This window comes from Streptococcus cristatus (assembly GCF_008369405.1).
GTDB lineage: Bacteria > Bacillota > Bacilli > Lactobacillales > Streptococcaceae > Streptococcus > Streptococcus cristatus_G.
Genome location: NZ_VSJJ01000013.1, coordinates 1 through 41,382 on the forward strand (window position 1 = coordinate 1; position 41,382 = coordinate 41,382).

General features: G+C 43.3%; 33 protein-coding genes, 1 other RNA gene and 2 pseudogenes. 10 read left to right on the forward strand and 26 right to left on the reverse strand.

Annotation, left to right across the window (positions count from 1 at the left end; all coding sequences use genetic code 11):
- Positions 1-286 (forward strand): annotated as a pseudogene (locus FXF62_RS09830) (low temperature requirement protein A); the annotation flags it as partial.
- A 63-nt stretch (positions 287-349) separates the two neighbouring features.
- Here the strand turns inward: FXF62_RS09830 and FXF62_RS09835 are convergent.
- Positions 350-805: a GNAT family N-acetyltransferase gene (locus FXF62_RS09835; protein WP_148886912.1), complete on the reverse strand. Its 456-nt coding sequence runs from the start codon at positions 803-805 to the stop codon at positions 350-352.
- Between the two features lie 72 nt (positions 806-877).
- Here FXF62_RS09835 and FXF62_RS10935 point away from each other — a divergent pair.
- Positions 878-1,030: pseudogene (locus FXF62_RS10935) on the forward strand (SDR family NAD(P)-dependent oxidoreductase); the annotation flags it as partial.
- Between the two features lie 272 nt (positions 1,031-1,302).
- Here the strand turns inward: FXF62_RS10935 and groL are convergent.
- From groL to FXF62_RS09865, 5 genes are all read right to left on the reverse strand, one after another.
- Entirely contained in the window at positions 1,303-2,925 is a 1,623-nt protein-coding gene (groL, locus tag FXF62_RS09845) for a chaperonin GroEL (protein ID WP_015605876.1), read from the reverse strand.
- 24 nt (positions 2,926-2,949) lie between these two features.
- A complete protein-coding gene (gene groES, locus FXF62_RS09850) occupies positions 2,950-3,231 on the reverse strand; it encodes a co-chaperone GroES (RefSeq protein ID WP_048766103.1) in 282 nt (93 codons plus the stop codon).
- Positions 3,232-3,374: 143 nt separating this feature from the next.
- Entirely contained in the window at positions 3,375-3,626 is a 252-nt protein-coding gene (locus FXF62_RS09855) for a PTS subunit (protein WP_262881642.1), read from the reverse strand.
- Positions 3,619-5,397: an ABC transporter ATP-binding protein gene (locus FXF62_RS09860; protein ID WP_149518597.1), complete on the reverse strand. Its 1,779-nt coding sequence runs from the start codon at positions 5,395-5,397 to the stop codon at positions 3,619-3,621. Before FXF62_RS09860 ends, FXF62_RS09855 begins: the two co-directional genes overlap by 8 nt.
- Position 5,398: 1 nt before the next feature.
- Positions 5,399-7,105 carry an ABC transporter ATP-binding protein gene (locus tag FXF62_RS09865; protein ID WP_149518598.1) on the reverse strand — a complete coding sequence of 569 codons (1,707 nt, stop codon included), beginning with the start codon at positions 7,103-7,105 and terminating at the stop codon, positions 5,399-5,401.
- 158 nt (positions 7,106-7,263) lie between these two features.
- Here FXF62_RS09865 and FXF62_RS09870 point away from each other — a divergent pair, with 158 nt between their 5' ends.
- Together FXF62_RS09870 and galU are read left to right on the forward strand one after the other, a co-directional pair.
- Positions 7,264-8,280, forward strand: coding sequence for an NAD(P)H-dependent glycerol-3-phosphate dehydrogenase (locus FXF62_RS09870; protein ID WP_149518599.1), 1,017 nt, complete (start codon positions 7,264-7,266; stop codon positions 8,278-8,280).
- Positions 8,281-8,310: 30 nt separating this feature from the next.
- Positions 8,311-9,213, forward strand: a complete 903-nt coding sequence (gene galU / locus FXF62_RS09875; protein ID WP_149518600.1) for a UTP--glucose-1-phosphate uridylyltransferase GalU — start codon at positions 8,311-8,313, stop codon at positions 9,211-9,213.
- Between the two features lie 105 nt (positions 9,214-9,318).
- Here galU and abpB read toward each other — a convergent pair whose 3' ends face one another.
- The 13 genes from abpB to FXF62_RS09940 all read right to left on the reverse strand — a co-directional run bounded on the left by abpB (position 9,319) and on the right by FXF62_RS09940 (position 24,052).
- On the reverse strand, positions 9,319-11,277 hold the full coding sequence (abpB, locus tag FXF62_RS09880) for a C69 family dipeptidase AbpB (RefSeq protein ID WP_149518601.1): 1,959 nt from the start codon (positions 11,275-11,277) through the stop codon (positions 9,319-9,321).
- A gap of 283 nt (positions 11,278-11,560) precedes the next feature.
- Positions 11,561-12,244 carry a rhomboid family intramembrane serine protease gene (locus FXF62_RS09885; protein ID WP_149518602.1) on the reverse strand — a complete coding sequence of 228 codons (684 nt, stop codon included), beginning with the start codon at positions 12,242-12,244 and terminating at the stop codon, positions 11,561-11,563.
- A complete protein-coding gene (locus tag FXF62_RS09890; protein ID WP_149518603.1) occupies positions 12,228-12,764 on the reverse strand; it encodes a 5-formyltetrahydrofolate cyclo-ligase in 537 nt (178 codons plus the stop codon). The genes FXF62_RS09885 and FXF62_RS09890 overlap by 17 nt, the downstream gene beginning before the upstream one ends.
- A gap of 20 nt (positions 12,765-12,784) precedes the next feature.
- A complete protein-coding gene (locus FXF62_RS09895; RefSeq protein ID WP_149518604.1) occupies positions 12,785-13,918 on the reverse strand; it encodes an N-acetyldiaminopimelate deacetylase in 1,134 nt (377 codons plus the stop codon).
- A 77-nt stretch (positions 13,919-13,995) separates the two neighbouring features.
- The gene (gene dapD / locus FXF62_RS09900) at positions 13,996-14,694 is read right to left on the reverse strand and encodes a 2,3,4,5-tetrahydropyridine-2,6-dicarboxylate N-acetyltransferase (protein ID WP_149518605.1); all 699 of its coding nucleotides are present in this window, start codon (positions 14,692-14,694) and stop codon (positions 13,996-13,998) included.
- 123 nt (positions 14,695-14,817) lie between these two features.
- Positions 14,818-15,636 (reverse strand): hypothetical protein, encoded by an 819-nt coding sequence (locus FXF62_RS09905; protein WP_149518606.1) that lies wholly within the window; start codon positions 15,634-15,636, stop codon positions 14,818-14,820.
- Between the two features lie 78 nt (positions 15,637-15,714).
- Entirely contained in the window at positions 15,715-17,064 is a 1,350-nt protein-coding gene (locus FXF62_RS09910; protein ID WP_149518607.1) for a hypothetical protein, read from the reverse strand.
- Between the two features lie 556 nt (positions 17,065-17,620).
- A complete protein-coding gene (locus tag FXF62_RS09915) occupies positions 17,621-18,970 on the reverse strand; it encodes a glucose-6-phosphate isomerase (protein WP_149518608.1) in 1,350 nt (449 codons plus the stop codon).
- Between the two features lie 325 nt (positions 18,971-19,295).
- Positions 19,296-19,381: signal recognition particle sRNA small type (gene ffs, locus FXF62_RS09920), an RNA gene on the reverse strand.
- A gap of 38 nt (positions 19,382-19,419) precedes the next feature.
- Positions 19,420-19,887 carry a tRNA adenosine(34) deaminase TadA gene (tadA, locus tag FXF62_RS09925; RefSeq protein ID WP_187423890.1) on the reverse strand — a complete coding sequence of 156 codons (468 nt, stop codon included), beginning with the start codon at positions 19,885-19,887 and terminating at the stop codon, positions 19,420-19,422.
- Between the two features lie 296 nt (positions 19,888-20,183).
- Entirely contained in the window at positions 20,184-21,761 is a 1,578-nt protein-coding gene (locus tag FXF62_RS09930) for an ATP-binding cassette domain-containing protein (RefSeq protein ID WP_149518610.1), read from the reverse strand.
- 139 nt (positions 21,762-21,900) lie between these two features.
- Entirely contained in the window at positions 21,901-22,545 is a 645-nt protein-coding gene (locus FXF62_RS09935; protein WP_149518611.1) for an HAD family hydrolase, read from the reverse strand.
- A gap of 214 nt (positions 22,546-22,759) precedes the next feature.
- Positions 22,760-24,052 carry an adenylosuccinate synthase gene (locus FXF62_RS09940; RefSeq protein WP_149518612.1) on the reverse strand — a complete coding sequence of 431 codons (1,293 nt, stop codon included), beginning with the start codon at positions 24,050-24,052 and terminating at the stop codon, positions 22,760-22,762.
- A gap of 302 nt (positions 24,053-24,354) precedes the next feature.
- On the opposite strand from FXF62_RS09940, the gene gshAB reads away from it, so the two are divergent.
- The 3 genes from gshAB (at position 24,355) to FXF62_RS09955 (ending at position 28,972) form a co-directional block, all read left to right on the forward strand.
- Positions 24,355-26,607 carry a bifunctional glutamate--cysteine ligase GshA/glutathione synthetase GshB gene (gene gshAB / locus FXF62_RS09945; protein WP_187984267.1) on the forward strand — a complete coding sequence of 751 codons (2,253 nt, stop codon included), beginning with the start codon at positions 24,355-24,357 and terminating at the stop codon, positions 26,605-26,607.
- 238 nt (positions 26,608-26,845) lie between these two features.
- Positions 26,846-27,691: a hypothetical protein gene (locus FXF62_RS09950; RefSeq protein ID WP_149518614.1), complete on the forward strand. Its 846-nt coding sequence runs from the start codon at positions 26,846-26,848 to the stop codon at positions 27,689-27,691.
- A gap of 24 nt (positions 27,692-27,715) precedes the next feature.
- Entirely contained in the window at positions 27,716-28,972 is a 1,257-nt protein-coding gene (locus FXF62_RS09955; RefSeq protein ID WP_149518615.1) for a toxic anion resistance protein, read from the forward strand.
- 288 nt (positions 28,973-29,260) lie between these two features.
- Here FXF62_RS09955 and tpx read toward each other — a convergent pair whose 3' ends face one another.
- The 4 genes from tpx to FXF62_RS09975 form a co-directional block, all read right to left on the reverse strand.
- The gene (gene tpx, locus FXF62_RS09960) at positions 29,261-29,752 is read right to left on the reverse strand and encodes a thiol peroxidase (protein ID WP_048766040.1); all 492 of its coding nucleotides are present in this window, start codon (positions 29,750-29,752) and stop codon (positions 29,261-29,263) included.
- 151 nt (positions 29,753-29,903) lie between these two features.
- Positions 29,904-30,836, reverse strand: a complete 933-nt coding sequence (scbA, locus tag FXF62_RS09965; RefSeq protein WP_045500328.1) for a metal ABC transporter substrate-binding lipoprotein/adhesin ScbA — start codon at positions 30,834-30,836, stop codon at positions 29,904-29,906.
- A gap of 21 nt (positions 30,837-30,857) precedes the next feature.
- The gene (locus FXF62_RS09970; protein ID WP_316578652.1) at positions 30,858-31,694 is read right to left on the reverse strand and encodes a metal ABC transporter permease; all 837 of its coding nucleotides are present in this window, start codon (positions 31,692-31,694) and stop codon (positions 30,858-30,860) included.
- A gap of 1 nt (position 31,695) precedes the next feature.
- Positions 31,696-32,415 (reverse strand): metal ABC transporter ATP-binding protein, encoded by a 720-nt coding sequence (locus FXF62_RS09975; RefSeq protein WP_149518617.1) that lies wholly within the window; start codon positions 32,413-32,415, stop codon positions 31,696-31,698.
- Between the two features lie 148 nt (positions 32,416-32,563).
- Between FXF62_RS09975 and FXF62_RS09980 the strand changes: the two genes are divergently transcribed.
- Complete coding sequence (locus FXF62_RS09980; RefSeq protein ID WP_149518618.1) at positions 32,564-34,456, forward strand: M13 family metallopeptidase; 1,893 nt, start codon at positions 32,564-32,566, stop codon at positions 34,454-34,456.
- A 71-nt stretch (positions 34,457-34,527) separates the two neighbouring features.
- On the opposite strand, the gene FXF62_RS09985 is transcribed toward FXF62_RS09980, so the two are convergent.
- Positions 34,528-35,229 (reverse strand): ion transporter, encoded by a 702-nt coding sequence (locus FXF62_RS09985; protein WP_149518619.1) that lies wholly within the window; start codon positions 35,227-35,229, stop codon positions 34,528-34,530.
- Between the two features lie 180 nt (positions 35,230-35,409).
- On the opposite strand from FXF62_RS09985, the gene leuS reads away from it, so the two are divergent.
- Both leuS and FXF62_RS10000 read left to right on the forward strand, forming a co-directional pair.
- The gene (gene leuS, locus FXF62_RS09990) at positions 35,410-37,911 is read left to right on the forward strand and encodes a leucine--tRNA ligase (RefSeq protein WP_149518623.1); all 2,502 of its coding nucleotides are present in this window, start codon (positions 35,410-35,412) and stop codon (positions 37,909-37,911) included.
- Positions 37,912-38,244: 333 nt separating this feature from the next.
- Positions 38,245-38,934, forward strand: a complete 690-nt coding sequence (locus tag FXF62_RS10000; RefSeq protein WP_149518620.1) for a VIT1/CCC1 transporter family protein — start codon at positions 38,245-38,247, stop codon at positions 38,932-38,934.
- An 82-nt stretch (positions 38,935-39,016) separates the two neighbouring features.
- Here FXF62_RS10000 and tsf read toward each other — a convergent pair whose 3' ends face one another.
- The gene (gene tsf, locus FXF62_RS10005) at positions 39,017-40,060 is read right to left on the reverse strand and encodes a translation elongation factor Ts (RefSeq protein WP_149518621.1); all 1,044 of its coding nucleotides are present in this window, start codon (positions 40,058-40,060) and stop codon (positions 39,017-39,019) included.
- Between the two features lie 81 nt (positions 40,061-40,141).
- Positions 40,142-40,924, reverse strand: a complete 783-nt coding sequence (gene rpsB, locus FXF62_RS10010; protein WP_015605907.1) for a 30S ribosomal protein S2 — start codon at positions 40,922-40,924, stop codon at positions 40,142-40,144.
- Positions 40,925-41,382 lie beyond the last annotated feature (458 nt).

Below are 41,382 nucleotides of genomic sequence, written 5' to 3' on the forward strand. Positions count from 1 at the left end.
ATCTAATCAAAAGGGACTATTTCTAATTTACAGTCACTATCCTATTTTCATTGGACTTATTATGATGACCGTTTCGATGAGTTTTCTTCTGAATCCTGAAGCTAATCTTCTCTTTGCAACCATCTTCTCTTATATCGGATTTGGCCTCTTCCAAGTTGCTGTCCTAGTAAATGGGCCCTATAACAAACACTATCTTCGCTATTCGAAAAGTTACTACTGTGTCCAAGCGACACTCTATCTGGCTGCCTTGATTCTCTCTTTAATCTTTGCTTCTAATCCTATAATAGTNAGTTATTTTAATGAGTTTATAACATAAAAAAAGCTTTGTGAACCAAAGCTTTTTTACTTTCTATCTAAACTTTTTCATGATGTATTTTCGTACAGGTTCTTCAACCATTTGAACGATTTCAAATCCTTCTTTTTGGTAAAGATTCTGAGCTCTTTGATTTGCCTCGTAGACATTTAGAGAGACAGTATCTATGTCTCCATTTTCAAAGGCCAAACTAACAAATTTCCTTAAAGCCTGGCTACCTAAGCCTTGCCCCTGTTTCTGGGGGTTGATAAAAAATCTCCCAATATGAAGATTTCTGTCTTCTAGCCTGATTTTCTGGATAAGCCCGACAAACTCTTGTCCATCAAAGATTGAAAAGATTCCTTCCAAATCTTGCAAGACTTGAATTGTCAAGGGAAAAGGAATCATTGTTCCCATCCATTGTTCTTGAAAGGATTTGCCGAGGGAGTTAGACCATTGGCATACGAATTGAGCGCTTTCTATACTTACCTTTTCTTCAAAACGGATTGTCATCTTTTTTCCTCACCATCTTATCTGTGTTTCTCTATTATACTACTTCTTCCATTTTTTACGAATAGATAAGTGTATTATCTCACATTGTCAGAAGAAATCAGGGGTTTGACTGGCTACTATTTTAATGAGAAGAAAGTGAAGTCAGTATCTGAAAAAGCTAAAACTTTAATCACTTATTGTAATGATAGAATTGAGTTGTTCCAAAACAAGTCTGAAATAGTTTAGCTTTCTTACTCCTTGCTAAACAGCGTTAATTTTCAAAACTAAAGTATTCTCTACTGCTATAAGATTATTTGCCCCATTTTGAAATAATCACATTTACAATCACTCCAAACAGCTTTCGAAAATCATTTACATTTCAAACTTTTCATTATTTTACAAGTTTTCATTTCATTATCAACACAATAAAAAGACTTCAAACCATTGTTTTTGATCAATAGTTTGAAGTCTTTTTTACTTTATTGATTTCAAAAAAGTTGTACTTTCTTCTATGTGTCTTACATCATTCCGCCCATCATGCTTGGATCCATAGCTGGTGCTGCTGGAGCAGGTTCTGGTTTATTGGCCACAACAGCTTCTGTTGTCAAAATCAAGCTGGCTACAGAAGCGGCATTTTGCAAGGCTGAGCGCGTCACCTTGACTGGGTCAATGATTCCAGCCTCAATCATGTTGACCCATTCGCCAGTCGCGGCATTAAAGCCTGTACCTGCTTCAGAATTTTTCAGACGGTCAATGACGATTGAGCCTTCGAATCCTGCATTCAGAGCGATTTGACGGACAGGCTCTTCCAAGGCACGGAGAACGATGTTACGGCCTGTCGCTTCATCTCCTGTCAATTCAAGAGCAGCTACTGCACCCAGTACGCTGACAAAGGCTGTACCCCCACCGGAGACGATTCCTTCTTCCACTGCGGCACGAGTTGCGTTAAGGGCATCTTCGATGCGGAGTTTCATTTCTTTGAGTTCGGTTTCGGTTGCAGCTCCGACCTTAATCACAGCCACACCGCCGGACAATTTAGCCAGACGTTCTTGCAGTTTTTCCTTGTCAAACTCAGAAGTCGTGCTTTCGATTTGCGATTTGATAACTGCCACACGATTGGCAATGGCTTCAGGGTTGCCAGAGCCTTCCACAATCACAGTGCTGTCCTTGTCAACAGTGACTTTAGAAGCTTGTCCAAGTGCTTCAATGGTCGCATCTTTGAGCTCCAGACCAAGGTCTTCTGTAATCACTGTACCGCCTGTCAAGATGGCAATGTCTTCCAGCATAGCCTTGCGACGGTCACCGAAACCTGGTGCTTTAACAGCCACTACATTGAAGGTACCACGAATCTTGTTAAGAACCAATGTTGGCAAAGCTTCACCATCCACATCATCTGCAATAATCAAGAGCGGACGGTTGGTTTTCAAAATACTTTCCAACAATGGCAGAATCTCTTGAATATTAGAAATTTTCTTGTCTGTAATCAAGATATAAGGGTTATCCAGATCAGCCACCATTTTTTCACTATCCGTCACCATGTATTGAGACAGGTAGCCACGGTCAAACTGCATTCCTTCTACGACATCCAGCTCTGTTTCCATACCTTTGGACTCTTCGATAGTGATAACGCCATCATTGCCAACTTTTTCCATAGCTTCAGAGATGTACTCGCCGACTTTCTCGCTGCGAGAAGATACGGCAGCAACCTGAGCAATCGCTTCTTTGTTAGAAACCGGAATCGCAGTTTCTTTCAGAGCGCTGACAGCAGTCGCAACTGCTGCTTCAATCCCGCGGCGGATACCGATTGGATTAGCACCAGCAGTGACGTTTTTGATTCCTTCTCGAACAATAGCTTGGGTCAAAACAGTAGCAGTCGTTGTTCCGTCCCCAGCAATATCATTGGTTTTTGAAGCAACTTCTGATACCAACTTAGCACCCATATTTTCGAAATGATCTTCCAATTCAATTTCCTTGGCAATGGTCACACCGTCATTGGTGATAAGGGGTGAGCCAAAAGATTTTTCCAAAACAACATTGCGGCCTTTAGGGCCCAAGGTTACCTTGACAGTATCTGCTAAAATATCCACACCACGAACCATTGCACTGCGTGCATCTGATGAAAATTTAATATCTTTTGCCATTTTTAAACCTCTTTCTTAGATTTTTTACTCCACAATTGCAAGAATGCTTGCTTCTCCAACAACCAAGAATTTCTCATCCTGATCTTTGACTTCAATGCCAGCATGGCTTTCAACTAAAACCTTATCACCTGGCTTAACACTTGGTGCAACCAGCTCTCCGTTCAACGTACGGATCCCTTGGCCGACTGCGATGACTTTCGCTTCTTTTGTCGCGTCTTGTCCTGCACCAGCAATGACAAAGCCACCAACTTTCTGTTCTTTTTCTTCTACTTTTAAGACCACACGGTCACCTAATGGTTTTAACATCTTTATTCCTCCAAAGATTGAATTTTAGCACTCAATGACACCGAGTGCTAATCTATAGTTATTATTTTATCACTTGGTCAGAAATAGTCAAGAAAAAACTTTGCCGAATGACAAAGTTTTTGGGGGAAAGTTAATTGGAATCCTTATTGAGCTAACTTCAGCTTCTCTTCAAAATCATCAATGACCTTTTTCAGATTCAGTCGACCCTTGTAGATGCCATAGCCAAAAACTAGCATGGCAAGGATGCCCAAAATAGCCAAGATAACACCGATGATGAATAGAAGCAGATTGGTTCGATGAAAGAGATAGATCAGGACAAAAGCGATTGGCTCCGTCCAGACAAAAAACGAAGGTATTGTTATAAAATACCTTCGTTTCTGTAAACATTTATTCAAATACAAATTGATTGTGGTAGAGTTCCGAATAGAAGCCACCCAGTTGTAGCAGTTCCCTGTGGCTACCTCTTTCAATGACTTCCCCGTCTTTTAAGACAATGATTTGGTCAGCATTCAATATAGTCTTTAAGCGGTGAGCGATGACAAAGCTGGTCCGTCCTGCCACAATGGCCTCCATCGCGCTCTGGATCTTGCTCTCGGTTACCGTATCAACGTTGGAGGTGGCCTCATCCAAGATCAGCACTTGAGGATCGGTCAAAAGGGTTCGAGCGATTGAAATCAATTGCTTTTGACCTGTTGAAAAGATGTTTTGATCATCATCTACGATTGTGTCGTATTTATCAGGCAAGCTTTCAATATACTCGTGAATATGGGTAGCACGCGCAGCGATTTCAACCATCTCCTGACTTGCATCCGGCACTCCAAATCTAATATTGTCTCGAATGGTTCCGCTAAACAAGACAGAATCTTGCAAAACGATACCGACATGACTGCGCAAGCTATCCAAGTCATAGTCTCGGATATCGCGTCCGTCAAATTCGATGCTGCCCTTATCCACATCGTAAAAGCGATTGATCAGGTTCATAATAGTCGTCTTGCCTGATCCTGTCGGTCCTACAACGGCAATCATCTTCCCTTTTGGCGCTGAAATGGAAACATCTTTCAAAATCGGTTTGCCTTCTACATAAGAGAAATCCACATGTTTTATTTCGACACCTTCTCTCAGCTCAGTAAAGGCTGGAGCATTCTGCGGGCGCACTTCCTCAGGCGCATCAAACATTTCCTGAATCCGATCCGCACCAGTGAAAGCCAGCTGCAGACTTCCCCAGCTTGCCGCAACCTGAATGATAGGCTGATAGTATTGTTGAGAAAACTGTGTAAAGGTTGAAATCAGACCAATGGCTACTGAGGTCTTCACATTAGGATCATTGAGCATAATGGCTGAACCTACAAAAATCACGATAGCCGTATTGATCAGGCTCATTCCGTTCATGACAGGAAAGAGCAAGCCAGCAAAAGCGCGTCCTCTGAAAGTAGCTGACCGAACCTTATCATTTTGCTGGACAAAGCCTTTGATGACTTCTTCTTGCATTCCCTGCACAATGACTACCTTCTGGCCGGAAATCGTCTCATCCATATAAGCATTGAGCTGACCAACTTCTTTTTGCTGCAAGTCTGTGTACTTGCGAGCCAGCTTGACGATGGACACCAAGACAATGATGGCTACTGGCGTACTGGCAATCGTCACCCAAGCCAAGGTCGCATGCCGCATAAACATGATGATAATCAGACCAATGTAAAGAGCGATATTGCTCATCACTTGGACTAGGCTCTCGTTGAAAGCCTGCAAGATATTATCTAAATCGCTGGTAAAACGTGACAAGATATCCCCGTCTTGATGGCGGTCAAAGAAGGAAACGGTCAAGCGAGCCAATTTTCCAAAGAGACCCTTACGCATTTCATTGGTTGAGTAAGAAATGATCCGACTCATCAGCAGCATGTAAATCAAGCTCGATAGCGAAAGGAAGATGAAAGCCAGCGCCAAATTCCACATGATTCCTTGAAAAGCGGCAAAGGCCGAAACATCACCTGAAGCAAGCTTGCCACTCGCAAAAGCACTGCCCAACTCCACCAGCTCACTGATGGCGAGACCAGTAAAAATCGGAAAGAGAACCTGTAAAACCGTAGAGATGACAATCATAATCATGACGACCAAAAAGGCCAGTTTATACTGTTTGAAATATTGCCAGAAAAATTTTGCTGTCTTCATATTAGTCCTCCTTTCCTTTTTGTGTCTCATAAATTTCTCGGTAGACATCATTTGTAGCGACCAAGTCTGCATGTCTACCTTGGCCAATCAAACGCCCTTGATCTAGTACCAAAATCTTATCCGCATGGACAACGGAGCTAATCTTCTGGGCAATAATGATGGTTGTGGTTCCCTTCAAATCCTTGTTCAACGCCTCTTGAACCAGCTTTTCGGACTTGGCATCCAGAGCTGAAGTCGAGTCATCTAGGATTAGAATATTAGGATTGCTGACGACACCACGTGCGATGGACATTCTTTGCTTTTGTCCACCAGAGAAATTGTTTCCCCGTTCTTCGACTTGGCTGTTGTAAGTATCTTCCATGCGATTGATAAACTCGCTCGCCTGAGCAATGCGCGCCGCCTGTTCTAACTCTGGCAGGCTAGCATTTTGCTTTCCTTGACGCAGATTGTCCGCAATCGTTCCCTTAAATAAAATAGCTTTTTGCAGAACGATGGAGACATTTTTTCTCAGCGATGCTTCACTAATGTCGCGCAAGTCCTTGCCACCAATCTTGATAGAACCTTCCTGAGGATCAAAAAGGCGTGGAATAAGCTGGGCCAGAGTTGATTTTCCTGCTCCCGTTGCTCCGACAACACCAATCATCTCTCCTGGTTTAACTTCAAAGCTAATATCCTTGAGCGTAGGCTCTGTATCTGTCGGATAGGTAAAGGTCACATGGTCAAAGACCAGACTACCTTCCAAATCTTCTTCAGCTTCATTCTTGAAGGTCATCGCTGGCTCTGTATCCAAGACCTCCTTGATCCGCCGAATCGAAACCATAGCACGCGTAACGGTATTGCCCAAAAAGCCAACCATGATAATAGTAAACATGATTTGATTCAAATAAGAAATGAAAGAAACAATCGAGCTGACCAAGCCTGGATCCATCTGTATCATGCTAGATAAGAGCCACATGGTCAGATAGACAGCCCCGTAGCCGACGATCATCATCATTGGTTGAACGATCGAAAAGGCATAGCCAATAAAGAGATTTTGCTCCAAAAGTTCATCTGAAACTTGCGTAAATTTCTGATACTGCTCTCTCTCCTGCACGAAAGATTTGACGACACGGACACCACGCAGGTTTTCTTTGGCAATCGAATTGATCTTTTCTAAGAGAACTTGGAATTTGGCAAAGCGTGGACCCATCAAGCCCATCATCACTCCTGTCAAAAAGAAGACCAAAAAGACCATCAAAACAATCACCCACCACAAGGAAGGAATGGTCACCACCGCCAAAATAAAGGAACCTAAAAATAAAATAGGCAGGCGGAATAAAATCTGAAACATCATCATGACCAAATTTTGCACTTGGTTGATGTCATTGGTCATTCGGACGACGAGATTCCCTGCATTGAACTGTTCAATATTGGCATAAGAGAAGGTCTGGATTTTCCGAAAGGTTTTTTCCCGTAAATCCGACGACACACCTTGGGAAATATAGGCTGCCAGAGTCACATTTGCCCCACCAGCGAGCAAGCCAACCAGACCAAAGCCCAGCAACCAAGCCCCCAAACGATAGATTTCTTGCCGATTTCCTGTCAAAAGAGCATTCAAGACATCTTTGAGATACAAGGGCTGCAACAGCGAGCTAGCCAGCATCAGCGATGTCATCAGAAGAGATAAAAAGATAAATAATTTATAGGCTGATAAAGCTTTTCTGAACATAATTCCTCCTCGTAGATTTTTAACTTTGTTTAGCTTCCTTACTATATCACACATAAAAACAATGTCAAGTAAGAAATTTCAGTTATTATATGGTACAATATAATAAATAACTCTAAAAGCAAGTGAGTCCTTTTGTGGGTCTCGTACAAGGAGAAAAGATGGATAAACAACGAATTGCTGTGATTGGCCCCGGTTCTTGGGGAACGGCTCTATCGCAAGTCCTCAATGATAATGGCCATGAAGTCCGGATTTGGGGCAATATTGCAGAGCAGATTGACGAGATCAATAACCAGCATACAAACAAACGCTATTTCAAAGATGTTGTTCTAAGCGAAGAAATCAAGGCTTATCACGACTTGAAAGATGCTCTAGAAAACGTAGATGCTGTACTTTTTGTCGTGCCGACCAAGGTGACCCGTCTGGTAGCCAAACAAGTTGCGCAAACCTTGGATCACAAGGTAAAAATCATGCATGCATCCAAGGGACTGGAACCTAATAGCCACCAACGGATTTCAACTATTCTGGAAGAGGAAATCCCTGCTGACTTGCGTAGCGAGATTGTCGTTGTTTCAGGTCCTAGCCACGCTGAGGAAACCATCGTTCGCGACATTACCCTGATTACCGCAGCATCTAAGGATCTTGAAACTGCTAAATATGTACAGGAACTCTTCAGCAACCACTACTTCCGCCTCTACACTAATACCGATGTCGTCGGCGTAGAAACAGCAGGTGCTCTGAAAAATATCATCGCAGTTGGAGCCGGAGCTCTCCACGGACTGGGCTATGGTGACAATGCCAAAGCTGCCATCATCACACGCGGTCTGGCTGAAATTACTCGACTTGGTGTCAAACTGGGAGCCAACCCTCTGACTTACAGCGGTCTTTCTGGTGTCGGCGACTTGATTGTCACAGGAACTTCTGTCCACTCTCGCAACTGGCGGGCCGGAGATGCGCTGGGTCGTGGCGAAAAATTGGCTGATATTGAATCCAACATGGGCATGGTTATCGAAGGAATCTCTACTACCAAAGCCGCCTACGAACTAGCTCAAGAGCTCGGTGTCTACATGCCAATTACCCAGGCTATTTACAAGGTCATCTATGACGGCCATGATATCAAAGATGCCATCCATGATATGATGAGCAATGAATTCAAAGCTGAAAATGAGTGGTCTTAAGTTACAGTATTTTTTATAAAGGAGAAAATTATGTCAAAAGTCAGAAAAGCAGTCATCCCTGCAGCCGGTCTCGGTACCCGCTTCTTACCAGCCACTAAGGCACTAGCCAAGGAAATGCTGCCCATCGTTGACAAACCAACTATTCAGTTTATCGTCGAGGAAGCTCTCAAATCTGGAATCAAAGACATTCTGGTTGTCACAGGGAAGTCAAAACGTTCCATCGAGGACCACTTTGACTCCAACTTTGAACTAGAATACAACCTTAAGGAAAAGGGCAAGAACGACTTGCTCAAGCTGGTGGATGAAACCACTGGTATTGGCTTGCATTTTATCCGTCAGAGTCATCCACGTGGACTCGGGGATGCCGTCCTTCAAGCTAAGGCCTTCGTCGGAAATGAACCTTTTGTGGTCATGCTAGGTGATGATTTGATGGATATTACCAATGACAAGGCAGTGCCACTCACCAAGCTACTCATGGATGACTATGCAGCAACCCACGCATCTACCATTGCAGTTATGCAAGTTCCTCACGAAGAAGTCTCTGCTTATGGCGTTATTGCACCGCAAGGCGAAGGCGTCAATGGCCTCTATAGCGTTGAAAAATTTGTCGAAAAACCAGCACCAGAGGATGCACCAAGTGATTTGGCCATTATCGGTCGCTACCTGCTAACGCCAGAAATTTTTGAAATCTTGGAAAAACAAACTCCCGGCGCTGGTAATGAAATTCAGCTGACTGATGCCATCGATACCCTCAACAAGACTCAGCGCGTTTTTGCCCGTGAATTCAAAGGCGACCGCTATGATGTCGGCGACAAGTTTGGCTTCATGAAAACTTCTATCGATTATGCCCTCAAACACCCTCAGGTTAAGGATGATTTGAAGCAATACATTATCGATTTAGGCAAAAAATTAGATAAGAAAACGAAAAAATAATAGAAGTGCACAAGCAATAGATTAGCTGATGCGTCAGCTTTTATCATCGTACAGAAAAACACCTAGATTTACTAGGTGTTTTTCACTTGTTGTTTTGATTGGGACTCATTTGGTAGTAACAAAGGTTTCTACATTCTTGAAATTTTTTCCATTATCAGAATTAGCCGCATACCCAAAACGATTATTTGGATTCCCTTCTGCATTCGCAACTGTTATTTGTGGAGCCTGACTTGGTGCTTGAGGAGTCTGGCTTTGTACTTGAGGCACTTCAGTACGAACAGATGGTTGTCCAAACACTTGCACATTTGCTTTAGCTGCAGATCCAAAGCGATTGTTTGGATTCCCTTCTGCATTGGCAGGAATATCATGTGTTGGAGGAGCTGCAGTATAATCTGGTGCTGGAATGATAGTTTTATTTGCATCATCCGTAATTTGTGGTTTTTGTGGTGGCTTCGGAGTATCCGGTTTTTCAGGTGTTGATGGATCTTGTTTATCGTCTGGTTGTGAAGCACGATAAGGATCAGACTTACGTCCAGCAGCTTCTAAACGTTTTTCCATCAGCTTTTCATAGTCCTTGAAGTGTTGGAAAAGTCGATCTGACATTTCAAGAGAATCTTTAGTCACTTTACCTTCAGTAGCCTTCGCAGCATCTGGTTGATCTTTCAGTGAATAGTTCTCAATATCTTTTTTCTCTTGATCAGCGATAAATTGTTTTTCCATCAGCTTCCAATGGTCTTGAACACTCTTGCCAAAGATATCTTGGTTCTTGATAGCCATCTGATCAATGTGCCATACTGTCCAGTACCATGAATTTGGATCGTAGGTAGCTGTCTGTGGTTTGAAGGCCTTGTAAGTATCCTGAACATTGCCATAGAAAGGCACATATGGTGTGTTACGTGATGGTCCCAAACCGAGCCAAACTTTACCACCGAAAGATTTTGGCAGTTTCGGATCAATTTGGTAGACATGGGCATCGATAACATTTTCATTACCTAAAGCGTATTTGTACTGATCTTTACGAACAGCATCATTTGCCCCATCATCACCTTGTTTCTTAACGCCAATTTGATCATCTGGTACGAAACGGCCATTCAAATGTTCAAAGCGGTTCCGTTGCATAGCAAAGGCATCTTCAAGAGTGAATTTCTTGTTTGGATCTGTTGGAGAGCGGAAAAGCTCGTACTCCTCATCCTCGTAAGTAATTTTAGATTTTGGATCAAGCAGTGTGATTCCTGCATAAGTACGAGAACGGTCGCCTTCTGCATATTTTTCAGGTCCGTATGATTTAGCAATATGGAAATTACCATCTTTATCTGTCTTGTAGTTTCCTGCTTCTTTGGCTACTTTCTCTACATCTTCAGAAGCAATAACATTTTCTTTGTCCTTCAAATCTACATGGCCAAGGTAATAAGTATTAGCAAATACTGCGTACTTATCTTCAGGAACTTTCACGGCTACGTATTGGTGGCCAGACAAGATTTCCATGTACCAAGTCTCTTTTTGATCGGCAACCACCACTGTATTCCCTTCAGCAGAGCCCTTTTCTTGAATGACTTTTCCAAGCAACTCAATTGCTTCACGAGCTGTTTTAGCACGAGGTAAAATCACATCTAACATAGCAGCTTCGGCCAAGCCATCTGCTTTCAGAGGATCTTTCTCAAGAACCTTTTTATTTGGAATTGCTGTAACTGTGGATGACATAGAAACACCTGCTTCATTAAAGCCATGTTCTCCAAAAGCACCGTTACTACCATCACCACGCGCAGAATCATAGGTTGCAGTATATTTCATTTCGCTGGCTGCACGTGGATAGGTGAAACCATTGGACTCATCCACAATCTGGTCGCCTTCCTTATATTTCTTAGCTTCCACAACAACATAGTTTTTGTTATGCTTGCCACCATTCGGGTAGTAAGGATAGTCTTCTGTCCGACCAAAAAGTGTTGATCCATCCTTGGTCAAATGCCGACCAATAATGAAGCCACAGCAGGCTTGCACAGCTTGGATAGGTAAGAGCATGATTGCCATTAATGAAATAGCAATTTTAAAGATTGTCTTCTTCATTATGAACTCCTTTTTGTTTTTTGGGGATGCCCCCTGATGTTTATAGTTCTAGTATAGTCCTTTTTAGGTCTTTTTGCAAGCGCTTACAAAAATGTTTTTTTATACCTTTTACAGATAGAAAATAGAGAAAACATACATTGATGAAAAAGTAGAGATAGAAACATTCCTAGTTTATTCCTGATTTATGACTTATTATGAGCCTTTAAAATAAAATCCCTTACTTCATAAAAATCATATTTATAAAAAGAATACCACTTTAAAAAGCGGTAATTGAGTTCATTTCTTAAAAAATTGGTCGTTGAAAAGTCAGAAGAATCAAAATAGCTGCTAATCCAAGGTAGGCTGCCAGTGATAAAAACCGTTGAGACTTGCTAAAAGCGTAGCGCTCTCCCGATACTGGTAAGATCACAGCTCCTAAAGCTCCGCCGACTAGACCACCCAAGTGACCTGCAAGGCTAATTCCCGGTAAAAAACTCATGACCAGATTGACAGCTAGCAGGCTCATATAAGATTGGCCCAGCTGCTGTAGATAGTAGTTTCGCGTAGCATAACGAAGCACAACAACGGAAGCAAAAATACCAAAAAGAGCAGTAGACGCTCCGGCTGCCAGGCTATTGGGTGAAAAATAGACAACAAATAAATTCCCCATCGCTCCTGACATTAGATAAAGAATCAAGAATTTCCAAGAGCCAAAGATAGCCTCAATCTGTCGACCAATAAAGTAGAGCGTCAGCATATTGACCACAAAATGCTCCAAACCAATATGGATAAAAATAGCAGCAAAAACCCGCCAAAACTGCTCCGGCAACGCTTGAATCGTGTAACCATGCACAGCTCCGAAGTAATACAAGGCTTCGGAACTGCTGTATTGAAAACCGTAGGAAAGAAACATCAAAACGAAAACAAGGCTCGTTAGGATAAGCAGGATACTTGTCACAGGATAGTCTCTATCAAAGATTTGTTTCATAAATGAGTAACTTCTTTACTGCGACATCATGTTGAGCTGGTGTAAAATCTGCCTGCTGGACTGCATAAATAGTGCTGATGCTTGCTCCTTTATAATCAGCCAGATAACGGTCATAGTAGCCGCCTCCGTAACCGATCCGAAAGCCTTGAGAATTGAAAACCACACCCGGCACATGAATCAGATCAATCTCCGTCTTCTCCACAGCCTCTTCGCTCGTCGGCTCCATAAGGCCAAAAGAGCTCTTTTGCAGGCGGCTTTCATCATAATCCACAAATATCATCCGACCCCGGCCATAGGTTTTGGGCACCAAAACCCGCTTGCCGTCCAACTGTGCCTGCTTGATAACAGCTGCAGTTGAGACTTCATGCGGCATAGAGAGGTAGGTTGCTATAACCTCAGCCTCTTGATATGCCTTTGAGTTGAGCAAGCTCTGGGTCAGCCAGCTGTCTGCCTGCTCTTTTTCTTTTCCTGAAAGTTTCTTCATCTGGTTCAATACAGCTTGTCTCAACTCTTTTTTCATGCAGCTCGTCCAACCTTTCTTTATCTTTCGTTGATTTTATAATCTAGGAATTTCCCAATCTTTTCAATAGCAAAGGGCAGGGCTGCCTCGTCTGGTGTCATCTTGGGATGATGGAGGGCATAGGGACTGTCCACTCCCAGCCAGAACATGACGCCCTTGACCTTGCTGAGCAGATAGCCAAAGTCCTCGCCTGTCATAGCCGGCGCAATATCAATCAGCTGTACTCCTTCTTCCTTCTGGAAAAAGTCCATCAATTCGTCTGTCAGACTAGGATGATTTTCCACAGGCAGATAGCCGCCTTGTTTAAGCTCCAAGTCCAATTCCAGATCGAAACTTTGGGCTATGCCCTCTGCTATTTCCCGTAAGCGCTTCTGAGTCAAGAGGTTCATTTCCTGAGTCAGAGTCCGAATGGTGCCATGCAGAAAGGCCGTTTCTGCGATGACATTGTTGGTCGTGCCAGCATGGAGCGAACCAAAGGTCACAACCGCTCCCTCGATCGGATCGACATTGCGACTGACAATGGTCTGCACCTGGGTGATAAAGTAGCTAGCTGCCACCAAAGCATCATTGGCTTCATGAGGAAAAGCCGCATGACCGCCCTTTCCCTTAAAAGTCAGCTTAACTTCACAGGTCCCAGCAAAGAGGGTTCCTCTGTTAGTGGCAATATCGCCGACCTTAAGGTCCGGTCGCACATGAAGACCGTAAAATTCATCTGGCAGCCAGTCGCCAAAGGCACCGTCTTCATACATAAGCATACCGCCAGCTTCATTTTCCTCTGCAGGCTGAAAGAGAAAGAGCAGATTGTGGGTAGGCTGAGTGCTCACAGCTTGTTCCAGCAGGCCTAGGGCAACAGTCATATGCATATCGTGTCCGCAGGCATGCATCCGGCCCTCATGGGTACTGGCAAAGTCCAGTCCTGTATCCTCCACAATCGGAAGACCATCAATATCTGTTCGCCAGCCAATCGTCTTATCCGGTGAACTTCCCTTGATAAAGACCAAAATACCCGTCCGCCAAGTTCGGATTTCCACAAAGTCTAGACCTGCTGTCAGTCCATCAATGACCTGCATCAAGTAAGTATGGGTCTTGTATTCTTCCAGACCGATTTCTGGTATCTGGTGCAAATCACGGCGAATTTTCAGATAATCAAGCATTATTTCTTTCCTTTAAAATCTTGTCAGACCAGTCAGAGCGTTGGGCCACACCCAATCAATTCAAATTTATGTTATTTTTAAAGAGTACGCAGAGCATCTTCCAGAGCTGTCTTCTGCTGGGTCTTCTCGTCAATGGTCTTGATGACTCGTGCCGGAACGCCAGCAACCACTACGTTTTCCGGAACATCCTGGGTCACAATCGCACCGGCCGCAACAACGGAACCACTGCCAATTTGTACACCTTCAATCACAACCGCATTGGCACCAATCAGCACGTTATCGCCAACCCGAACTTGCTCAGCACTAGCCGGCTCAATGACTCCCGCCAGAACCGCACCAGCACCGATATGACTGTTTTTGCCGACAATAGCTCGGCCGCCCAGAATAGCACCCATATCAATCATGGTCCCAGCACCAATTTCTGCGCCGATATTGATGACTGCCCCCATCATGATGACAGCATTATCACCAATTTCGACTTGGTCACGGATAGTAGCGCCCGGCTCAATGCGGGCATTGATGTCACGCTTGTCCAAAAGCGGCACCGCTGAGTTGCGGGCATCCTGCTCTACGACATAGGTCTTATTTTCCTCTAAGTTCGCTAGGAGTGGCTTGATTTCTTCCCAATCTCCAAAAAGAACATTGCCTAGCTTCACAACAGACCAAGGAATCGATCCGTGCAATTCTCCATCAAAGGTTACCTTGACAGGAGTTTTTTTCTTGGCATCAGCGATAAATTTGATGATTTCTTGAGCATTCATTTTCGTAGCAGACATGGCGTCACCTCTTTGTTCTTTCTATTCTTTGTTGGGAGAGGAAAGTCCCTCTCCTATCTCTTTTATTTCTCTATTATAACACAATTCGGTTATACAGTTAGGACTTTATTAGCAACTAGTATGCTATTTAGACTCTTGAACTTTATTCAAATGAAATTGTCCGTCCTTGCCCTTGACAAAGTTTAAATGGAAGAAGGTTTTATCCTCTGCCCTATAGCCCATAGACATACTGTAATATCCTTTCACCACTGCTTTGTAGTAGTTGTTGGAAAGTCCCAAATGTTCTATCACTTCTAGATCAGTGATGCCATTTTCTTCATCTGACGTCATTCCCTTAAGGAAGGAAAGCCGTTCCCCCGTCAAATCCTCATTTTGATAAATATTATAAGCTATGCTGGTAAGATGTAGACCTGAACCAAAATCCCAGAATTGAAAGACGGCAAAGCCTCCTCCCTTCAAATCATAGATCAGTGATAATAATTTATCCTTCTTGCCAATCACCGTTTCATCGCTGCTTTTAGCTAAACCATGTTGGCGAACAAAATCGGACACTGTCATATTTTTATCCTCGTCCTCTTCAATCTCATACTTTATAAAATCCCTTGGTTCCCAATCCAAAACTTCAGCATTTGGAGAAGTATATTTTGATTCTGTGCTTATGAACTCATTCTTTCGGTGAGAATTTGTCCAATTCCCAATTAGGACGAGTAGTCCTATCACAACACCTAGCAGGGCGACAGCACTCACTACCCTGAAAAAAGGGGATTTTTGTGATACCTTTAGTTTCCTAGACTTCGTTTTATGAATTGGTTTGGATAAAGCCTTTGTCTGTTCGAGGGCAACTCCTCCCCGTTCCCGCTGATTCTTGATCGACGAAGTGTTTCTGGCTTTAAACTTGGATTTATGTTCCCGCCTCAATGCTTCTAAATTTCTATCTTTCACCTTTTCACCTATCAACTAAAAACTTGATTGCTCATTCCCTTTCTACAAACGGCTGATTCTCCTGCTAGGCAAGTGCTACTAAGCACCTGCATCTCCCGCTTCACTTTCCAAACCTGAACTCTCTGTCAATTGGTAGCTTTGAGAGTTTTTATTTTCAAAAGAAAAACCGACCTCCTGCCCATCCTCTAAACGGTAATAAATCGATAGAGTAGCATTGCCCAAGATTCCCCCATTCCAATCAAGGCGCTCTGGAAGTCCCAACTGACTGACAATCTCTTGGTAGGTCTTTCCTTTCTCTATACCAGCAAGTTCTTGACGAGTGAGTTGAGCATTTCGGTTTGGTAGATGCGCACTACTGAGATGCGTACATTTTAGGGACTGCAACTTAGGAGTTTCAGAAGGACCAAGATAGCTCTTAAAAGAGAGGTTAACTTTCGCTTCCGTCCCTGCTTGTGAATAGTTTAAAGCTATCGTCTTAATTAGGTCATCTTGGTTCGTTTCCCTACCAGACTCAGCTTTCCCTAACTTTGCAACCACCTCGTCGACCTTTGTCAGATTTGGAACCGATGAAGTGAAGTCTGAGAACAAAGAAGTGACATCATCATAGGTAAGATGAAACTGATACTCTTCTTTTTTAGCAATCCATTCTGGACGATTAGCAGATTTTAAATCCTGATTCTTTCCATATGAGTCTAACATACGAGAAATAGCTGCAGCTTTTTCTTTATCTCTTGCCTTTTCCATCTCTAGCCATGTTTTTCCAGTCTGAGCCAAAAAAGCCATAATCCCCAAACTAGAAAGTAGCATCACCCTTATCTTAGAAAAGATTCCTAGTTTTTTCTTCTTAAACTCTACTTTATCTATCTCTCTAGCAAGCTCATTAGCGCTTATTCGCGGAGAAAGCTTTACCTGTTTTGCTTCCGTTATAAGGCCTGACATCGGCTGGCTAGCTTGATTTCCACGAAAGACTTGATTTTGTTTTTTAGCTTTCAGTGATTCTAAACTAGAAATGAGACGCTTCAGCTCTCTCTGCTTTAATTCCAACAAATTCTGTGATAGAAGCGACAGAGGCTCCTTTACCTGCTGAACTCCTGCTAACTGCTCAGAAAACACCGGCTGGTCTTGAGGACTTGTTTTAGCCCCATAGCCATTTTTATCCTCTATCGAAGAGACAGCAGACGGCTCATTGCTTGAGCTCTCTATTGGAAAGACCACTTTTGATGGAGACGAAACAGAAGGACGAGGATGATTTTCTTTTGGTCCTCCCTGCACTTCTTTCAGTCCAGCAGATGGTTTGATATGTTTGTCTTCCTTGGTTTTCCATTTGGATAGAAAGGATGATTGGCTATTGGCTGGCTTTTTCGTTTGATCCTTCTTGAATTTCGATTGATGTTTCTGCCTCAAAGCTTCCAGATTTCTCTTTCCCATAACTCCTCCTCATCTATTGACTATTCTATCATTGAAAAGACGACTCTATTAACAGTTCACAATGCCTCTTCGCTGAATGCTACTATTCTCTTTTCTATACCATTCATACTGAACAATATCCAGCGATTGTATGCACCATGAAGCTTGCTATACTAATATAACTTTATTCCAGTATATCATATTTTGAACCGGCTTAGCTTGAAAGCACACAAGCAAAAAGGCACGAACTCTCGTCCGTGCCCACGAAACCAACTATATATGACTATTTTTGTTTCACCTTTTCAGCCAATAATAACTTCATCCGAACTCCTTTCCAATCTTGGTCCTCTGCTTTTCTAGAAGCGTCCAAATAGCAGCAAACTCAATTTTCTAGATAAAAGTCTATCACATTGCTACTGCATCTTCTCTGATTGTAACATATAATCAGGGAAAGGAAAACCATCGCTGAGTGGATAAATAAGTGAAAAACCCAGATAGCGAGCTGGCTAACAAAGCAGGCTAGCAGTTGATTTTTAAAAGAGCAAAAAACCTCCCCGAAGGAAGGTTCCATGCTGCATTATAGGCGTGCATTCAATTCTGCACCAAGCTCTTCAAAGCCTGGTTTGCCCAGCAAAGCAAACATATTTTTCTTGTAAGCTTCAACACCTGGTTGGTCGAATGGGTTGATGGCATTCAAGTAGCCTGAAAGAGCGATTGCTAATTCGAAGAAGTAGATGGTATAGCCAAGAGTGAAGGCATCTTGCTCAGGAAGGGTTATATACATGTTTGGTACGTCACCGTCTGTGTGGGCAAGAAGAACACCGTCAGTCGCTTTTTTGTTTACAAAGTCAACGTCTTTACCTTGAAGGTAACCGAGTCCGTCAAGGTCTTCTTCCAAAGTAGGAATAATCACGTTCTTACGTGGTTTGTCAACACGGACAACAGTTTCAAACATGATACGAGTTCCTTCTTGGATAAATTGACCAAGTGAGTGCAAGTCAGTTGAGAAGTTAGCTGAAGTTGGGTAGATACCTTTTTGGTCTTTCCCTTCTGATTCACCAGCCAATTGTTTCCACCATTCTGAGAAGTATTGAAGTGATGGCTCGTAGTTTACCAAGATTTCAGTTGCATAGCCTTTGCGGTAAAGGATGTTACGAACGGCTGCGTATTGGTAAGCTTCATTTTCAGCAATCTTGTCTGAAGTATAATCTTTACGAGCTGCGTTAGCACCTTCCATAAGGGCTTTGATGTCAGCACCTGATGCAGCGATTGGAAGCAAACCAACTGCTGTCAAGACTGAGAAACGTCCACCGATGTCATCTGGAACCACAAATGTTTCCCAACCGTTGGCATCTGCTTCAACTTTCACAGCACCTTTGACGCGGTCAGTTGTTGCATAGATCCGTTTGTTGGCTTCTTCTTGGCCATATTTCTTAATCAAGAGTTCTTTGAAGACACGGAAAGCAATCGCTGGTTCAGTTGTTGTACCTGATTTAGAAATCACGTTTACTGAGAAGTCTTTGTCTGCTACGTACTCTACCAAGTCAGCAAGGTAAGTAGAGGAGATTGAGTTCCCAGCATAAAGGATTTGTGGGGCCTTGCGCTCTTCTTTTGTTTGCAAGTTTGCAAAGTGGTGGTTCAAGAAGTCGATAGCTGCTTTGGCACCGAGGTAAGATCCACCGATACCGATCACAACCAAGACATCGCTGTCTGACTTGATTTGCTCTGCAGCCTTCAAAATGCGGTCAAATTCTTCACGATCATAGTTTTCAGGAAGGTCCAACCAACCTAGGAAGTCGCTACCAGCACCTGTTCCTTTGCGGATCAATTCGTCTGCTGCAGTTACTTGTGCTTGCATGTATTCCACTTCATGTGGGGCAACAAATTTATCTAAAACTTTTGAATAATCAAATTTAATATGTGACATGATATTCCTCCATTTTTTCTTCCACTCTATCATATCGCTTTCATACTTTTTTAGCAAGTAATTCCTTCAATGAAAACGCTTTAATATAAAATTTTGTTAATTTTTTACAATTTTGCAAATCCTAGACCAGAAGCGAACGCAATCGTTTGCGCAATCTGCTATTTTTACCAGAAAATTCCTGCCCCCAATTTCATGAGCAAGTTGAGATTTTCAGCGTCCTTTAGGCTTGATTGATTCAACATTGGAACCTAGTTCTCGCTTCGCTCAAACTACGTCAATGTCTCTAAACTCATCTTCCTCCTTCGGAGTTGATTCGTTAAGAGGCATAGAAAAAGAGCACACAGTTCACTTCGCTTAGGGCTGCTGGATTCCTCCCCTGACCCGCTTCACGCAGAACTGTTGCTCCACTAATTAGTATAACACAAACTTTCTTTTTTGGCTAATTTTCTTTACTTTTTCCTACGATTTCTGAAAAAGTTCTGCATAATCGCCGCACATTCTTCTTCTAAAAGGCCGCTTTCAACCTCTACGCGATGATTCAACCGCTCATCCGTCAGAATATCGTAGAGACTACCCCCAGCCCCAAATTTCTGATTTTTCGCCCCATAGATCACCTTGGGAATTCGAGCCAAGCCGATGGCGCCACTGCACATGACGCAGGGCTCAATCGTGACAAAAAGCGTCGTATCCAGCAGACGCCAGCTATTTTCCTGCTGATTGGCCTCTTCAATGGCCATGATTTCCGCATGCATGACTGCCCGCTGCAACTCCTCACGCGCATTATGCCCGCGTCCGATAATCTGACCATCCTTGACCAAGACACAACCAATCGGTATTTCATCATTGGCAAGGGCAATCTCTGCCTCCTTCAGAGCTTCCCTCATAAACATTTCTTTTTCCTCTATCGTGTAGTCCATCTCTTCCCTCTTCCTTTCAGTTCCTTTGTTCATTATACCACAGGCAGCTTATAACTCACAAAAAAGCCGCCGATTGGGCGACTCTTATGGGAGATTATTATGAAAAAGTTTAGGAGGTTTAAACAAAGTTAGGAGGTCTTTGTTCATGCTTCTAGTATAGCTGGCCTATCTTAAATAAAGCTTAAGCTCTCTGAGTATTGATGATTTTGGAAATATCGCCACTTAGAATCTCAAAAATATCAGACAAATTGCTGGCTTACTACTCTTTGTCGCAGAAACAACTATTGTGACATCACTCATCCTTTACGTAACTCAAGGATTTGGTCATAGCGCTCTTCTTCATCAATATGATGGGCTATTTCCAGCACAGTGATCGGTAAAGAAAAGATCAGGTCTCTAACCAGACGACTATTTTTTTCATCCAAAGCTGATGTCACTTCGTCCGCTAATAAAATATCCTTCTCACGTAAGAGAAAACGAGCTAATTCCAATCTGACACGTTGACCTCCTGAAATGTTTTCACCATTATTATGAATCTCTACATTCAAAATATCCTGAAATTCATCTATTAAGCCAACTCGGCCCAATACCTCCAATAATTCATGATCCTGAAAAGGCTGACCAAAAGTTAGATTATAGCGGATAGTATCGTTAAACAGGAAGGGATGCTGACTAATTAAACCGATATTCCTTTGGAAATGACTCGTTATCTGATTGCCATTATACTGAACGAAAATGTCTCCCTCATCACATACTTCTTCTCCTAAAATCAAGCGAAAAAGAGTCGTCTTACCAGACCCACTCGGCCCTTTGATTAAGACCTTCTGACCTACTGAAATCGTCGCCGTCAAATCAGAAAAAAGTTGACGTCCAGCAAAGCTTTTTGAAATATGATTTAATCGCAAAGATTCAAGATTTTCGACAAATTGATCCCTTGTCTCTTCAAAATCAGGTTCTTCTTCGATAATTTTAAACAGGCGGTTCGCAGTTGGTAGGGCACCTTGGAGATTGGCTGCACTGTACATCAGAGTTTGAATCGGTTCGACCAGCATCCCCGCAGCCACATACATAGAAATAAGGCTTGTGATGGAAATAGAATTCCCCTGCAAACTCAAATAAAAGCCTAAAGCAAGAGGAACAACCTGACTAAAAAAGATCATAAAACCATTAAAGAAAAAAATAATATTATGTGTAAAACAAAATCTTTGGATGGCTCTTTGATATTCTCCGTTTAAATCATTCACTCGCTCTTCATTCAGCTTCATGGCCTGATTAATCCGTAAGGTTTGGCTGCCTTGCATACTATCTGAGACAAGCCCATGTAATTTTGTTCTAAGTTTGGACCAGCTGTCTCCTGAATCTTGTAAACGACGATTCATGATGAACTGAGGAATTGGTCTCATAATCGTAAAAATCACAAAAATAAGTCCTAAGAGAAAATTTTGTGAAACAATGTAAATGGCTGTGACAAGGGCTACAAATCCCCAACTCACCATAACATTTATATTTTCTAAATAATTATCACCCACATATTCCATATCTTGAGTTAGCAGACTAACTTTTTCATCATTGGAAAATTTAGGATTCAATATGACCTTTTTAAATAAAAGAGCACGGACACTTTTGTTAATTTCCCTTCGAAAGATATTGTGCGAATGGTTTGAAAACAGCATCAGACTATAGATAACAAGATAGACAGACAAACCAAATAAAGCAAAATTGAGAATCTTTTCATAAGAAAGGCCGTCTTGATCCAACTTCAAAGCCTTTGTTAAAATCAGAGGTTGCGCCAACACCAAACCACTATTCACAATACGCCCTAGAAAAATAGGAAAAAGGTACTTCTTATCAATGTACTTGTAAATATTTCTCATAATCATCACCTATCAAAATAGAAAAGTGCAGATTCTAATAGATATCGTGACAAATTCACATCGTCACTTTTTTATCTGTGCAATTTAATTATAACTATTATACATTTATTGAAATAGTAAATCAAGAATCTCTAAAAGATTAGCCTATAAAAGCTGCAATATCGCTAACTTCTTGGGCAATATAGGTGGCGCCGGCTTCTTCCAATTCTTCCCTGCTACCAAAGCCATAAAGGACACCGATAGAATCAATCTTTTGCGCCTGAGCGCCAAGCACATCATGCTCCCTGTCTCCAATCATGATGGTATGCGCCAAGTCTGTAATCTGATTTTGTTCTAAGGCATACTGGATAACATCGCTTTTTTTACTACGTTTTCTGTCCATGGTCGCGCCAGCGACAAAGTCAAAATAGTCATATAAACCAAAATGTTTGAGAATTTGAATGGAAAATTCTTCAGGTTTTGACGTAGCTACAATCAACTGTTTGCCAGCCTGCTTGAGAGAAGCCAACAAGTCAGGGATACCTGGATAGACCTCATTTTCAGAAAGGCCTTTTTCAGAAAAGTACTCATGATAGTAGTCAATGGCCTTTAAACATTCTTCCTTAGAAAATCCATAAAAGCGCTCAAAAGAATCCTGCAAGGGCGGACCGATAAAAACTCTTAATGCTTTCTTGTCTGGCACTTCAATCCCATATTTTCCTAAGGCATAGGCCACCGAGTTAGTAATCCCTAGTTCTGAATTGGTCAAGGTACCGTCTAGGTCAAATAAAATCGTTTGATACATTTTTTCCTCTTTCTGTTTTCCAAAAGAGGCTGGGACAAAAGTCCTAGCCTCTCAATTGTCTTTTGATTGTCGAGCAAGACGCAGTGGTTGAGTGGGCTCTACTAGGCTGATTTCATCAGCTTTTAGAGCCTTACTCAACTGTGCAGAGGTGGGACGACGAAATCGAATTCTAACGAATTACCGATTTCTGTCCTACTCTCTTGTCTTCATTTGCTTATAAACTTGACCAAACACTTTCCAAGATATTGGTTTGCTCGCGACCTGGTCCGACTGAGAAGGTCGAAATGCGGACTCCAACCAGCTCGCTGACACGACGAACATAATTGCGGGCATTTTCCGGTAGGTCTTCTAGGCTGCGGACACCAGTGATGTCTTCTGACCAACCTGGCAATTCTTCATAAATTGGCTTGCAGCGTTTGAGCTGCTCCAGACTTGCTGGATAGTGATCGATTCGCTCCCCATCCAAATCGTAAGCCACGCAGACTTTGACTGTATCCAGACCACTCAAAACGTCAATGGAGTTGAGAGAAAGGTTGGTAATTCCTGATACGCGGCGGCTGTGACGCATCACAACGGAGTCAAACCAGCCCACACGACGTGGACGGCCAGTCGTTGTACCGTATTCATGACCCACTTCGCGAATGCGTTCGCCCACTTCATCAAAAAGCTCTGTTGGGAATGGTCCATCACCGACACGGCTAGTATAGGCCTTGCAGACACCAACAACCTTGTCAATTTTGCTCGGACCAACACCTGAACCAATCGTCACCCCACCAGCAACTGGGTTAGACGAAGTTACAAATGGATAGGTACCTTGGTCAATATCCAGCATAACGCCTTGAGCCCCTTCAAAGAGGACACGCTTGCCTTGATCCAGAGCGTCATTGAGGATGACAGATGTGTCAGTCACATACTGCTTGATTTGCTGACCGTATTCATAGTATTCTTCAAAAATATCGTCAATGTTCATAGCTTGGCTATCGTACAATTTCTCAAAGAGACGATTTTTCTCAGCTAGATTACGCTCCAAGCGCTCTCTGAAAATGTCTTTATCCAAGAGGTCTGCGATACGGATACCAACACGCGCAGCCTTGTCCATGTAGGCAGGGCCGATTCCCTTGATCGTCGTACCAATTTTATTGTCTCCTTTAGCTTCCTCTTGCAGGCGATCCAGCTCGATATGATAAGGCAGAATGACATGGGCACGGTCTGAAATACGCAAATTATCTGTAGTAACACCTTCTTGGTGCAGATAAGCCAACTCCTTGACCAGAGATTTAGGATTGACCACCATTCCATTTCCAATCACTGAGATCTTTTCTGGGAAGAAAATTCCTGACGGAATCAAGTGCAATTTATATTTTTTCCCGTTAATCACAATCGTATGTCCAGCATTATCACCGCCTTGGTAGCGGGCAATCACTTCAGCATTGGCCGAAAGGAAATCCGTAATTTTCCCTTTTCCTTCATCTCCCCATTGGGTTCCTACAACAACAACTGATGTCATAATTTCGTCTGAGCTGCGAGAGCTCTTCCTTTCTTAATCTACAAGGCAGGAGTTTCACCTGCAAACGTATCTTACACTTTATTATAAGAGAATTTTGATTTTTTTTCAAGATTGGGCGACTTTTGAATTTGGATTTTCGCTTTTAAAAGCGAATTACTCTTTTCTAAAATTTCTATTTTCCTGAAATAATTCCACAAAACGCCAAGAAAAGTTCGGAAATCTCTCAGAACCGTAGTGAATAGTTGTTTTCTGACCTTTTTTATAATAGACTGAAAGTACCATATTAAGGACGGAAAAACATGATGACTATTGATCGTTTACTCGAAAAGCTAGACCCTGCCAGCCCGATCTTACAGGCGACTTTTGGACTGGAAAGAGAATCCCTGCGCGTGACAGAGGCAGGGACACTGGCATCAACTCCTCATCCCAGCTCTTTGGGCTCTCGGACTTTTCATCCCTATATCCAGACAGATTTTAGCGAGCAACAGCTCGAATTGATTACGCCCATTGCCTCTTCAACTCAGGAGGCTCATCGCCTGCTGGGTGCCATTACTGATGTGACTGGACGCTCCATCTCGCGAGAAGAACTCATGTGGCCCTTGTCCATGCCTCCCCAGCTCCGAGAAGACGAGATTGAGATTGCCCACCTCGAGAATGCCTACGAACTCCGTTATCGTCAAGGTTTAGCGGAGAAGTATGGCAAGCGACTCCAGACCATTTCCGGCATTCATTACAATATCGAGCTAGGAAAAGATTTGATGACAGCCCTCTTTGAGGCTAGTGACTTCACCTCCCTCAAAGATTTTAAAAATGCTCTCTATCTCAAATTGGCTCGTAATTTCCTCCGTTTCCGCTGGTTCTTGACCTATCTTTATGGTGCAGCTCCACTGGCAGAAGCTGGCTTTTACGACAAGCAAGTTGAGGCTCCTGTCCGTTCACTCCGCAATAGCCATCATGGATATGTCAATGAGGAGCATGTCCATGTCTCATTTAGCTCGCTGGAAAGCTATGTCTCAGACATCGAGGCCTATGTCAAGTCTGGTGACTTAAGTGCAGAAAAGGAATTTTACTCGCCCGTACGCTTTCGCGGTCAAAAACGAAATCGAGATTACCTAGAACAAGGCATTACTTACTTGGAGCTGCGCTGTTTCGACCTCAATCCATTTGATGTCTTGGGCATCAGTCAAGAAACCTTGGACACAGTCCATCTCTTTCTCTTGGCTCTCTTGTGGCTAGATGATGTGACAGATAGCGATGCGCAGCTACAAGCTTCCTATGCTCTCAACGATGCTATTGCTCTGGCTCACCCCTTGACTCCTCTACCCGCAGAGGCCGACAGCTCTGCTATTCTCCAAGCTATGGAAAATGTGATCCAGCATTTCAATCTCCCTGACGCCTATCGGCAATTACTAGCACAAGTCAGAGCTACACTGGCTGACCCCAAACTGACTCTGGCAGGGCAATTATTGCCTCATATTGTGAAAAATTCCCTCTCAGCTTTTGGACTTGCAAAAGCACAGGAATATCGAGATTACGCCTGGACTGCGCCCTACGCTCTCAAGGGCTATGAAAAGATGGAGCTTTCCACTCAAATGCTGATGTTTGACGCTCTCCAGAAAGGCCTTCATCTCGAAATCTTAGATGAAAATGACCAATTTCTCAAACTCTGGCATGGTCAGCATGTAGAGTATGTCAAGAACGGCAACATGACCTCCAAGGATAACTATATCATCCCTCTAGCCATGGCTAATAAAACAGTCACCAAAAAGATTTTGGCAGCAGCTGATTTTCCCGTTCCGGCTGGAGCAGAGTTTTCTTCTCTCGAAGAAGGTTTGGCCTATTACCCTTTGATGCAGGACCGACAAATTGTCGTCAAACCCAAGTCAACCAACTTCGGACTGGGCATCTCTATCTTCCAAGAACCGGCTAGTCTGGAAGCTTATCGCAAGGCTTTGGAGATTGCTTTTTCAGAAGACGCCGCCGTCTTGGTGGAGGAATTTATCGCTGGAACGGAGTACCGCTTCTTTGTCTTAGACGGTCAATGTGAGGCAGTTCTCTTGCGCGTGGCCGCTAATGTGGTCGGAGACGGTCAACACACCGTGAGAGAATTAGTTGCTATCAAAAACGACAATCCCCTACGCGGGCGCGACCATCGTTCACCGCTCGAAATCATTGAACTAGGGGACATTGAACTGCTTATGCTGGACCAGCAAGGCTACGGATCAGATGATATCCTGCCTGCTGGTGTCAAAGTTGACTTGCGGCGCAATTCCAATATTTCTACTGGCGGAGACTCGATTGATGTGACTGAAAGTATGCACTCATCTTATAAGGAACTCGCTGCGGACATGGCACAAGCTATGGGAGCTTGGGCCTGTGGCGTTGACCTTATCATCCCTGACAACTCTGCTATTTCTACAAAAGAAAATCCCAACTGTACCTGCATCGAGCTCAACTTCAACCCCTCTATGTATATGCACACCTATTGTGCTGAGGGGCCGGGACAAAGCATCACGCCGAAAATACTGGCCAAACTTTTCCCAGAAATGGACTGATAAAACAAGAATCGCAAGGAATACCCTGCGATTTTTGCTTGTCTACTTACAATAATTTTGCTTTCCAAACAAGGCATCCTTTCGGAAAAGGAAGCAAAGCTCTTTCTTGATGAAGCAAGCATTCTCAATAAATCTAAAAACATATCTGAATATATAAAATCATTGCACTCTTTATCCTTCAAAAATCAGCTTTTATGTTAAAATAGAGATAACATATTGAGTAGAAAGAGAAAGGTTCATGTCGAGGAGAAATGATGATTCTAACCAGCAACCGGAATGGTTTAGCTGGATTTGGATACTTGTGTTTGTATTTGGTGCTGGAATAGTAGCTAGTTATCTGGTTCCCATGGCTATACTAGGAGCTATTGGCTACGGGATTTATCGCTACCAAAAGCAGAAAAAAGTTCGTATTGAAGCTAAGCAAGCCAGCATCGGCCGCATTGAAGATTTAAAGGCAGAGATTGGTCAGGCTGACCGCCGTATTAGAGAATTGGAAAGCTACCAAGAATACGGCAAGAAGGAGGCCTATCAGACTTTAGCTCTGCAAATTCTTCCCCAGCTGACCTATATCAAAAGTGTTGCCGACAACCTCCAGGGAGAGATCCCTGCCTCTATCTACCAGCGCATTCAGACTAAAATTGCTACTGTAACCGAAGAAATTGATAAACAACTGCAAAAGATTGAACAAGAGAAAAGACAAAAAGAAGCACAGCCTAAGAAAACTAGTCTAGAAGACTTAGCTCCGGAATTAGTCGCTACAGTTCGCAATATTCAGATTGACCATGAGGCCATTCTTCAAAAAATTTCTCAATCCGAAAGCAACAACAAGGAAGAGCTGACTGCCATTCATCAGTCCCAGATGGAGCACTACGAAGATATTTTAGAAGGATACCTCAAAATCAAAGCTTCTCCCAAAGATTTTTACAATGCCGAGGAGCGGCTAGCCAAAGCCAAAGCAGCTATCGAGCAGTTTGACTTGGACCTAGACGAAGCGCTGCGTCAGTTAAATGAAGCTGATTTGAGGGACTTTGACATTAGCCTGCGTATCTTAGACAAAGAAAAGCAAACAGACACTGGCTTTTAAGCTAGATAAACCAAAGGAGAAACTATGAGCCTAGAATTTAATTTTGACATTGATAAAATTGCTAACAATGCTATCAGCAAAAGCGACAAAACAACAGAAATCATCGAGGCCAATACGACTCAAGAAAATGGCCAGCTAACTTTTCTGGAAAAACTGACTCCTGAGCAACAGAGTGCGATTACGGCTAAAGCCCCTCAGCTGGTGGATAATTTCGTATCGGACCAAAATGCCTTGCTGGACTTTGGCCAATCTGCTGTAGAAGAGGTCAACGGTACTGTCAATCGTATCTTAGCCGAGCAGAAAAAATTACAAATTCCCCAGGTAGATGAGCTCTTAAAAAACACCAACAAAGAACTCAATGGCTTTGTCGCAAAATACAAGGATGCTCAAGTAGCAGAACTGGACAAGAAGCCTAATTTCCTGGAAAAACTCTTCAAACAAAGTCGAAATACCCTTCAAGAATTCTATTTTGACTCACAAAATATTGAGCAGAAAATGGACGGCATGGCTGCAACAGTCGTCAAACAAGAAGATGTTCTGGCTCGCAACATCGTTTCTGCTGAAATGCTGATTGAGGACAATACCAAATCAATTGAAAATCTCGTCGGAGTCATTTCCTTTATCGAAGCGTCTCAGCGAGAAGCTGGTAATCGAGCGCTCAAACTGCAGGATGAAGTGGCCCAGTTAGATATGACAACCGTTGACTACCAAGTCAAATCGCAAGAATTAGCTCGTATGACAGAGGTGGTCAATACCTTAGAGCAGCAACACACTGAATATGTCAGCCGTCTCTATGTGGCTTGGGCGACAACGCCTCAAATGCGTAATCTGGTCAAGGTTTCCTCTGATATGCGCCAAAAGCTCGGAATGCTTCGTCGCAATACCATTCCAACAATGAAGCTGTCTATTGCCCAATTAGGTATTCTCCAGCAATCCATGAAGTCTGGTCAGGTGGCTGACGCCATTTCAAATGCTAACAACGCTGCCCTGCAAATGCTCGCTGAGACCAGCAAGGAAGTCATTCCTCAGCTGGAGCGGATTTCCCAAAGTCCTACTATCGCTGTTGAGTCTGTCACCAAGCTGGCAGAAAGCCTCGTCGCACAAAATCAAGGCATTATCGAAGCCATTGATAAGGGACGGGAAAAACGTGCTCTGCTAGAAGCAGCCGTCATCCAATCCGCAGAAACTATCAACAACTCTGTCAAACTGCGTGATCAAAAGATTATCCAAGCCCTGCTGGACCAAGGCAAGGAAGCCCAGAAAGAATTAACTTCAGAATAAGTAAAAGAGCCGTCCAGGCTCTTTCAAATCGTAGAGGCTGGGACAAAAGTCCTAGCCTCTCAATTGTCTTTAGATTGTCGAGCAAGACGCAGTGCTTGAGTGGGCTCTATTACGCTGATTTCATCAGCTTTTACAGCTCTGCTCAAGTGTGCGGAGGTGGGACAGAAATCGAATTCTAACGAATTACCGATTTCTATCCCACTCTCTTTTTGTATTTTTGGTCAAGAAGATAAAAATGCACTCAGTTCTTAAGGAGAATTGAGTGCATTTTTGAAAAAGTATATTTCTTTACAAACTTTTGACTGCTGCAATGGCTGCATCATAATCTGGCTCAGTATTGATATTGTCTACGTACTCGGCGTAGGTCACGGTGTTGTTTTCGTCTAAAACTAGGACCGCACGAGCCAACAGATGCCATTCATTGATGAGGACAGCATAGTCGCGACCGAAAGAATGGTCGAAGTAGTCAGATAGCATGACGGCATTTTCGATGCCTTCAGCAGCACACCATTTGCCTTGAGCAAAAGGTAAGTCAACTGAAACCGTGATAACAACGGTATTGTCCAAGTCAGAGAGTTCTTGATTGAAACGACGGGTCTGAGTTGAACAAACACCAGTATCGATAGACGGCACGATGCTGAGAACTTTCTTTTTGCCAGCAAAGTCAGCCAGAGTTTTCTTTGAAAGGTCAGTAGCTGTCAGGCTAAAATCGTGGGCCGTATCACCGACTTGAAGTTGCTGACCTGTAAAGGTTACAGGATTTCCGAGAAAAGTTGTCATAGGAAGTCTCCATTCATGTTTGATAGCTCCATTGTACTGCGAATAGTGATTTTTTTCGAATAATTTGACCGAAAATTTGAGAGCGACTCCATGTGAAGCTTGTTCTTCAGAAATAAAGAGGTTAGGATTTTATCTTCCCAACCTCTTATCATTATTTAGATAGACCTTCTGCGATCTTTTCTAAGTTGTATTTCATCATGCTGTAATAGCTATCTCCTTCTTCTCCTTTTTCTGCAACAGAGTCAGTGAAGATTTTAGCGTAGATCGGAATGTTGGTGTCTTTAGAAACGGTCTTCATCGGACGGTCGTCTACACTTGATTCCACAAAGAGTGATGGCACTTTGGTCTTACGAAGTTTTTCAACCAAAGTTTTAATTTGGTCTGGAGTCCCTTCTTCTTCAGTGTTGATTTCCCAAATGTAGGCTGATGGCACATTGTAGGCCTTAGAGAAGTACTTGAAGCAACCTTCGCTGGTTACAATCATTTTCTTTTCTTCAGGAATGTTGTTGAATTTCTCTTTAGCTTCCTTGTCCAAAGCGCTTAGCTTTTCCACATAAGCCTTAAGATTTTTCTCGTAAGTTTCTTTGTTAGCTGGGTCTTTTTCGCTCAAGCGCTTAGCAATGTTTTGAGCATAGATGATTCCATTTTCCAAGTTGAGCCAAGCATGTGGGTCTTCTTTCCCTTTTTCACTTTGGCCTTCCAAGTAAATCACGTCCACGCCTTCGCTGACAGCATAATAGTCCTTGTTTTCTTTCTTCTTAGCATTTTCTACCAATTTTGTGAACCAAGCATTACCACCTGTTTCTAGGTTGATCCCATTGTAGAAAATCAGATCCGCTTGGGAAGTCTTTTTGACATCTTCAGGCAGAGGCTCGTATTCATGCGGGTCTTGGCCGACAGGTACGATGCTGTGCAAATTGATCTTATCGCCAGCGATATTCTTTGTAATATCCGCAATAATCGAGTTGGTCGCAACAACATTCAATTTTGAAGAACCAGTCTCGGTACTGCTTTTTTGACTAGAGCAGGCTGCTAGGCCGACAAAAGCCAGCAAAAGCAGAACTAAGAAACGACATTTTTTCATTGGAAATCCTCCATAAATATATTATTTTACTTTTCTTTTTAAATACCGCTGTTTTGGTGCGATAAAAAATGAAACCAAAAAGATCAGGGCAGAGGTTAGAACGATACTAGAACCTGCTGCAACATTAAAACTATAACCGATGAAGAGGCCTAAAATAGATGCACCAGCTCCCAAGGCAGATGACAATAAAATCATGGTCTTGAGACTCTTGGCATAGAGATAGGCGGTCGCAGCTGGTGTAATCAGCATGGCCACAATCAGAATCGTTCCGACACTTTGCATGGCTGTGACAGATACCAGAGTCAAGAGAATCATCAGTAAATAGTGGTAAAAATTCACCTTCATTCCCATAGCTTGGGCTAAGAGCGGGTCAAAGGAGGTCAGCAAAAGCTGCTTGAAGAAAATACTAATGAGCAGCAGCACTAAAATACCCACGCCAATACTAATCCACATATCAAGGTCTTGTACCGCCAAGATATTCCCAAAGAGAATATGGAAGAGGTCGGTCGAACTCTTGGCAACGCTAATCAAAATGATCCCCAAAGCCAAGAAGGAAGAAAAAGTAATCCCAATAGCCGTGTCACTTTTGATAATAGAATTCCCTTTGATATAAGTGATAATGATGGAAGCTAGTAAGCCAAAGGTAATGGCACCGATGAAGAAATTAATCCCCAAAATATAAGACAGAGCCACACCGGGCAGCACCGCGTGAGAGATGGCATCCCCCATGAGCGACATGCCCCGCAGAATGATAAAGCATCCAACAGCACCGGCCACTACTCCAATCACAATAGCCGTAATCAACGCATTTTGCAGGAAATGAAAGTCATGTAATCCTTGAATAAATTCCTGAATCATCCTAGGCACCTCCATTCATAAAGAGCTGAGAGCCATAGGTCTTCTGCATATTTTCTTTGGTGAAGGTGCTCTCAGTTGATCCGAAAGCGACGACTTTTTTATTAAGTAACAAGACTTGATCAAAATAAGCGACCACCTTGCCCAAGTCATGGTGGACAATCAAAATCGTCTTCCCGTCTTTTCTTAGCTGACGAAGTGTTTTCATAATAATCTCTTCGCTGACCGAGTCAATCCCAACAAAAGGCTCATCTAGGAAAATATAGTCCGCCTCCTGAACCAAGCAACGGGCAATCAAGACCCGTTGAAATTGTCCACCAGACAACTGGCTAATCTGCCGCTCAGCAAAATCTTCTAAACCAACGATTTTCAAAGCCCGAGCAACCTTTTCCCAGTCAGACGCTTTGAGGCGTTGAAAGAGCTTGATCTTAGGATACAAGCCCAGAGACACACATTCCTTGACCTTGATAGGAAAATTATAGTCAATGTGAATTTTCTGCTCTACATAAGCAATCTTGCTTAATTCTTGCTTCATGGGTTTTCTATCCAGAAAGGTCTGCCCCTCACTCTCAACAATTCCTAACATACCTTTGATGAGCGTTGACTTCCCAGCCCCGTTTGGTCCGATAATCCCTGTGATAGTAGGTCCTTTTATTGTTAAAGAAGTTGGTTCTAAGGCCAGCTGTCCTTGATAACTGACACTTAAATTTTTCATTTCAATCATTGTTATACCTCTTTTGTTTTAATATACATTAAAATGAAAATTAAGTCAAGTTAATTCTTAAAAAATCCTTAAAGTCAATATAGGAAATATTTGAAAAAAGGAGCTAATTTTGATAAGGTTATATCAAAAGCATGAAAGTGAGAACAAGATGACACGTTTACAAGATGATTTTTATGATGCCATTAATGGTGAATGGGCCAAAACAGCGGTTATCCCAGATGATAAGCCCGTAACTGGTGGTTTTACGGATCTGTCAGATGAGATTGAAAAGCTAATGCTCTCCACTACTGATCAATGGCTGCGGGGTGAGGAAGTTCCTGATGATGCTATTTTACAAAACTTTATTAAGTACCATCGTTTAGCTGCTGACTATGACAAGCGGGAAGAACTCGGTGTCAAGCCTGTTTTGCCTTTGATTGCGGAATATCAAGCACTCAACTCCTTTGCAGAATTTACCACAAAGATTGCCGAGTTTGAGCTGGCTGGCAAGCCCAATTTCTTTCCTTTTGGTGTAGCGCCTGACTTTATGGACGCCCGTATCAATGTCCTTTGGGCAGATGCACCAGGTACTATTCTCCCAGATACAACCTACTATGCCGATGGGCATCCTCAAAAGGATAAGCTCTTGAAAAAATGGCGCGAATCTTCCGAGGCTTTGCTGCAAAAATTCGAATTTTCAGCAGAAGAAATCCAAGATTTGCTGGATAAGGTTTTAGAACTGGATGCTCGAATTGCCAAAGTCGTTCTGTCACGAGAGGAAAGCTCAGAATATGCCAAGCTTTACCATCCTTACAAGTGGGAAGACTTCAAGGCCTTAGCACCGAATCTACCTTTAGATGCTATCTTCACCCAACTCATCGGGCAAATTCCTGACCAGATTATCGTACCAGAGGAGCGTTTCTGGCAGGCTGCCGACCAATTCTACTGTGAAGAGGCTTGGCCTCTGCTCAAGGCCGTGCTTATCTTTAACGCTATCGCGTCAGCTGAAGCTTATTTGACTGACGAAATCCGTGTCCTAGCAGGCGCTTATCGTCGTGCCCTATCTGGAACACCTCAAGCGCAAGACAAGAAAAAAGCTGCCTTTTACCTAGCTCAAGCGCCTTTCAATCAAGCCATCGGGCTCTGGTATGCCGGACAGAAATTCTCCCCTGAAGCCAAGGCCGATGTCGAGCAAAAAGTAGCCAACATGATCCAAGTCTACAAGGAACGCCTCGCAAGCAATGATTGGCTGACACCAGAAACTCGGGACAAGGCTATTGTCAAGCTCAATGTCATCAAGCCTTATATCGGCTACCCAGAGGAGCTGCCTGAGCGCTATGCAGACAAGCTTGTGGATGAAAATCTCAGCCTCTTCGAAAATGCTCAAAAACTGCGACAAGTGGAAATTAAGTATGGTTGGAGCAAGTGGAACCAGCCAGTGGATTACAAAGAATGGGGAATGCCAGCCCATATGGTCAATGCCTACTACAATCCTCAGAAAAACCTGATTGTCTTTCCAGCGGCTATCCTGCAGGCGCCTTTCTACGACCTGCACCAGTCTTCTTCAGCCAATTATGGCGGTATCGGAGCGGTTATTGCTCATGAAATTTCTCATGCTTTTGATACCAACGGCGCTTCCTTTGATGAAAACGGCAGCCTCAACAACTGGTGGACAGAGCATGACTACCAAGCCTTTACTGAGCGGACTCAGAAAGTCATCGACCAGTTTGAAGGTCTAGATTCCTATGGTGCCAAGGTCAATGGCAAGCTGACCGTTTCAGAAAACGTAGCGGACTTGGGCGGTATTGCAGCAGCTCTAGAAGCAGCCAAGAAAGAAGCTGACTTCTCTGCGGAGGAATTCTTCACCAACTTTGCCCGCATCTGGCGAATGAAAGGACGCGAAGAGTATATGAAGCTCTTGGCAAGCGTTGATGTCCATGCTCCAGCCAAGCTTCGGACCAATGTACAGCTGCCTAACTTTGACGACTTCTTTACGACCTTTGATGTCCAAGAAGGAGACGGCATGTGGCGCAGTCCAGAAGAGCGCGTGGTGATTTGGTGAAGGACTTCAATCATATTTAATCAAACAAAAACCTGCTCGGGAATGGCGTCATGGCCTTACCGAACAGGTTTTTATAGTTCTTTGATTTCTTTCATATAGCCGGCTGTGATGATACCAGCGGGCAGGGCGACAATGGCGATTCCTAAAAAGGATGAAATCATGGTAATAATTTTTCCAATCGTTGAAACTGCATAAATATCACCATAACCAACCGTCGTCAGGGAGATGGTTGCCCAGTAGAGGGCGTCAAAAAAATTAGGAAACGTGCTGGGTTCGACATTAAAAATGATAAGGGCAGAGATGAAGATATAGCCGAGAGCCAAAAGGCCCACGATCATCAAACTGTCCTTCTGCTTTTTTAAGACATTGGTCAATATTTGGATATTTTTAGAATAGCGAATGAACTTAAAGACCAGTAAGATACGAAGCATACGCAAAATCTTAAAAAGCCGCAAACTATTATTTAGCAAAAAGAGAGAAGGCAAAATGCAGAGCAGATCAGCCAGCGCCAAAAAGGTAAAAGGATAGAGGAAAAAAGAAAGCTTCCCCTTTTCCAATTTATAATCGGCCGTTAGAAGCCGAAGAAGGTAGTCAATAATAAAAATAATCGTGGACACAAAATCCAACCACATGAAGATTCCTGTGTGACTTTTTGTAGTCAGGGGGATCAGGCTGACAATAATAGTCAGGAACGTAAAGACATCATAGGCTTTTTCAATCGCATTTTCCTTTTGATGGGGCTCAATAATCTGAAATAAAGTCTTTCTTGTCATCCTCAACCTCACTTTTTTAAACTTGCCTTCATTCTATCTATTTTTAAAAATAAGTCAGGGTCAAGCCGCAAAGATTTTCTTCATTCTCCTTCGTCGGTTGCTTTCAAAATCCCTTGAAAATGGTATAATAGATAGAAACGTGTCTAGAACACAGAAAAGATCGTTGGAGAGTAAATGATTATGGCAACTTACAATCACAAAGAAATCGAGCCCAAGTGGCAGAAATACTGGGCTGAGCACCATACATTCAAGACAGGTACCGACAAGGACAAGCCTAACTTTTATGCGCTGGATATGTTCCCTTATCCATCAGGAGCTGGTCTGCACGTAGGACACCCTGAAGGCTACACAGCGACGGATATCCTCAGCCGCTACAAGCGCGCGCAAGGCTACAATGTCCTTCATCCTATGGGCTGGGATGCCTTTGGTCTGCCAGCTGAGCAGTACGCTATGGATACAGGAAATGACCCGGCTGACTTTACAGCAGAAAACATTGCCAACTTCAAACGCCAAATCAACGCGCTTGGTTTTTCTTATGACTGGGATCGGGAAGTTAACACGACTGACCCCAACTACTACAAGTGGACCCAGTGGATCTTCACCAAGCTTTACGAAAAAGGCTTGGCCTATGAAGCTGAAGTGCCAGTAAACTGGGTGGAAGAGCTGGGAACGGCTATTGCCAATGAGGAAGTTCTGCCAGACGGAACATCTGAGCGCGGTGGTTATCCAGTTGTCCGCAAGCCTATGCGTCAGTGGATGCTGAAAATCACAGCTTATGCAGAACGTTTGCTCAATGACTTGGAGGAGCTGGACTGGCCTGAGTCTATCAAGGACATGCAGCGCAACTGGATCGGTAAATCAACCGGTGCTAATGTAACCTTCAAGATTAAGGATACAGATAAGGACTTCACCGTCTTTACGACTCGTCCGGACACCCTTTTTGGTGCGACCTATGCTGTTTTGGCTCCGGAGCATGCACTTGTTGACGCCATTACAAGTGCCGAACAAGCCCAAGCAGTTGCAGACTACAAACATGCAGCCAGCCTCAAATCAGACCTAGCTCGGACTGACTTGGCTAAGGAGAAGACTGGTGTCTGGACAGGAGCTTATGCCATCAATCCTGTCAACGGCAAGGAAATCCCAATCTGGATTGCCGACTATGTGCTTGCAAGCTACGGAACAGGGGCTATCATGGCTGTTCCTGCACACGACGAGCGCGACTGGGAGTTTGCTAAGCAGTTTGATTTAGAGATTATTCCGGTTCTAGAGGGTGGCAATGTTGCTGACGCTGCTTATACAGAGGACGGTCCGCATATTAACTCTGGCTTCCTAGATGGCTTAGACAAGGCTGCCGCTATTGCTAAGATTGTGGCTTGGTTGGAAGAGAAAGGTTGTGGACAAGAGAAGGTTACCTACCGCCTCCGCGACTGGCTTTTTAGTCGTCAGCGCTACTGGGGTGAGCCAATTCCAATCATTCATTGGGAAGATGGGACTTCAACGGCTGTCCCTGAAAATGAACTGCCACTTGTCTTGCCAGTAACCAAGGACATCCGCCCCTCAGGTACTGGTGAAAGTCCACTAGCTAACTTGACAGACTGGCTTGAGGTGACTCGTGAAGATGGCGTCAAAGGTCGTCGTGAGACCAATACTATGCCACAATGGGCAGGTTCAAGTTGGTACTATCTCCGCTATATAGACCCACATAATACTGAGAAATTGGCTGATGAGGACCTTCTCAAACAATGGTTGCCAGTAGATATCTATGTGGGTGGGGCAGAGCATGCCGTTCTTCACTTGCTCTACGCTCGTTTCTGGCACAAATTCCTTTATGATATCGGTGTTGTTCCAACTAAAGAACCATTCCAAAAACTCTTTAACCAAGGAATGATTTTGGGAACGAGCTACCGTGACCACCGTGGCGCTCTTGTGGCAACTGATAAGGTTGAAAAACGTGATGGTTCCTTCTTCCATGTGGAAACAGGAGAAGAGTTGGAGCAAGCACCAGCCAAGATGTCTAAATCCCTCAAAAACGTGGTCAACCCAGACGATGTGGTGGAACAATACGGTGCCGACACTCTTCGTGTCTATGAAATGTTCATGGGACCACTTGATGCTTCTATCGCTTGGTCAGAAGAAGGTCTGGAAGGAAGCCGTAAGTTCCTCGACCGTGTTTACCGTTTGATGACAACCAAAGAAATCGTTGCGGAAAACAATGGCGCTCTTGATAAGGTCTACAACGAAACGGTGAAATCTGTCACAGAGCAGATCGAGGAGCTCAAGTTTAACACAGCCATTGCCCAGCTCATGATCTTTGTCAATGCAGCCAACAAGGAAGAAAAGCTCTATGTCGAATATGCTAAAGGTTTTATCCAATTGCTAGCGCCTTTTGCACCGCACTTGGCCGAAGAGCTCTGGCAGGCAGTAGCTCAAACTAGCGAGAGTATCTCCTACGTAGCTTGGCCAACTTATGATGAAAGTAAACTGGTCGAGGCAGAGGTCGAAATCGTAGTGCAAATCAAGGGTAAAGTTCGTGCTAAGCTAGTCGTAGCCAAAGATCTGAGCCGTGAGGAACTGCAGGAAATCGCTCTGGCAGATGAGAAAATCAAGTCTGAAATTGCCGGTAAAGAAATCGTGAAAGTGATCAGCGTGCCGAATAAACTGGTTAATATCGTAGTAAAATAAGCAGTTTGGTGCAACATTATAGTGATTATAAAAAAGGAGGCTGGGACAAAAGTCCTAGCCTCTCAGTTGTCTTTGGATTGTTGAGCAAGATGCAGTGGTTGAGTGGGCTCTACTACGCTGATTTCATCAGCTTTTACAGGCCTACTCAACTGTGCGGAGGTGGGACGACGAAATCGAATTCTAACGAATTACTGATTTCTGTCCCACTCTCTTTTTTGATAAGAATTTTCCCTTAAATCGTCGGACTTTTCTCATTTTCCGACTTTCACTTGCTATCCTCACTCTTTTTATTTATAATGATTATAAATAAAAAGAAAAGAGAAAAGTTTCAGAATGGAAGAACATAAGATTGACAAAAATTTTAGTGGACGCCTGAATATTTTGCGGGCTGGGGTCTTGGGAGCCAACGACGGCATTATTTCTATCGCAGGGGTGGTCATCGGGGTGGCCAGTGCGACGGAAGATGTTTGGATTATCTTTCTGTCTGGTCTGGCTGCTGTCTTTGCAGGCGCCTTTTCTATGGCTGGCGGGGAGTACGTATCCGTCTCCACTCAGAAATACACTGAGGAGGCTGCAGTGGCTAGAGAGCGAGAACTCTTAGAAAAGAATCCCGATATCGCCAGACAGTCCCTCTACGCCTCCTACGTCCAAAATGGTGAGTGCGAGACTTCTGCCCAACTCTTGACCAATCGCGCCTTCTTGCAGGATCCGCTCAAGGCCTCGGTGGAGGAAAAGTACGGCATTGAGGTCGAAGAATTCACCAATCCTTGGCATGCAGCCATATCCAGCTTTCTAGCCTTTGCCATAGGTGCAATTTCCCCTATGCTGACCATCGTTCTGCTTCCGGCTACCTATCGGATTCCAGCGACCGTCCTTGTTGTAGCTCTTTCCCTCTTGGGAACTGGCTATACTAGTGCAAAATTGAGACAGGCACCCATTAAAAATGCCATGATCCGTAACTTCACTATCGGACTTTTGACCATGACTGTCACCTATCTCCTAGGCCAGTTCTTCTCAATTTAAAAGAAAAACTATTCAGGCCAGCATAATAAAAAGATTGAAAAGAAATGATTTCTCTTCAATCTTTTTTTGTTATAAACTTAGATTAGTTTTGGCCAAGAGCAGCTGCCATTGTTGCTGCAACTTCTGATTCGAAGTCGTTAGCTGCTTTTTCAATACCTTCACCAACTTCAAAGCGAACAAACTCAACTACTGAAGCATTCACTGAATCAAGGTAGGCTTCAACTGTCTTGCTGTCATCCATGATGTAAACTTGTGCAAGAAGTGTGTAAGCTTGGTCAACTTTAGTGTTGTCAAGCAAGAAGCGATCCATTTTACCTGGGATGATCTTGTCCCAGATCTTTTCTGGTTTGCCTTCAGCAGCCAACTCAGCTTTGATGTCAGCTTCAGCTTGTGCAATCACTTCGTCAGTCAACTGAGCTTTTGAACCATATTTCAAGTGTGGAAGTGCTGGCTTGTCAACCATAGCGCGGCTTTCATTGTCTTGATCGATAGCGTGGTTCAATTGTGCCAATTCATCTTTAACAAATTGCTCATCCAATTCTTTGTATGAAAGAACAGTTGGTTTCATCGCAGCAATGTGCATAGAAATTTGTTTTGCAAGAGCGTCATCGCCACCGTCAATCACTGAAACAACACCGATACGGCCACCATTGTGTTGGTAAGCACCGAAGTGTTGAGCATCAGTCTTTTCAACCAAAGCAAAACGACGGAATGAGATTTTTTCTCCGATAGTTGCAGTTGCAGATACGTATGCAGCTTCAAGAGTTTCACCTGAAGGCATTGTCAATGCAAACGCTTCTTCGTTGTTAGCTGGCTTGCCTTCTGCGATAACTTTTGCAGTAGTATTTACCAATTCAACGAATTGAGCGTTTTTCGCAACAAAGTCAGTTTCTGCATTGACTTCAACGATAGCTGCAACGTTACCATCCACATAAACGCCTGTCAAACCTTCAGCGGCAACACGGTCAGCTTTCTTAGCTGCTTTTGCCATACCTTTTTCGCGAAGCAATTCAATCGCTTTTTCGATGTCACCATCAGTTTCAACCAATGCTTTCTTAGCGTCCATGACACCAGCACCAGATTTTTCGCGCAATTCTTTTACAAGCTTAGCTGTAATTTCTGCCATTTTTCTTCTCCTATGTTTACTATTTTTAAATAAAGGGGCCGGGCTGAGCCCCGCCCCTTTAGGTTAATTGACTTATGAAAATTATGCGTTGTCGCCTTCTACAACTTCAACGATTTCTTCGATTGAGTCTGCTTGAGTTTCAGTTGCAGCAAATTCTGCTTCAACAGTTGCTACAGCGTCCTCACCTTGACGGCCTTCGATAACAGCATCAGCCATTTTCGCAGTGATCAATTTAACGGCACGGATAGCGTCGTCGTTAGCAGGGATAATCACATCGATATCGTCTGGATCAGTATTTGTGTCAACCATCGCAACTACTGGAATACCAAGTTTCTTAGCTTCCTTAACAGCGATTTGCTCTTTATGAGGGTCAACGATGTACATTACATCTGGGATGCGAGGCATATCTTCGATACCACCCAAGAATTTTTCAAGACGAGCACGTTGTTTGTTCAAAAGTGCTACTTCTTTCTTAGGAAGAACTTCGAAGATTCCTTCTTCTTCCATACGTTTGATTTCTTTCAAACGAGCAACACGTTTTTGAATAGTTGTCCAGTTTGTAAGAGTTCCACCCAACCAACGGTGGTTGATGTAGTATTGACCAGCACGTTCTGCTTCTTCTTTTACAGCTTCAGCAGCTTGCTTTTTAGTACCAACAAACAAGATAACTGCATCGTTTGCAGCTGCATCACGCATGAAGTCGTAAGCTTGATCTGCGTATTTTACAGTTTGTTGAAGGTCGATAACGTGGATACCGTTACGCTCAGTGAAGATGTACTTAGCCATCTTAGGGTTCCAGCGACGAGTTTGGTGACCAAAGTGAACACCAGCCTCAAGAAGTTGTTTCATTGAAATTACTGCCATGAGTAAATTCTCCTTTTTGTTTTTTTCCTCTTTTAGATTTCAGCTCGCAGAGCTACCAATCGGCAACGGCTCCACAATTCATCTAAAATGAGTATTTCTGCCATTTAAACGGCATCTACTATCATATCAAATTTTCTAGCTTTTGACAAGTGCTTTATACATTTCATATTTCTAATCTTTCTAGCGAAGCGACTGTTATTTAAAAGACATCTATTCATAGAATATAGCTAAAAGCGAGTATTGATACATGGATAAGGTGGTGTTCGGAGTCTCACAAAGAACTTCTCCACAATAAAAAGAGAGGACATTTAGTTCCCTTTTCTTGGCTCTATAATTTCTGTAGTGGGTAAATCCACCGCAGGGATTATGGAGCCTCTTTTGTTGTAGAAAAACTGGCAAGACACCTTGTTTTAGGTGGAGTTTGATCAAAGTATGTGGGACGCTCAACGTCGCGTATT

What these genes read in the sequence shown, in the direction of transcription:
- FXF62_RS09835 (WP_148886912.1), bottom strand. Translation starts at nt 805, where the DNA reads ATGACAATCCGTTTTGAAGAAAAGGTAAGTATAGAAAGCGCTCAATTC.
- groL (WP_015605876.1), bottom strand. Translation starts at nt 2,925, where the DNA reads ATGGCAAAAGATATTAAATTTTCATCAGATGCACGCAGTGCAATGGTT.
- groES (WP_048766103.1), bottom strand. Translation starts at nt 3,231, where the DNA reads ATGTTAAAACCATTAGGTGACCGTGTGGTCTTAAAAGTAGAAGAAAAA.
- FXF62_RS09860 (WP_149518597.1), bottom strand. Translation starts at nt 5,397, where the DNA reads ATGAAGACAGCAAAATTTTTCTGGCAATATTTCAAACAGTATAAACTG.
- FXF62_RS09865 (WP_149518598.1), bottom strand. Translation starts at nt 7,105, where the DNA reads ATGTTCAGAAAAGCTTTATCAGCCTATAAATTATTTATCTTTTTATCT.
- FXF62_RS09870 (WP_149518599.1), top strand. Translation starts at nt 7,264, where the DNA reads ATGGATAAACAACGAATTGCTGTGATTGGCCCCGGTTCTTGGGGAACG.
- galU (WP_149518600.1), top strand. Translation starts at nt 8,311, where the DNA reads ATGTCAAAAGTCAGAAAAGCAGTCATCCCTGCAGCCGGTCTCGGTACC.
- abpB (WP_149518601.1), bottom strand. Translation starts at nt 11,277, where the DNA reads ATGAAGAAGACAATCTTTAAAATTGCTATTTCATTAATGGCAATCATG.
- FXF62_RS09885 (WP_149518602.1), bottom strand. Translation starts at nt 12,244, where the DNA reads ATGAAACAAATCTTTGATAGAGACTATCCTGTGACAAGTATCCTGCTT.
- FXF62_RS09890 (WP_149518603.1), bottom strand. Translation starts at nt 12,764, where the DNA reads ATGAAAAAAGAGTTGAGACAAGCTGTATTGAACCAGATGAAGAAACTT.
- FXF62_RS09895 (WP_149518604.1), bottom strand. Translation starts at nt 13,918, where the DNA reads ATGCTTGATTATCTGAAAATTCGCCGTGATTTGCACCAGATACCAGAA.
- dapD (WP_149518605.1), bottom strand. Translation starts at nt 14,694, where the DNA reads ATGTCTGCTACGAAAATGAATGCTCAAGAAATCATCAAATTTATCGCT.
- FXF62_RS09910 (WP_149518607.1), bottom strand. Translation starts at nt 17,064, where the DNA reads ATGGGAAAGAGAAATCTGGAAGCTTTGAGGCAGAAACATCAATCGAAA.
- FXF62_RS09915 (WP_149518608.1), bottom strand. Translation starts at nt 18,970, where the DNA reads ATGTCACATATTAAATTTGATTATTCAAAAGTTTTAGATAAATTTGTT.
- tadA (WP_187423890.1), bottom strand. Translation starts at nt 19,887, where the DNA reads ATGGACTACACGATAGAGGAAAAAGAAATGTTTATGAGGGAAGCTCTG.
- FXF62_RS09930 (WP_149518610.1), bottom strand. Translation starts at nt 21,761, where the DNA reads ATGAGAAATATTTACAAGTACATTGATAAGAAGTACCTTTTTCCTATT.
- FXF62_RS09935 (WP_149518611.1), bottom strand. Translation starts at nt 22,545, where the DNA reads ATGTATCAAACGATTTTATTTGACCTAGACGGTACCTTGACCAATTCA.
- FXF62_RS09940 (WP_149518612.1), bottom strand. Translation starts at nt 24,052, where the DNA reads ATGACATCAGTTGTTGTTGTAGGAACCCAATGGGGAGATGAAGGAAAA.
- gshAB (WP_187984267.1), top strand. Translation starts at nt 24,355, where the DNA reads ATGACTATTGATCGTTTACTCGAAAAGCTAGACCCTGCCAGCCCGATC.
- FXF62_RS09950 (WP_149518614.1), top strand. Translation starts at nt 26,846, where the DNA reads ATGTCGAGGAGAAATGATGATTCTAACCAGCAACCGGAATGGTTTAGC.
- FXF62_RS09955 (WP_149518615.1), top strand. Translation starts at nt 27,716, where the DNA reads ATGAGCCTAGAATTTAATTTTGACATTGATAAAATTGCTAACAATGCT.
- tpx (WP_048766040.1), bottom strand. Translation starts at nt 29,752, where the DNA reads ATGACAACTTTTCTCGGAAATCCTGTAACCTTTACAGGTCAGCAACTT.
- scbA (WP_045500328.1), bottom strand. Translation starts at nt 30,836, where the DNA reads ATGAAAAAATGTCGTTTCTTAGTTCTGCTTTTGCTGGCTTTTGTCGGC.
- FXF62_RS09970 (WP_316578652.1), bottom strand. Translation starts at nt 31,694, where the DNA reads ATGATTCAGGAATTTATTCAAGGATTACATGACTTTCATTTCCTGCAA.
- FXF62_RS09975 (WP_149518617.1), bottom strand. Translation starts at nt 32,415, where the DNA reads ATGATTGAAATGAAAAATTTAAGTGTCAGTTATCAAGGACAGCTGGCC.
- FXF62_RS09980 (WP_149518618.1), top strand. Translation starts at nt 32,564, where the DNA reads ATGACACGTTTACAAGATGATTTTTATGATGCCATTAATGGTGAATGG.
- FXF62_RS09985 (WP_149518619.1), bottom strand. Translation starts at nt 35,229, where the DNA reads ATGACAAGAAAGACTTTATTTCAGATTATTGAGCCCCATCAAAAGGAA.
- leuS (WP_149518623.1), top strand. Translation starts at nt 35,410, where the DNA reads ATGGCAACTTACAATCACAAAGAAATCGAGCCCAAGTGGCAGAAATAC.
- FXF62_RS10000 (WP_149518620.1), top strand. Translation starts at nt 38,245, where the DNA reads ATGGAAGAACATAAGATTGACAAAAATTTTAGTGGACGCCTGAATATT.
- tsf (WP_149518621.1), bottom strand. Translation starts at nt 40,060, where the DNA reads ATGGCAGAAATTACAGCTAAGCTTGTAAAAGAATTGCGCGAAAAATCT.
- rpsB (WP_015605907.1), bottom strand. Translation starts at nt 40,924, where the DNA reads ATGGCAGTAATTTCAATGAAACAACTTCTTGAGGCTGGTGTTCACTTT.